This is a genomic window from Shewanella saliphila (assembly GCF_014648295.1).
In the GTDB taxonomy this organism is placed as follows: domain Bacteria; phylum Pseudomonadota; class Gammaproteobacteria; order Enterobacterales; family Shewanellaceae; genus Shewanella; species Shewanella saliphila.
In genome coordinates this window covers 57,672-115,342 of sequence record NZ_BMQV01000009.1, presented here as the reverse complement: position 1 = coordinate 115,342, position 57,671 = coordinate 57,672, and the positions used below count along the sequence as shown (strand labels likewise).

52 protein-coding genes and 1 riboswitch (1 of these 53 only partly in view) are annotated in these 57,671 nt (G+C 42.5%); of the genes, 22 read left to right on the top strand and 30 right to left on the bottom strand.

What is annotated here, in order from left to right; genetic code table 11:
- Both IEY48_RS06930 and IEY48_RS06925 read right to left on the bottom strand, forming a co-directional pair.
- On the bottom strand, positions 1–733 hold the 5' portion of the coding sequence (locus IEY48_RS06930) for an AAA family ATPase (RefSeq protein ID WP_188918619.1). 248 nt of this gene lie to the left of the window's left edge; only the first 733 of its 981 coding nucleotides appear in the window; it begins with the start codon at positions 731–733; the stop codon falls past the left edge of the window.
- A 147-nt stretch (positions 734–880) separates the two neighbouring features.
- Positions 881–1,201, bottom strand: a complete 321-nt coding sequence (locus IEY48_RS06925) for a helix-turn-helix domain-containing protein (RefSeq protein WP_188918617.1) — start codon at positions 1,199–1,201, stop codon at positions 881–883.
- Between the two features lie 219 nt (positions 1,202–1,420).
- On the opposite strand from IEY48_RS06925, the gene IEY48_RS06920 reads away from it, so the two are divergent.
- Together IEY48_RS06920 and IEY48_RS06915 are read left to right on the top strand one after the other, a co-directional pair.
- Positions 1,421–1,948: a VspR family transcription factor gene (locus IEY48_RS06920; protein WP_188918615.1), complete on the top strand. Its 528-nt coding sequence runs from the start codon at positions 1,421–1,423 to the stop codon at positions 1,946–1,948.
- A complete protein-coding gene (locus IEY48_RS06915) occupies positions 1,945–3,357 on the top strand; it encodes a DEAD/DEAH box helicase (RefSeq protein WP_188918613.1) in 1,413 nt (470 codons plus the stop codon). The genes IEY48_RS06920 and IEY48_RS06915 overlap by 4 nt, the downstream gene beginning before the upstream one ends.
- On the opposite strand, the gene IEY48_RS06910 is transcribed toward IEY48_RS06915, so the two are convergent.
- The 4 genes from IEY48_RS06910 to IEY48_RS06895 form a co-directional block, all read right to left on the bottom strand.
- Entirely contained in the window at positions 3,339–4,361 is a 1,023-nt protein-coding gene (locus IEY48_RS06910; RefSeq protein ID WP_188918611.1) for a TniB family NTP-binding protein, read from the bottom strand. The genes IEY48_RS06915 and IEY48_RS06910 overlap by 19 nt on opposite strands.
- Positions 4,358–6,208: a TnsB C-terminal domain-containing protein gene (locus IEY48_RS06905; RefSeq protein ID WP_229780198.1), complete on the bottom strand. Its 1,851-nt coding sequence runs from the start codon at positions 6,206–6,208 to the stop codon at positions 4,358–4,360. Before IEY48_RS06905 ends, IEY48_RS06910 begins: the two co-directional genes overlap by 4 nt.
- Positions 6,208–6,831 (bottom strand): TnsA endonuclease N-terminal domain-containing protein, encoded by a 624-nt coding sequence (locus IEY48_RS06900; RefSeq protein ID WP_223418977.1) that lies wholly within the window; start codon positions 6,829–6,831, stop codon positions 6,208–6,210. Before IEY48_RS06900 ends, IEY48_RS06905 begins: the two co-directional genes overlap by 1 nt.
- 243 nt (positions 6,832–7,074) lie before the next feature.
- Positions 7,075–7,851, bottom strand: a complete 777-nt coding sequence (locus IEY48_RS06895) for a class I SAM-dependent methyltransferase (RefSeq protein ID WP_188918607.1) — start codon at positions 7,849–7,851, stop codon at positions 7,075–7,077.
- Between the two features lie 129 nt (positions 7,852–7,980).
- Here IEY48_RS06895 and IEY48_RS06890 point away from each other — a divergent pair, with 129 nt between their 5' ends.
- A complete protein-coding gene (locus tag IEY48_RS06890; RefSeq protein ID WP_188918605.1) occupies positions 7,981–8,826 on the top strand; it encodes a 23S rRNA (adenine(2030)-N(6))-methyltransferase RlmJ in 846 nt (281 codons plus the stop codon).
- 58 nt (positions 8,827–8,884) lie between these two features.
- Here IEY48_RS06890 and IEY48_RS06885 read toward each other — a convergent pair whose 3' ends face one another.
- The 6 genes from IEY48_RS06885 to IEY48_RS06860 all read right to left on the bottom strand — a co-directional run bounded on the left by IEY48_RS06885 (position 8,885) and on the right by IEY48_RS06860 (position 17,979).
- The gene (locus IEY48_RS06885) at positions 8,885–10,243 is read right to left on the bottom strand and encodes a M28 family peptidase (protein ID WP_373293711.1); all 1,359 of its coding nucleotides are present in this window, start codon (positions 10,241–10,243) and stop codon (positions 8,885–8,887) included.
- Between the two features lie 85 nt (positions 10,244–10,328).
- Positions 10,329–11,237, bottom strand: coding sequence for a lytic transglycosylase domain-containing protein (locus tag IEY48_RS06880; RefSeq protein ID WP_373293710.1), 909 nt, complete (start codon positions 11,235–11,237; stop codon positions 10,329–10,331).
- Between the two features lie 46 nt (positions 11,238–11,283).
- Positions 11,284–11,823, bottom strand: coding sequence for a hypothetical protein (locus tag IEY48_RS06875; protein WP_188918599.1), 540 nt, complete (start codon positions 11,821–11,823; stop codon positions 11,284–11,286).
- A 416-nt stretch (positions 11,824–12,239) separates the two neighbouring features.
- Positions 12,240–15,395, bottom strand: coding sequence for an efflux RND transporter permease subunit (locus IEY48_RS06870; RefSeq protein WP_188918597.1), 3,156 nt, complete (start codon positions 15,393–15,395; stop codon positions 12,240–12,242).
- A gap of 9 nt (positions 15,396–15,404) precedes the next feature.
- A complete protein-coding gene (locus tag IEY48_RS06865) occupies positions 15,405–16,553 on the bottom strand; it encodes an efflux RND transporter periplasmic adaptor subunit (protein WP_188918595.1) in 1,149 nt (382 codons plus the stop codon).
- A 322-nt stretch (positions 16,554–16,875) separates the two neighbouring features.
- A complete protein-coding gene (locus IEY48_RS06860; RefSeq protein ID WP_188918593.1) occupies positions 16,876–17,979 on the bottom strand; it encodes an MBL fold metallo-hydrolase in 1,104 nt (367 codons plus the stop codon).
- 108 nt (positions 17,980–18,087) lie between these two features.
- Here IEY48_RS06860 and IEY48_RS06855 point away from each other — a divergent pair, with 108 nt between their 5' ends.
- Positions 18,088–18,696, top strand: coding sequence for a TetR/AcrR family transcriptional regulator (locus tag IEY48_RS06855; protein ID WP_188918591.1), 609 nt, complete (start codon positions 18,088–18,090; stop codon positions 18,694–18,696).
- 16 nt (positions 18,697–18,712) lie between these two features.
- Here the strand turns inward: IEY48_RS06855 and IEY48_RS06850 are convergent, their stop codons facing one another.
- Together IEY48_RS06850 and IEY48_RS06845 are read right to left on the bottom strand one after the other, a co-directional pair.
- Positions 18,713–19,402, bottom strand: coding sequence for a DNA-3-methyladenine glycosylase I (locus tag IEY48_RS06850; protein WP_188918589.1), 690 nt, complete (start codon positions 19,400–19,402; stop codon positions 18,713–18,715).
- Positions 19,403–19,441: 39 nt separating this feature from the next.
- On the bottom strand, positions 19,442–19,972 hold the full coding sequence (locus IEY48_RS06845) for a thioesterase family protein (protein WP_188918587.1): 531 nt from the start codon (positions 19,970–19,972) through the stop codon (positions 19,442–19,444).
- 240 nt (positions 19,973–20,212) lie between these two features.
- Positions 20,213–20,381, top strand: a riboswitch (FMN riboswitch).
- Between the two features lie 95 nt (positions 20,382–20,476).
- Between IEY48_RS06845 and ribB the strand changes: the two genes are divergently transcribed.
- Positions 20,477–21,133 (top strand): 3,4-dihydroxy-2-butanone-4-phosphate synthase, encoded by a 657-nt coding sequence (gene ribB, locus IEY48_RS06840; RefSeq protein ID WP_188918585.1) that lies wholly within the window; start codon positions 20,477–20,479, stop codon positions 21,131–21,133.
- A gap of 70 nt (positions 21,134–21,203) precedes the next feature.
- Here ribB and IEY48_RS06835 read toward each other — a convergent pair whose 3' ends face one another.
- The 4 genes from IEY48_RS06835 to prlC form a co-directional block, all read right to left on the bottom strand.
- Positions 21,204–22,067 carry an alpha/beta hydrolase gene (locus IEY48_RS06835; protein WP_188918583.1) on the bottom strand — a complete coding sequence of 288 codons (864 nt, stop codon included), beginning with the start codon at positions 22,065–22,067 and terminating at the stop codon, positions 21,204–21,206.
- Between the two features lie 14 nt (positions 22,068–22,081).
- Positions 22,082–22,291: a helix-turn-helix domain-containing protein gene (locus tag IEY48_RS06830; protein ID WP_160052104.1), complete on the bottom strand. Its 210-nt coding sequence runs from the start codon at positions 22,289–22,291 to the stop codon at positions 22,082–22,084.
- A complete protein-coding gene (locus IEY48_RS06825) occupies positions 22,291–22,866 on the bottom strand; it encodes a DUF2975 domain-containing protein (protein WP_188918581.1) in 576 nt (191 codons plus the stop codon). The genes IEY48_RS06830 and IEY48_RS06825 overlap by 1 nt, the downstream gene beginning before the upstream one ends.
- Before the next feature lie 181 nt (positions 22,867–23,047).
- Positions 23,048–25,087 (bottom strand): oligopeptidase A, encoded by a 2,040-nt coding sequence (prlC, locus tag IEY48_RS06820; protein WP_188918579.1) that lies wholly within the window; start codon positions 25,085–25,087, stop codon positions 23,048–23,050.
- A gap of 309 nt (positions 25,088–25,396) precedes the next feature.
- On the opposite strand from prlC, the gene IEY48_RS06815 reads away from it, so the two are divergent.
- The 3 genes from IEY48_RS06815 (at position 25,397) to gorA (ending at position 28,220) form a co-directional block, all read left to right on the top strand.
- Complete coding sequence (locus IEY48_RS06815; protein ID WP_229786346.1) at positions 25,397–26,161, top strand: hypothetical protein; 765 nt, start codon at positions 25,397–25,399, stop codon at positions 26,159–26,161.
- A 78-nt stretch (positions 26,162–26,239) separates the two neighbouring features.
- Positions 26,240–26,776 (top strand): hypothetical protein, encoded by a 537-nt coding sequence (locus tag IEY48_RS06810; protein WP_188918575.1) that lies wholly within the window; start codon positions 26,240–26,242, stop codon positions 26,774–26,776.
- Between the two features lie 88 nt (positions 26,777–26,864).
- Complete coding sequence (gene gorA, locus IEY48_RS06805) at positions 26,865–28,220, top strand: glutathione-disulfide reductase (protein WP_188918573.1); 1,356 nt, start codon at positions 26,865–26,867, stop codon at positions 28,218–28,220.
- A gap of 96 nt (positions 28,221–28,316) precedes the next feature.
- On the opposite strand, the gene IEY48_RS06800 is transcribed toward gorA, so the two are convergent.
- The gene (locus tag IEY48_RS06800) at positions 28,317–28,967 is read right to left on the bottom strand and encodes a TetR/AcrR family transcriptional regulator (RefSeq protein WP_188918571.1); all 651 of its coding nucleotides are present in this window, start codon (positions 28,965–28,967) and stop codon (positions 28,317–28,319) included.
- 109 nt (positions 28,968–29,076) lie between these two features.
- Here IEY48_RS06800 and IEY48_RS06795 point away from each other — a divergent pair, with 109 nt between their 5' ends.
- Both IEY48_RS06795 and IEY48_RS20405 read left to right on the top strand, forming a co-directional pair.
- Positions 29,077–29,973, top strand: a complete 897-nt coding sequence (locus IEY48_RS06795; protein ID WP_188918569.1) for a LysR family transcriptional regulator — start codon at positions 29,077–29,079, stop codon at positions 29,971–29,973.
- 240 nt (positions 29,974–30,213) lie between these two features.
- Positions 30,214–30,405, top strand: coding sequence for a hypothetical protein (locus tag IEY48_RS20405; protein ID WP_229786345.1), 192 nt, complete (start codon positions 30,214–30,216; stop codon positions 30,403–30,405).
- 8 nt (positions 30,406–30,413) lie between these two features.
- Here the strand turns inward: IEY48_RS20405 and IEY48_RS06785 are convergent, their stop codons facing one another.
- The 4 genes from IEY48_RS06785 to ardA all read right to left on the bottom strand — a co-directional run bounded on the left by IEY48_RS06785 (position 30,414) and on the right by ardA (position 35,124).
- A complete protein-coding gene (locus IEY48_RS06785) occupies positions 30,414–31,541 on the bottom strand; it encodes a hypothetical protein (RefSeq protein WP_188918565.1) in 1,128 nt (375 codons plus the stop codon).
- Between the two features lie 45 nt (positions 31,542–31,586).
- Positions 31,587–32,831 (bottom strand): dimethylsulfoniopropionate lyase DddY, encoded by a 1,245-nt coding sequence (gene dddY / locus IEY48_RS06780; RefSeq protein WP_188918563.1) that lies wholly within the window; start codon positions 32,829–32,831, stop codon positions 31,587–31,589.
- Between the two features lie 390 nt (positions 32,832–33,221).
- Positions 33,222–33,575, bottom strand: coding sequence for an acrylate reductase cytochrome subunit ArdB (ardB, locus tag IEY48_RS06775; RefSeq protein WP_188918561.1), 354 nt, complete (start codon positions 33,573–33,575; stop codon positions 33,222–33,224).
- A 28-nt stretch (positions 33,576–33,603) separates the two neighbouring features.
- Positions 33,604–35,124 (bottom strand): acrylate reductase flavoprotein subunit ArdA, encoded by a 1,521-nt coding sequence (gene ardA, locus IEY48_RS06770; protein ID WP_188918559.1) that lies wholly within the window; start codon positions 35,122–35,124, stop codon positions 33,604–33,606.
- Between the two features lie 305 nt (positions 35,125–35,429).
- Here ardA and IEY48_RS06765 point away from each other — a divergent pair, with 305 nt between their 5' ends.
- Positions 35,430–36,254: a hypothetical protein gene (locus IEY48_RS06765; protein WP_188918557.1), complete on the top strand. Its 825-nt coding sequence runs from the start codon at positions 35,430–35,432 to the stop codon at positions 36,252–36,254.
- Positions 36,251–36,883, top strand: a complete 633-nt coding sequence (locus tag IEY48_RS06760) for a type 1 glutamine amidotransferase (protein ID WP_188918555.1) — start codon at positions 36,251–36,253, stop codon at positions 36,881–36,883. Before IEY48_RS06765 ends, IEY48_RS06760 begins: the two co-directional genes overlap by 4 nt.
- A gap of 1 nt (position 36,884) precedes the next feature.
- On the opposite strand, the gene IEY48_RS06755 is transcribed toward IEY48_RS06760, so the two are convergent.
- Entirely contained in the window at positions 36,885–38,414 is a 1,530-nt protein-coding gene (locus IEY48_RS06755; RefSeq protein WP_188918553.1) for a DUF3612 domain-containing protein, read from the bottom strand.
- A 151-nt stretch (positions 38,415–38,565) separates the two neighbouring features.
- Between IEY48_RS06755 and IEY48_RS06750 the strand changes: the two genes are divergently transcribed.
- On the top strand, positions 38,566–39,078 hold the full coding sequence (locus IEY48_RS06750) for an aldolase/citrate lyase/malate synthase family protein (RefSeq protein ID WP_229780021.1): 513 nt from the start codon (positions 38,566–38,568) through the stop codon (positions 39,076–39,078).
- Between the two features lie 157 nt (positions 39,079–39,235).
- Here the strand turns inward: IEY48_RS06750 and ccoG are convergent, their stop codons facing one another.
- The 3 genes from ccoG to IEY48_RS06735 form a co-directional block, all read right to left on the bottom strand.
- On the bottom strand, positions 39,236–40,693 hold the full coding sequence (gene ccoG / locus IEY48_RS06745; RefSeq protein WP_188918549.1) for a cytochrome c oxidase accessory protein CcoG: 1,458 nt from the start codon (positions 40,691–40,693) through the stop codon (positions 39,236–39,238).
- A gap of 173 nt (positions 40,694–40,866) precedes the next feature.
- Entirely contained in the window at positions 40,867–42,309 is a 1,443-nt protein-coding gene (locus tag IEY48_RS06740; RefSeq protein WP_188918547.1) for a sigma-54 interaction domain-containing protein, read from the bottom strand.
- Positions 42,310–42,603: 294 nt separating this feature from the next.
- Entirely contained in the window at positions 42,604–43,797 is a 1,194-nt protein-coding gene (locus IEY48_RS06735) for a cyclic di-GMP phosphodiesterase (protein WP_188918545.1), read from the bottom strand.
- 422 nt (positions 43,798–44,219) lie between these two features.
- On the opposite strand from IEY48_RS06735, the gene IEY48_RS06730 reads away from it, so the two are divergent.
- Together IEY48_RS06730 and IEY48_RS06725 are read left to right on the top strand one after the other, a co-directional pair.
- Positions 44,220–45,575 carry an isochorismate synthase gene (locus IEY48_RS06730; protein WP_188918543.1) on the top strand — a complete coding sequence of 452 codons (1,356 nt, stop codon included), beginning with the start codon at positions 44,220–44,222 and terminating at the stop codon, positions 45,573–45,575.
- A gap of 260 nt (positions 45,576–45,835) precedes the next feature.
- Complete coding sequence (locus IEY48_RS06725) at positions 45,836–46,516, top strand: 7-cyano-7-deazaguanine/7-aminomethyl-7-deazaguanine transporter (RefSeq protein ID WP_188918540.1); 681 nt, start codon at positions 45,836–45,838, stop codon at positions 46,514–46,516.
- Positions 46,517–46,992: 476 nt separating this feature from the next.
- On the opposite strand, the gene IEY48_RS06720 is transcribed toward IEY48_RS06725, so the two are convergent.
- Positions 46,993–49,080 carry a sensor histidine kinase gene (locus tag IEY48_RS06720; protein ID WP_188918634.1) on the bottom strand — a complete coding sequence of 696 codons (2,088 nt, stop codon included), beginning with the start codon at positions 49,078–49,080 and terminating at the stop codon, positions 46,993–46,995.
- A gap of 53 nt (positions 49,081–49,133) precedes the next feature.
- The gene (locus tag IEY48_RS06715) at positions 49,134–50,525 is read right to left on the bottom strand and encodes a sigma-54-dependent transcriptional regulator (RefSeq protein WP_188918539.1); all 1,392 of its coding nucleotides are present in this window, start codon (positions 50,523–50,525) and stop codon (positions 49,134–49,136) included.
- Positions 50,526–50,845: 320 nt separating this feature from the next.
- On the opposite strand from IEY48_RS06715, the gene IEY48_RS06710 reads away from it, so the two are divergent.
- The 7 genes from IEY48_RS06710 (at position 50,846) to mutM (ending at position 57,028) form a co-directional block, all read left to right on the top strand.
- Positions 50,846–51,643 (top strand): ABC transporter substrate-binding protein, encoded by a 798-nt coding sequence (locus tag IEY48_RS06710; RefSeq protein WP_373293709.1) that lies wholly within the window; start codon positions 50,846–50,848, stop codon positions 51,641–51,643.
- Positions 51,640–52,347 (top strand): ABC transporter permease, encoded by a 708-nt coding sequence (locus tag IEY48_RS06705; protein ID WP_188918536.1) that lies wholly within the window; start codon positions 51,640–51,642, stop codon positions 52,345–52,347. Before IEY48_RS06710 ends, IEY48_RS06705 begins: the two co-directional genes overlap by 4 nt.
- 4 nt (positions 52,348–52,351) lie before the next feature.
- The gene (locus IEY48_RS06700) at positions 52,352–53,101 is read left to right on the top strand and encodes an energy-coupling factor ABC transporter ATP-binding protein (RefSeq protein ID WP_373293708.1); all 750 of its coding nucleotides are present in this window, start codon (positions 52,352–52,354) and stop codon (positions 53,099–53,101) included.
- Positions 53,085–53,675 carry a molybdenum cofactor guanylyltransferase MobA gene (gene mobA, locus IEY48_RS06695; RefSeq protein ID WP_188918533.1) on the top strand — a complete coding sequence of 197 codons (591 nt, stop codon included), beginning with the start codon at positions 53,085–53,087 and terminating at the stop codon, positions 53,673–53,675. The genes IEY48_RS06700 and mobA overlap by 17 nt, the downstream gene beginning before the upstream one ends.
- A gap of 18 nt (positions 53,676–53,693) precedes the next feature.
- Positions 53,694–55,508: a bifunctional molybdopterin-guanine dinucleotide biosynthesis adaptor protein MobB/molybdopterin molybdotransferase MoeA gene (locus IEY48_RS06690; RefSeq protein ID WP_188918632.1), complete on the top strand. Its 1,815-nt coding sequence runs from the start codon at positions 53,694–53,696 to the stop codon at positions 55,506–55,508.
- Between the two features lie 236 nt (positions 55,509–55,744).
- Complete coding sequence (locus IEY48_RS06685) at positions 55,745–56,203, top strand: hypothetical protein (RefSeq protein ID WP_188918531.1); 459 nt, start codon at positions 55,745–55,747, stop codon at positions 56,201–56,203.
- Positions 56,204–56,212: 9 nt separating this feature from the next.
- Positions 56,213–57,028 carry a bifunctional DNA-formamidopyrimidine glycosylase/DNA-(apurinic or apyrimidinic site) lyase gene (gene mutM, locus IEY48_RS06680; protein ID WP_188918529.1) on the top strand — a complete coding sequence of 272 codons (816 nt, stop codon included), beginning with the start codon at positions 56,213–56,215 and terminating at the stop codon, positions 57,026–57,028.
- 51 nt (positions 57,029–57,079) lie between these two features.
- On the opposite strand, the gene coaD is transcribed toward mutM, so the two are convergent.
- The gene (coaD, locus tag IEY48_RS06675; RefSeq protein ID WP_188918527.1) at positions 57,080–57,583 is read right to left on the bottom strand and encodes a pantetheine-phosphate adenylyltransferase; all 504 of its coding nucleotides are present in this window, start codon (positions 57,581–57,583) and stop codon (positions 57,080–57,082) included.
- Positions 57,584–57,671: the final 88 nt, after the last annotated feature.

The window sequence follows — 57,671 nt, the reverse complement described above, 5'->3', positions numbered from 1 at the left end:
AACGTATCACATCATCAAATCGTCTAAAAAGGGCATGGTCAAGAGCTTCAATATGATTAGTGGCACAAACAATGACGCTATTTGAATCGTCTTGTTCAATCATTTGCAAGAAGCTGTTTAGAATGCGTCTTGCTTCACCTACATCATTACTTGATCCACGATGAGAACCAAGTGCATCAAATTCATCAAAGAAGTACACACCTCTCACATCTCTAATAGCATCAAATATTTGGCGTAACTTAACGGCGGATTCACCCAAATACTTCGTGATAACAGCATCAAGACGGACTTCAAAGAGAGGAAAATTTAATTCTCCAGCGAGTATGGATGCTGTAAATGTTTTACCTGTTCCAGGTTTCCCTGCGAGAAGTAATTTTTTCCTTGGTGATAAACCATGATTCTTTAATGTAGATAAATGTCTCTGTTCTTTTACTAAACGCTCTAATCTGTCCTTCACATTTGAGGAAACAATAAGGTCATTAAAACGTAATTTAGGATAGCTTGTTGTCAATAAACCTGTAGAGTCTTTAATGCTGCGTGCAATAGATACTGGTAAATTATCAGCACTAGTTTTTTTAGCTTTATCGACAAGTAGCTTGAGTTCTTGGGCAAGTTTACCATGCCCATTTCTTGCTTCATGAGCAGCAACTTGAAGCGCGATAGATAAAAATCTATCGTTATCTTTGTCGATGTGCGACTGCATGAGTGCTTTAATTTGGGTTGAACTAGCCATGAAAGAGTGCTCAATAGTGAATTTATTTAACAGTTACAAGTATACCCTAAAGAGATTTTATCTACTATTTGCTTGGTGCGAATGGATGATAATAACTTTAACATTCTCCACGGTAGTTAAAGTTCCAACCTTGTACAATGCTTTCTATCACCTGGGTTTTGGCTTAGATAGCACTTTAATCATAACGTCTTTTTCTTCTTCACTCATCTTTTCAAGTAAACACAGCAACTCCGCCGTACTTTCTGACTCGCAAAAAAAGTAAGCCACTGGTACACCTAGCTCATCAGCCATGGCTTTTAAGGTCTTGTAGTCGGGTGTATGCTTGCCCTTTTCATATTGATTCATACGCGCACTCGCGGTGCCAATTTCCATGCCTAACTGGATGCCCAACTGCTTTTGGCTAATGCCTTTAGCGGTTCGAGCCTGTTTAAGCCTGAAAGGAAGTGGATTGGTGTTTTTATCTGCCACAAGTTCAACATAGTCAGTCCTTAGATAACTCAGATTGTCTTAGTTTTTTTAGTTCAGGTATACTAAGGAATACTTAGCTTTTTAATGTTTGTTGTCAAGATTTAATCTGAGCTAAGTCATATCAAGCTATCTATCAATGAAGATACCGTTGATTTATAAGTAACAAATGTCATGGAGTGGCTCGTTAAACATTGAAATTAAACACTATTGGTAAAAATCGTGACCATAAAATTAATCCGTATAAATGAAACTTTGCTTAGTATTCTCATTGCCGAAGAGCTTCAACAGTTCACTGTTACTCAGATAAAAAATTTGATAATGAAGACAAATCCCTCTGTTTCGCCAAAAGAAATAGATCAGTTGGTTCGTCGTGCTTGCGCAAAACTGGTAAGTGTTGGATTTTTAGAGAAAAAATATCAGGGGAAAAAGCATGTTTATTATAAAACAGCACTGTTTGATAAGTCACAGCTAGTGCCCAGTAAAGCGCGCATGAAAGCGACAATAACGATATCTGCCAGCTCTCAAGAATTAATGCGACTCAAAGCGACACTCAATCAATACCAAGTAGATTTACTTGGATACATTGGGGAGGCGGAAGAGTTTAAACGCCTAATTGAGGAAATCCCAAATTCAAAACCCAGGCTTTATCCCAGATACATGAATGCTCGTAATCAAAGTTCAACCCTGATGGGGAAGATTAAGGCTGTAGAGTCTTGTCTTAACGACCTTAAAGGCTTATCACAGTGAAGTTAAGACAATGGCAAAGCCAATGCGTTGATGCTGCGTTAGCACGATATCAAACTCAAAGTCATTTTATGTGTTTAGCCACACCAGGTGCGGGTAAAACCATTATGGCGGCAGAACTAGCCGCAAGACTTATTGCTATGGGTAAAATTGACTTTGTGCTGTGTTTTTCTCCATCGTCAGAAGTCAACGATAGCATTAGAAGTACCTTTTCTAAACGCTTAAATAAGCGCTTTGATGGACTTATGGGAGCAATTGGTAGTGTCTATACCTATCAGTTTTTGCCCTCATTAACAGAAGCATTCTGGCAGCTTTTACGTACTCATAAAGTGTTTGTGATTATGGATGAAGTACATCACTTAAAGGGCAGTCTACTAACTAACGCCAATGCTTGGGGTGAGGAGGTGCTGTTAAACATTCAATATAATGCAGCTTATACTTTGGCACTTTCTGGTACACCTTGGCGCTCAGATAAGGCCCCTATAGTACTTTCGCGATTCACTGAACCAGATAATACAATCCACTGTGATTTTAGCTATGGATTAAAGCAGGCAATTGAGGATAACGTATGTCGTCAGCCGAATATTGTTTTAATTGATAACAACAAAATCAAACTAGAAACGGATCAAGAGACTGAGACATTTGCATCTATAGCTGAGCTTTTGTTAGATCTAAGATACAGCTATCAGGCGTTAATTAATCATCATCAAATAATGCATTATATGTTGAATCAGAGCGTTAAGAAATTGGCCGAAATACGCCAGAGCAACCAGAATGCCGGCGGTTTAGTTGTAGCAGCTTCAATTAAGCATGCTAAACAATTACTCCAAATACTTGTCTCTGATCTTAAGCAAAGTGCTTGTATCGTGACGTCTAACTTAAAGCATCCTTCCCGTATTATTGATGATTTTCGACAAAGTAACACTCAGTGGATTGTTAGTGTGGGGATGATTTCTGAAGGTACTGATATCCCTAGGCTGCAAGTATGTTGTCATTTGAGCCGAATAAAAACTGAAATGCATTACCGACAAGTGCTAGGTCGCATATTAAGAGTTAATTCAGATGAGGCTCAACAAGCTTGGTTATTCACTTTAGCAGAAACAAGCCTGACAGAATTTGCTTATCGAATTGATCAAGATTTACCAGAGCAATCAGTGTTTATAGATCACACTGGCTCACAGGATTTAGATCTAGAGTTGCCGCAATCAAAATCGAGTAAAACAATTCAGGCAGATGACGGTAATGAGTTACATGTGGATCTGTCAGGTTTTTCGTTACCTCATACTAAAGGCCATGCTAGCGCTTCATATAAGTCAGCTATAGACGAAGAGAACACTTACAATTTGGCTTTGTTAGGTTCATATAAAGAGCAAATCGTCAGGATGTTTGACAATTATTTACTCAGTAGCTGAGCCAAGGTTTGTGGTTTAGAAAATACTCTAGCAATCAGCATGTCTTCTGCTGACATTGCATTTGAGTTATAGCGAGAATGCTCAAAAACTTCAGAAATCAGAATATTCTCTGTTGGTTGAGTAAATGGATTATTTAAAACTGGCCCCGATGTTCTATTGAAAAGTGTTGTATAAGCATCAGCAAAATGTTGATTTTCTAGCGTGTTAGCACGGGTGAGCAACGCATTCTTCAATGCTTCTAAAAGGAGGTGTTTTAGAATCCTATTTTCACCTCTACAAGCTGCAAATAAGGGAATTGCCACATGCTTGTCTTCCAGCTTGGGAGGCTCTTCAAAGGGCATGTACTTAGCTAAGCCCATCAGATATTGGCGGTAATACTTGCTGTCTTTTTGAAGACTAAAATATTCAAGCTTTCTTCGGCGTATTAACCGAGATGACCATTGCGGCTCTTCTGCAATTTGCACAGCCCATGGCATACCCACTAACACAATAGGCACCTTGGCTTCTTCGCTAATATACTTCAATGCATTGGCAATTAATTGCCGTTCTTGAACAGTTTTAAACTCTATTAATTCTTGAAACTCATTGATGATAAGCAGCTCAACCTCTGCCCTAACCAAACTACCGACAAGTTTTTTGGTCAAGTCAGTCTCATAACCACGCTTTTTTCTTTGGTGACTACCAAACAACTCAAGATCCATTAATATTTGAGTTAAGGTTGCATCTAACCCTTTTCCACTGGATATACGGCTCACTAATACAGGAATGGATTGACGACTGTAATTCTGGCTAGCGAAGACACGTTTTTTATAGTGATTTATCAGATGGCTTTTGCCTACACCGGTATCACCCGTTAATAGCATGCATTGTTGGTCAGATTGAAAATGACGATTTAATCTTAACTCATCAAAATCGTTAAAAATGGTTTTAATTTGTGGATGAAGCACAATGCAGTCACTAAATATTTGTAATTGCTCAATTTGAGCAGAACTCAAGGTCTTCATTCAAAAGCCTCTAAATCATCATCCCAATTATCGAAAACATTGATTTGTTTAGTTTCTGATTTATTAGGTAAAAATAAGTTTAGTTCCTCTGTATTTAAATTAATCGTCCTTTGACCTGTATTGCTGATATCGGCTAATTGAGCCTGTTTTTTTACTGCTGAAATTTTAGCTTTTGTTTTGGATGCAATAAATGCTTCTTGCTCTTGTTTAACTCGCGCATGAATTGCCATACGCGCTTTAGCTAAACCTAGGTTGTCCTTACTCTCACGTATTGTTTCACGATTAATTTTCTTAATTATTTTATGTTCGTGAAGACTCAAACCATTAGCATACCCAGAGTTATCGGTACAAGACACTTTGAGGTATCCATCTAACTCCTCAAGGTACACATGGATATTAGACAGGTCATCAGGGTCTATCTTTATCAGTTTTTTTATTGTGTTTTTCGTTTGTGGGTAGTGCTTACGATAGTCTGCTAAAGCAGTAGAGTCATACATCAACTCTTCATATTTAAAACCATTTCGAGTTAATGTTCTTTCATCAGTGATTCCCATCAGCACAGTAAATCGTTGTTCGTCCTCTTTACTCATCTTTTGTGGCGGGTAAATATCAAAGCCATATTGCCATTGTTTTATGGGAATACGCGTTTCACGTGAGTCGGAATCTTGATGATAAACATCAACAATCCAACGATGAAACTCTTCAACAAAGGTCGAGAAGCGCATAATAGCGTCTTTTTCGGGTTTATATTCTTCTTTTGCCAAGATATTCGAGAAGGTTTTTCCTGGTAATTCTGTTAAAAAATACTCGTTTATCATCCCAAAGAAACGTTCTACAAATGGCTTTAACCAAGGTTGTTTAACTGGGTTATATTGAATATTTATTCCAGTTTCTTTACACGCATGCTCTAAACTTTTAGACCAAAACTCAGCTCCATTATCTACAACTAGATTTTCAAATTTGCCAAAGCAAGGCCACTCATTTTGAAGCTCTATATCAAGACCTTCAAATGATTTTGGTTTTATTGCATGCACGATTGCTTTGGCTGCTGAAACATATGAGGGCGAGCGATAACTTAAGTGGAACCCCAAAACACAACCACTAAAAACATCGACGATTAAGGTTAAATAAGGCCTGCCTAGTGGGATAGATAACTCATCATCAAGTAGGATTATATCAAGCGGTGTGTGGTCAATTTCTACACGTTCTAATATTCGAGTTGGAGGTATGTGTGATGAACAATAAGCAAACCATTGGTCAGCTTTAAATTTACCATGCCTTGCAACTGCCACTGGATAAGGAGGTAGTGATTTTATTCTTTGGTTAAAACTTTTGTAAGAAATAATAGGAATTTGCCCATCAATAATGTTTTCATTCTCAATAGTGATGGCGTCTTTGTAGTATTGATATGCTGTAGATACTCGAGGTCTTTTAGCATCTAAAAAACGAATTAGTGCTTGCTCAAAAAAAGCTTCATCACCTTGAGTACGACTTGTTCTATTACCCATTTTGTGTCGCTTGGCGACTAATGATGCAAGATCGCCGTTACTGTCAATGTAGCTTTTACGCCAACGGACTAACGTTCGCCAGTTAGGTCGCTTGTCCATGTTTGCAGTAAAAAGTGTATCAAGAATTGGGTCTAAATTTTTTTGAGTCCATCCACCTGTAATTTTCTTTTCGATGAAAGCAATAAGTTGATATTTATCGAGAGCTTTATCTTTTAAAAAATCGGGGAAGGTATCTAAATCTCGCTTGACTAATTCGGCATCAGCTAACTTAACATATTGGGCTGGAGTATCAGGTTTACTAACTAATTCAGAGTCATTGAATTCATCCTCGAAGTCCATCACTCAATGCACCATACAGAAGGATTACAAGTAAGATCATCATGGTTTAAGTTGGTCTTGATTAATCCTTTATGTATCAGAGAATAAAGATATGATCTAGCCTCAGCTAACGGTAATGACAGCTTAATTGCAACATCACTTACGTTAATTTTTCCTGTTCTTTTTATAAGCTTAAGCAATTCAATTTGAATAGTATTTAAGTCATAGATACCTGAATACCGGTGCAATATTTTAAGATTATTTAGAATAGGATTTACGCGGATTTGACGTTCTGTAACCAAGATAAGATCTGCTCCCAAGGACTGAGCGACCACTTTCTTGGCTGCGAATTGAGATCTAAAAATAGGGTCAAAAATTTTACTGTAGGGCTTATATTCATGATATTTCATAGTCCCATCATTGTAGTAAATTAGCGCATCAGGCGTATAAAATGCTCTTACGCCGTCAAAATCGTAATAAAACTTTTCAGGTTGACTAATAAATATTTTGATCGATTCATTGTACTCAAGATGAAAGTACGCATCAAACTCCAATGAACTCTCACACATTATTGTTTCGCCAACTTTTGCACTAGCAAATTTAAATATATTTTTATTAGGTGAAGGTTTACGTAAATTTCTCATATTTTCGATAAAAATTGAACAATTTAAGTACACTTAGTGTACTAACATGCAAAAATTTGTCAATGTATGGGTTATTAATCGCTCAAGATGCTGATATTAAAGAAAATGGCTTTTGGAACATAATTACAAAAACCATTTTTATGTCATTGAATGGGTTAAATTTGTCAAACTATGGGTACATTATGTCAATGTATGGGTTCAGCGACAGCGATACTTATCCCAAAGCAGACGCTATATTCACCACTATTTCATTGCGGCTTTCACATACACATCAAAGCGATTTTTTTTCGTTGCGATAACCATGCTGGGTTTTACACCATCGAGATCTTCAGCATAATCGGGACGTTTTACCACGACGCGTTTGGTGGCGAGTGCCATTGCCGGGGCTAATAAGCCGTCGGCGTCTAGGTCGGCACCGACTAAGGTTTGAAATACGCGCATTTCTTTTTTAACTAAAGCTGACTTTTCACGATGTGGGTACATGGGGTCTAAATAGACGACGTCTATTTCTGTACCTGAGGACTGTGCAGCATCAGCTAATGCATCCAGGCTCGAGCCGTGAAATAGGCTCATCAAATCCTGCATCCACTCGCCGATTTCGGCATCTTCATAAGCGCGGCGTAGGCCGTCTTCTAATAATGCAGCAACCACAGGGTGGCGCTCAACCATAATCACTTTGCAACCTAGGCTTGCCAATACAAACGCATCGCGGCCTAGGCCTGCTGTGCCATCGACAACCGTTGGCGTTACGCCTTGTTTTAACCCGACCGCTTTGGCGATAGACTGACCGCGCCCGCCACCAAATTTGCGTCGATGTGCGACAGCGCCTGATACAAAATCAACGTTAATGCCATCTAATTTGGGTTCATCTCGTTTATACAAACTCAAACAGTTTTGCTCAAAGCGCAATTCAAATGCGGCGTCTTTGTCCCACACTAATTGCCAGCGGCTGGCGATATCAACCAATGTTGGGTACTGCTGATTAAAGAAGATCGGTGTCTGCAACAAGATAAATACCATGCCAATATAAGAAACTACCTCATTATGCCAAAAGCCATCAGCAGTGAATACCTATACCTCACGCCTGAGAAAACTTATAATGATGGTATTACACAGTTTTTACTGTTCATTTAGTTAATGGAAATACCCATGCTTAGTTATCGCCACGGTTACCATGCTGGCAATTATGCCGATGTGCTTAAACATTCAATGCTTATACAAGCATTAAAAGCCATGCAGAAAAAAGCAAAGCCATATGTGTATATCGACACTCATGCAGGCGCTGGCGCGTATTCATTAACCGATGAGTACTCGCAAAAAACCGGTGAGTATTTAGATGGCGTGGCCAAACTGTGGCAACATGAAAACCTCCCTGTCGCCTTAGCCGATTATGTTGAAGCCGTACACCACTTTAATGCCGAATATGACGGTGAGCTTAGAGTGTATCCTGGCTCACCAGCGTTTGTTGATGTAGAGCTGCGCCCACAAGATCGCATGGTATTACACGAGTTGCATTCAACTGACCATGAGTTGCTTGAAAGTTACTTTATTCAAGACAAGCAAGTAAAAGTACTCAACAGCGATGGTTTACAAGGGTTAATTGCTGCCGTACCGCCATTAGAGCGCCGTGGAGTGATTTTAATTGACCCAAGTTATGAAATTAAAACCGACTATATTGATGTGGCTGAGACCCTGATTAAAGCCCATAAACGCTTTGCAACGGGTATTTTTATGTTGTGGTATCCGGTAGTAAAGCGTGAGCAAACAGAAGCCATGCTGACACTGCTTAAAAATAGCGGCATTAAAAAACAGCTGCGTATTGAGCAAGCCATTAATGCCGATAGCGATGAGTTTGGCATGACAGCCGCTGGTTTATGGGTGATTAATCCGCCGTGGCAAATGGATGTTATGGCCAAAGAAGCATTAGATTACTTAGCGCCTTTATTAGGCCATGCCGACGGTTACACAACAGTAAAATGGGAAGTCGGCGAGTAGCCTCAATTAGATAATAAAAAGCCCGGTGCATGTTGATGCTCAGGGCTTTTTTATAGCATTATTTAAAAAACGCGCCTGTAGCCCCAGGGAATACCACTGGGCTGACATTGCCATTGGCAGCAACACTTGCCACGCCAAATAAATAATTATCAATCACTAGATTATCCAGAGTAAAGGTATCAACCTTGCCCACATAGCGGCTGTGGGTCCACTCTGGTGCGGTAGTTGAGCGCCAATACACCCGATAACCCACCACAGTTTCATCACCGCTTTTTTGCCAACTTAGCGTAGTACTGGGTGACACCTGGCCTTCAATGCTCACCTTAGATGGCGGTGCTGGTGCCCATGCCTGGGCGGCTAAGCTAATTGCGTTTAATGCGGTGAGTTTGGCGTTAAACTCAAAATCGACGCCTTCAATGACATCACCATAGGCAATGCCGTTTTCAACCCGAATATCCTGATGCTGGCGGTCGTAATGCTCATTGGTTTCCATAATGCGCACCGCTGGTAAACCAGCTTGATTAAACGGTAAATGATGTCCACCACGGCCAAATCGGTCAAGACGATACACTAACATGACGTCGAGGTTTGTCATGTACTGGTCGGCCAATGATTTGATTTTACGGGCTAAATTACGCGAGGCAGAATCGTTTTCGCCGCCACTAAAATAACGCGCTTTGGCTTCTTCGGCAGTTTCGGCAAAGCGTACGCCTTCAGAAAAAACTCGCACACTGCTGTTATTTATTACGCCATTAATACCAGCAATATTGCCTATCATGTCGTTATTAAGCACCGCTTGTACTTGCCAACCTTGTGCTTTGGCATAGTCGGCTAAAATATTGCCGCCGTACAGGCCTTGCTCTTCACCCGACAGGGCTGCGTACACTATGGTGCCGTTAAACTGATATTTAGATAACACCCGCGCGGCTTCAATTGCACCGGCTACACCGGAGGCATTATCGTTAGCACCTGGTGAAATAGAGGTAGCATCAAGCACGTCGGTGACCCGCGAATCAATATCACCGCTCATCATCACCACACGTTTAGGGTCTGTGTTACCGCGCTGAATGGCAATAACGTTAACCACTTCGGTAGGCTTAGCAATGCGCTTACCTTCTACAGTATTGGCTACTGTTACCACTTCGAGGCAACCACCACACTCTTTTGAAATACGCTTAAACTCGGCTTCTATCCAGCGTCTTGCTGCGCCAATGCCTTGGGTGTCTGATTGAGTGTCAGATAAAGTATGGCGAGTGCCAAAATCAACTAGAGTGCGAATATCTTGTTCGATACGCTGCGCTTGTGGCGCATTAGCAATGTCGTATAAGCGCATGTCTTCTTGTGATGGTGCAACTGCTGCTGGGGTTGCAGCCATAGCAGGAACCGTCGCAGCGCCTAGGATTAATAACCCTGCCATGCCCGCTAAACAATAACCACTTTTAGGACTGAGTTTAACGCGCTTTGGCTGTGCTTTATGGATTAGATATTTCATATAACCTCGATTAACTGGCTAATGCTTTTTGATAGCGTTTGAATAATATTTTTACGCGCTTCACATAGGCCTGAGTTTCAGGGTATGGCGGAATGCCACTGTATTGGGTGACGGTACTTGGGCCGGCATTGTACGCAGCGCAAGCTAAGTCTAAATCACCATTAAATTGGGCTAACAGTTGCGCTAAATAGCGGCTACCACCGCGAATATTTTGTTGGGCATTTAATGGGTTATCAACCCCCATATCGCTGGCAGTACCGGGCATTAATTGCATTAACCCTTTGGCGCCTGCTTTTGAAACCGCACGGGGCTTAAACGCCGATTCGGCATGAATCACCGCTCTAATTAATGCCGGATCTAACTGATATTTGTGTGCGGCTAGCGCCACATCGGTGGCAAAATGCGAGGTAAATAACGGGATTTTATACCAGTCGACAGTGGAGTCTGGGCGACAGGCAAAGCATTCATATAAGAGTACCTGGTAATCTTCACCCTGCGGTTGATGATCGCTAAATACCATAATCCCATTAGCTTGCTTGTATTGGTACACTTTGCGTTTTTCAACGCCGAGATCACTCACTATACCGTTTTCAGAATATTGCGCTTTAACTCTGGGTTTATTAGGCGTTACAGCGGATTTTTTAAGCGGGTAATCATTGGTTAATGTACGAGGCTTAGATTTATCGCTAACGTAGCTATTATCTAACACCAGTTGATCATTTAGCGACTTCACAGGGTTTAGATTAATAACATTAACAGGCTCAAGCGTTGGCTTGCTCACCGTAGTCTGTAGCAGTGACCGTTGTGGTTTTAGCTCTGGCTGTTCTTCAATGTATTTGGCTTTAATTTGTGGTTTAACGACGTCTTCAACCTCTGGGTAAACCACTTGTTTGGCCTGTGCGGTTACCCCTGCCAACACGGTGCTGATCAGTAATAGCGCCAAACCATTACGCCATATCATCGGCTTATTCCTGCACTTGGTCAAAAATGGGCATTGGGGCTATGTGGGCAAATTTTGCCACTGCCGACCCAGGAAAAATCTTTACTCCACTGTTTAACTCGTCCACGGCTTTACGATAAAAATCTTCGGCGTGAACAAAATCAAGTTCAAGTTGCAAATACTCAGCGAGTTGTTCGGTGCACAGTTTGTCTTTATTCACTGTCGCTAAAAGTGATTCTAAGCCTTGATCAATTTGTTGCCATGCGGCAATCGACACTGACAATGAGCCACCAGCAACATTTGATTCTTCAATCGGTTGGTTCCAATCATGCTCTGGCTGTAACTGCTTTAGTTGCTCTAACTGAGCTTGTTGGTCATCGGTTAACGGGCGTGGGTAAGAGGGCTTTTCCTGACATAGTTCGGTAAATAGGGTTAATCTTCTATCAATTTTTGAGTCGATCACTTTTAGCGCTTCAATGGCTGAAGTGCGTTTTTTAAGTAAACTGGCATACCAAAGATAAGCCAGAATAGTGGCTAAAGTGAGGCTAAGTAACAGCGCCTGCATGGTGACATCCTTTATTATTGTTATTCACTATCATAATCATTATTTAATCAAAAGTTCATCTTTATCAGCAATCTCTTCGTTAAAAAATAACCACAAAGGTGTTTAGTTGGCATAAATAGATGTTAAAAATCTGTTTTGATTACGATCTTAATCATAACACAAATATAATCGAGTATCTGGGTGATATTTACACAGTTAATTTTTTAATCATTAATTTTTTCAATAACCTAAACGTAAAATTACCAGGGTATTTTTTAGACACAATTTAAGTTTACTCTTTTAAAAAGAGTCAATTAACTGCCTTTAAAGATCATTTATGCACAGTTAAATCGCTTTTAATCCGATAAGCAGATTATATTGTTACAGGTATAAAAAAGCCCAGCTAGGCTGGGCTTTAAACAATGATCACTTACTGATTAAATCGACTTTCTGTCGTTATCCACTTGTTCATCATCTACTTCGGTGGCTTTTTCACGTTTACTGAATATACGCTCAACCACCACAAAGAATAACGGCACGAAGAAGATACCTAGGAATGTTGATGACATCATTCCGCCCAGTACCGCTGTACCAATGGCGTTTTGACTGCCTGAACCTACACCCGAGCTAATCGCTAATGGCACAACACCTAAACCAAAGGCCAGTGACGTCATTAAGATTGGACGCAAACGCACTCTTACAGCGTGCAATGTTGCCTCAATTAAACCTGAGCCTTTTTCGTAGTATTCTTTGGCAAACTCAACAATCAAGATGGCATTTTTAGTTGCCAACCCAACCGTGGTTAACAAGCCCACTTGGAAGAATACGTCGTTAGGCAAGTCACGACCGTTCATGGCAAGTAATGCACCGATAATACCCAGTGGCACCACAAGAATCACCGACAGTGGCACCGACCAACTCTCGTACAATGCCGCCAGTACCAAGAATACAATCATGATAGACAGTGCATATAAGGCTGGCGCCTGGTTGCCCGACAAACGTTCTTCGTATGACAAGCCATTCCATTCAATGCCGTAACCCGGAGGCAACTGTTTAGCCATTTCCTCAATTGCATCCATGGCCGCACCCGTACTGTAACCCGGTACAGTCGCGCCTTGAATATTAACCGCTGGCACACCATTAAAACGTTGTAGCTGAGGCGAGCCAAAATCCCAAGAGCCGGTTGAAAATGCTGAGAATGGCACCATTTCACCATGGCTATTGCGCACATACCAGGAATCTAAATCGCTTGGTTGCATACGGTATTTAGCTTCACCTTGTACATACACTTTTTTCACACGGCCACGGTCAATAAAGTCGTTAACGTAACTACCACCTAAAGCGGTTGCCATTACGCTGTTAACGCTATTGATATCAATATCTAGCGCGCGTAGCTTGCCGTGATCAACATTAACTTGATACATAGGTGCATCTTCTTGACCGTTTGGTCTTACACCTACTAAGTTAGGGTTTTGTGCAGCCATACCCAACAATTGGTTACGTGCCTCAATCAAGCTGTTATGGCCCTGGCCATTCAAGTCTTTGAGATACAAATCAAAGCCGGTAGCGTTACCTAACTCAATCACTGAGGGTGGTACAAAAGCGAACACAAAGGCTTCTTTCAATTGCATAAAGCGCCCCATTGCACGACCAGCCAATGACTGAACATCTTCACCAGGTGCTTCACGAGTTGACCAATCTTTTAAGTTCACAAACGCAAGCCCCATATTTTGACCAGAACCGGCAAAACTAAAGCCCGCAACGGTAAACACAGAATTAACGATGTCTTTTTCCTCTGTGAGGTAATAGTCATTAATCTCTTTAAGTACTTTAACAGTACTTTCCTGGGTTGAGTTTGTTGGCAAGATGGTTTGAGTAAACAAAATACCTTGGTCTTCATCGGGCAAGAATGCCGTTGGCATACGTAAGAAGATCCACCCCACCGCAATAACCAAACCAATGTAAATCAGCATTACTCTGAACGAGCGCTTTAAAATACTGCCAACACTGGATTCGTAACGCGATGTCATTGCATCAAATTTACGGTTAAACCAGCCAAAGAAACCGGTTTCAACATGGGTATGGCCTTTTTTGATTGGCTTTAACATGGTGGCGCATAGTGCCGGTGTTAATACAATTGCCACAAACACAGATAACGCCATAGCCGACACAATCGTAATCGAGAACTGGCGATAAATAACCCCCGTTGAGCCGGACATAAAGGCCATAGGCACAAACACAGCAGATAGCGTTAAACCAATACCTACTAGGGCGCTGGTGATTTGGTCCATTGACTTGCGGGTGGCTTCAAGTGGACTTAAGCCATCTTCAGACATCACTCGTTCAACGTTTTCCACCACAACAATCGCATCGTCCACCAACAAACCAATGGCCAGTACCATGGCAAACATGGTTAAGGTGTTAATGGTAAAGCCCGATGCCGACAATACTGCAAACGTACCAAGCAATACCACAGGTACCGCAATCGTTGGGATAAGTGTGGCCCTAAAATTTTGCAGGAACAAATACATAATCAAGAATACCAATACAACGGCTTCTATTAATGTGTGCACTACACCTTCAATGGATTGCTCAACAAACGGCGTGGTGTCATAGGGATAAACTACTTTTAGTCCCTGCGGGAAAAAGTCTTTCATCTCGTTTATTTTGGCTTTAATCGCTTCAGCAGTATCGAGCGCATTAGCACCTGTTGCTAAACTAAATGCCAAACCTGAAGCAGGCTTGCCGTTGTAATACGAATCAACCGTGTAGCTTTCTGCGCCCAATTCGACTTTTGCCACATCTTCAAGGTACACATTGGCACCTGATGAATCAGATTTAATAATAATGCGTCTAAATTGTTCTGGTGTTTGTAATCGACTTTGTGCGGTAATGGTTGCGTTGAGCTCTTGCCCAACGACTGAGGGCGCACCACCGAGTTGACCAGCTGATATTTGCGCGTTTTGCTCACTAATGGCTGCAGTCACATCAATGCTGGTTAAGTTGTATTGGTTTAATTTCAGTGGGTCGAGCCAAATACGCATCGCATACTGGGCGCCAAACAGTGTGATTTCCCCCACTCCTGGTACCCGGCTCATTGGATCTTGAATATTAGCAGCAACATAGTCTGAAATATCACTTTTACCCATTGAGCCATCTTCAGACACAAAGCCAAGCACCATCAAAAAGCCTGTCGTAGACTTGTTAACAGTTACACCTTGTTGCTGCACTTCCGTCGGTAACAATGGGGTCGCGGCTTGTAATTTGTTTTGTACCTGTACTTGGGCAATATCAGGATCGGCTTCAGCATTGAAGGTTAAGGTAATCGATGCATTACCAAAACTGTCACTGGTAGATGAGATATAACGCAAATGGTCAAGCCCAGTCATACGCTGTTCAATCACCTGAGTCACCGTGTCTTCCATGGTTTTGGCAGACGCACCAGGATAATAAGCACTGATCACCACTGTAGGCGGCGCAATACTAGGGTACTGAGCAATCGGCAGACCTTTAATGGCCAACACACCTGCAAGCATAATTAATATTGCGATCACCCAGGCAAAAATTGGGCGATCAATAAAAAAGCGAGCCATAATTTATCCCTACTGTTGTGGTTGGTCAGCCGTTAACTCTGTTGGTGACACAGGTGCACCAGCGCGGATTTTTTGCAGTCCTTCGATAATCAATTTATCGCCAGCGGCCAGACCGTCAACAATACGCCATTGGTTATCGATAACTTCAGCTGTTTTGACTACGCGCATTTCAGCTTTGCTGTCTTTATTAACCACCATGGCAACAGCTTGACCTTTTGTATTACGGGTAATAGCACGTTGAGGCACTAAAATAGCGTGTGGGTCTTGGCCAGCATTTAACTGGGCACGCACATACATGCCAGGTAATAAGGTGCCATCGGGATTGGGAAACTCTGCACGTAACGTCACTGAGCCCGTGGTTTCGTCTACATTGACTTCGGCAAACTGTAATGTGCCTTCATAGTCATAAGTGCTGCCATCTTCAAGCATCAACGATACTTTGGCATTATCACTTTTAAGCAATTGCCCAGAACGTAAATTGGCTTTTAAACGCAGTAGTTGCGCACTTGACTGGACGATGTCGACATTAATAGGATCAAGTTGCTGAATCGTTGCAAGCGTATTGCTTTGATTTGCGGTAACCAAGGCGCCAGCAGTAACAGATGACTTACCAATGCGACCTGAAATCGGCGCTTTAACCTCAGTGTATTCAAGATTAATATTGGCGGTATTAATCGCCGCTTTAGCCACAGTAACTGCTGCTTGTGCTTCTTTATAAGCAGCTTCGGTTTCGTCAAAATCTTGCTTACTCACCGCATTGGTTTTAACTAATTTGGCATAACGGTCCGCTTTTGCTTTAGCTGATGCTAATGCTGCATTGGCGCTGGCTAAGTCAGCTTCTGCACTGATTAACGCAGCTTTGTATGTGGCTGAGTCGATTTGATAAAGCGACTGGCCTTGAGTCACTTCACTGCCTTCGGTAAACGCCCGCTTGGTGATAATACCTGATACTTGTGGGCGCACTTCTGCTTCTAAAAACGCGCGGCTACGACCTGGTAATTCGACCGTAATTGCTTGTGATATCTCCTCAACGGTAATGACGCCTACCGGAGAAGGTGGTTGCTGCTGTTGTGCCTGAGCGGCTTCCTCCCCTTTGCCACAAGCGGTAATCCATAATGCGGCAGAGATAACTGCAGCGACTTTCAATGCTTTGTGCATGGGTGCTCCTACTTTGGTGTATTTTCATAATGGTGTCTCAACCTTGAGTAACTCATTTGAAAATAGCTAAAAATTAAACTGTTAAATATTCTGCGCTCTTTATCGCACAAGTACAAAATTCAAACAACAAAGTCTAATGTACTAAATTGTAAAGAAATAATAAGCTTAGGTAATATATGTGCAATTTATTCACTAAGTGTTTAGTTAATAGTATTAATTAAACAAAACGAGTTCAATTTACGATCACATATATTACTGGTCAGGATGTTGATAAAGTCAACTATGCTAGTATAGTGTTAAACGATTTCATTACCAACATAATTTAATTGTTATTCGTGACAACCTTATTTAATTCATCCATGTTTTGGCTCTCTGCCATCATGGGTCGCCACCAACGCTCACTGGCTTGCGGATTAGCCAGCGTCACAGCCTGGCCAAATTGAGGGGTCAACAAAGTCACATTATGCTGTTTTGCTAACTGATTAATACGCTCAAAAGGTTCAAACCAGTCATGCAGCGCCAAATCAAACGTGCCGTTATGTACCGGCATCATCGCTTTGGCATTAATATCAATATGCGCTTGTATGCTTTGCTCTGGCAACATATGGATGTCACTCCACAATTCATTATAGGCGCCTGTTTCAATCATGCTTAAATCAAATGGTCCGTATAAATCACCAATTTGTTTAAAACCATTAAAGTAGCCACTGTCACCACTAAAAAAGACTTTATGATGCAAACCTTGAATAACCCAACTGGCCCACAATGTGTGGTCGCGATCTAATAAACCTCGACCAGAAAAATGCTGCGCCGGTGTGGCGGTAATATTGAGGCCATTTAACTCAACCGACTGCCACCATTCAAGCTCAGTGACTTGAATAGGGTCGACGCCCCAATCCGTTAAGTAGTCACCCACTTTTAAAGGGGTAATAAAATGCTCTACTTTAGAGATGAGCTGTTCAATGGCGGCTCTATCAAGGTGATCGTAATGATCATGGCTAATCACGACAGCTTTTATGTTCGGCAACTCAGCAATACTGATCGGCGATTGATGAAAACGTTTTGGCCCAGCCCATTGTGCAGGCGATGCACGCTCACTAAATACCGGATCGATTAACACATACTCACCGTCAATACGCATTAGTATGGTTGAATGGCCCAATCGATAAACGGCATCTTCAGTAGTTTGTGCCAATATGTCAGCAGTTAATGTGGTTAAAGGGACGTCATTTTTAGGGGCAGGCGCTTTGCGCTGGGTGTGCCAATAAGCTTTAGCGATTGGCCATAAACTGCTTAACCCTGCTTGATATACTTTTTCGCTATTGGTAAATGGCTTACTTTTATTGGCACTAGACCAGGTTTTGCTTAGCCAAACAATGGCAATTAACAACAACACACCAAGCATAATACCGGTTAATAATTTCATCTATGCCACCCATCGAGTAAACTACACGGTGTAGTTTAATAATCTACCATTGAAAAGTAAACTGCTCAGTGTAAAATATCTTAAATCAACCTTATTATTGTGGCCGTTATGAAACCTGAAAAACAAACTCGTAGCCAAATTAAACGTGCGGCCATTCTTGAAGCCGCCAGAACAACCTTTAAAGCATTAGGGGTTACTGCAACGAGTATGGACAAATTAGCCGAAGTGGCAGGGGTATCAAAACGCACGGTTTACAATCACTTTGCCACTAAAGAAGCGCTAGTGATGACCTTGATGACCGATTTATGGCAACAGGCATTATCACAACCTTCTGAACCTTATGATCCAAACACACCGCTGGCACCGCAGTTACAACAATTAATACGCTGTGATATAGATTATATTCAGTCAGAAGAGCACATTGAAGTGTCGCGGATGGTGATTGGTCACTTGTTTTATACATCTGAAATGCAGCAAGAAATCCAAAGAATCATTAAAGAAGAAACAGCGATTTTACGTTGGATAAAAGCGGCCGACAAAGATGGTCGAATTAAGGTAGATGATATTGAACAGGCACAAACCCATGTGCAAAGCTTAATTAAAGGCCAATGTTTTTGGCCATTAATTTTCCAAATTATCGAGCCGTTAACTGACGAAGAAAAAGACCAGCACGCGGCAGAAGTCGTTAAAGTGTTTTTAAGCCGTTATCAAGTGTAATAGACCCTGATATCGACTACACCCTATTGTCGCCCACACCCAAAGAAATCACCCGGCTGATTTCAGCCAAGCTCTTGCCAGATTCTTGTTGCCAATGATTAAACGCTGCTTGCGTTTGGCGTAATGCCGTTTTCGAGGTAAAGCCAGCATCAACCACCTTACGAGCGGTTAAATACGCCTGCACATCTTGGCTAAGTAAAAAGGTGTCTTTACCAATCGCGCGCAAAAAGTATGGCCCAGTATTGCCTCCTAAACGAGCACCGCGTTTTTTAAGCACTTGCCATAAACCGGTAATGTCGTCGGTTGGCCAATTGGCAATAAATTCAGCAAAACTGCCGTGTTCCGCGTTGATTTTCTGGATCATATAGGCATTATCAACAATGGCCTGGGTTTTCTTTTGATGGCGGATCAGCGTGGGATCGCTAGCGCGTTGTTGAATTTGATCTGGAGATAGCATCAGGACTTTCATGGGCTCAAAGTCAAAAAACGCTTTTTCATAAGCAGGCCATTTATTGTCGACCACGCGCCACACAAAACCACTTTGAAACACCCGCTTGCTGATGACAGACAACAATTGTGCATCGGAATACTCACTGATGTCTTCGGCGCTTAACGTGTCGGGTAATAACGAGTTCACGATTGCAGGTCCGCCTTTACGCTCGCAAGCTCGCGCCCAAATATCACTGAATTTTTCTAATGTTGCCACAGGATGTCCTTAACAATAACTACGTTGTATACGAAAGCCTTAAATATTACGCTCTTTTTTAAGCTGTAAAAACTGTTTCCATTTAACGACTTCGGCCGGCAGTTCAGGCATGTCACCGGTGTAACCCGCTGCCGTAATTAAGGTTTCGAGAGGCACTTGCTTACCACGACACATAAACACCCCGCGCACATGGGCGATACAATGTAAGCCGCGTGCGGTCACCATGCGGTGCTCAATATAGAAGTATTTTTCATCCCAACCGACAATTTTGGTTTCGATAGTAAACTTTTCAAACGGTTTAATATCGCGGATATAAGTAAACTCAGCGGCATTGACGATAGGTAGCCATTTGTTCTTTAAAAACTGCTTCATTAAACCAATTTCGGCGATCATGTACGTACGGGCTAAATCCATAAAGGCCGGATAGCGCGAATTGGTTAAATGTAAGTTGATGTCGCAATCTAACGGCAAAACCCGATAGTTAATTTTACTGGTGCCTAAAAAATCAATACGTTTGCAATGGCCTATTCGCCATAAAAACAACAACGCAAAACGAAAATACAGATTCATTTACCACTACTCCTATTGTTAGCGCGACAGGCTAACAAAGGTCATACCAGTGAGCAAGGGTACCAGCGCCATTTAACATGAGTTTTATGCTGTACGTTTAGGCCTATTGTTTGTTTTGTTACTCTTTTTGCGACTTATCCCCCTTTTCATCTGTGACTGAACTGATTACCATAGCAACGCGGTTTTATCTTGTTGGTGTTTTAAGACACTCACAAGATGAGCAACGCAAACAACATTATTTATAATTCTCAGGGCGGGGCGCAATTCCCCACCGGCGGTAAACTTGAAAAAGTAAGCCCGCGAGCGCTCGATTCGTCGAGGTCAGCAGATCTGGTGACTTAGTATTGCTTAAAGGTAATGTCTAACAGTCCAGAGCCGACGGTTATAGTCCGGATGAGAGAGAATGGAGATACATCAATCAGCCCACGGCTTTTTGATGCAATTTGTTTTGGATTTATATCCCTCTTTACAAGCCCTGATTCTGGTCATTTTAGGAGTACAACCATGAATCAGCTTTCACTACTTGCCGAATTTGGCGAACCTATCACCCGTGTCGAAAATGCCCTTGCAGCGCTTAGAGAAGGCCGCGGCGTATTATTACTAGACGATGAAGATCGCGAAAACGAAGGCGATATTATTTACTCAGTTGAGCATTTAACCACAGCCCAAATGGCATTAATGATCCGCGAATGCAGCGGTATTGTGTGTTTATGCTTAACCGACGATCACGCCAACAAACTTGAATTGCCACCGATGGTTGCCGACAACAACAGTGCAAACCAAACCGCATTTACTGTGTCGATTGAAGCTAAAGTAGGCGTTACCACGGGCGTTTCAGCTCAAGACCGTGTTACCACCATTAAAACGGCCGCTAATCGTGATGCTAAAGCCTCAGACTTAGCGCGCCCAGGACACGTATTTCCGCTACGCGCTCGCGCTGGCGGGGTAATGTCTCGTCGTGGTCACACTGAAGGTACAGTAGATTTAATGCAAATGGCCGGCTTAATGCCTGCTGGCGTGTTATGTGAACTCACCAACGAAGACGGCAGCATGGCCAAAGCGCCTGAAATTGTCGCATTTGGTGTAAAGCACAATATGCCAGTACTCACCATCGAAGACATGGTGATGTACCGCAACCGGTATGATTTGAAATTAGCGTAAATAAAACCTAATTCATTTCAAACCTAGAGGCGTATTTGCGCCTCTTTTTTATGCCAATTTTCCGCTCAAATCAAAGCTCATCAATAAAAGCTTGATACTGCTGCATTGTGGTTGCCTCTTCTAGCATGCCTTGATGGCCGACATTAGGTACCATAATGAACTGCTTATTAGCAGACTTGCTTGCAGCAAACAGTTTTTCTGACAGTTCTGGCGGCACTTCTTCATCATCCTCTGCGGCAATCACCAATAATGGCCCTTGATAATATTGCGCGACCACTTGCTTATTATCTGTTTTACGAAAATCTTCTGGCATTTCCAACGTCATAAACGGTGCCATATACCAAGGTGTTTTTTCATCGACCCAATCGTCGGCATTGGTGGCCGAGCCGTGTAAAACCAATGCATCTATTTTATTATTTCTGGCTAAGTCTGCGGCAATAAAACTGCCTAACGAGTAACCATGTAATATGATTTTTTCGGGTTGATATTGTTTCTGTATATAGTCTAACTGTTGCTGGGCATCCAAGATAATATTGTGAATCCGTGGTTTGCCTTCACTGGCGCCAATACCACGGCGATCCATGACTAAGATATCTGTATTAAGCGCCGATAATGCCGTTAGATCGGCCAAACAATGTGGCTGAATTTTCATGCCATTACCCGGATAAAACACCAGGGTTGTGTTGCTGTTTCGGTTATCAATAAAAAAGCCATTCAGCTTAACGTGATCGCTCGCCTCAAGACTTAGCTGGGTAATTACATGATCCGGCATGGCTTGCTGTAGTGTTTGAGTGAACTCAACGCTAAAGGCTACGGGCTCGTTATCATTGGCAATAAAACTCTCTTCACTTAAGCGCACGGTGCAGCCAGAGATGATGAGCATAGTCGTGCTAATCATTGCCACCGTGATCATTTTTTTGACTGTATTTTGCATATTATTGTCCTTAATTATTGATCTTCCTTGTGGATTAAAATGTCACCTGGCGAGCACTGTAAGTGCTGGCAAATGGCGTCGAGTGTTGAAAACCGAATCGCTTTAGCACGGCCGCTGCGTAATACCGATAAATTTTGCGGTGTAATACCGACCAATTCTGCTAGCTCAGTTGACTTCATCTTGCGCTTTGCCAGCATCACGTCTAACTCAATAATAATGGCCATTAAATGGTTAACTCCGCCTCTTGTTGCAGTTCAGTCGCGTGCTGCATCACCCAGGCCACACAATAAAAAATCATCCCAAATAGCGCATACTTGAGCTCCTGGCTGCCAAGACTAAAATACACAGGAACTGCACTGGATGTTCCGCTAAAGTGCAGTGAAAAGGCGATGATCATCGGGTAGAAAAGACTGAGTAAAATCCACGCTAAAAAGACCAAAGCAATGTTGCTTAAACAACGAAAATTACCTGGGGTGAACACCTGCCCCTGTTGATACAAAGTGAATAACTGATATAAAAAATAATAAATAAACAGATAAGGCAGAATTTCAACACTGCCCAAAATTAACCCTGGATGAAAGCCAGCATCATAAAGGCTTTGCGCAATAGCTTGCCAGGGGCTACCAAAATCAACGGCTAGGTAACTGCTAAACCAGCCCCACCAGTCAATTGTGAGTACATATTCGCCCGCTTGAAACTCGCCGAACATCATGGTGCCGCAATAGCTACTGGCTTGTAGTAAGGCTAAAAAAACGATGAGTAATTTAATCCATTTACTGAGTGAAACAATTCTATCCATGATATTTCTAAGGTTGGCTAATGTTAATTTAACGTTAACATAGTTATTTTTATTCGACAATAAATTATCGATAAACGATAACTCACTTTATTTACCAACCCAAATGACGCCAGTAAATCAAATTGCAGGCATAAAAAAACCGACAATCAATGCCGGTTTTTAACAGGTTAACATTAATGATTTATGCGGCAATACCACTGTGACGCAGTAATGCATCTGTGTTGGGTTCGCGGCCCATAAAGCGTTTAAATAGCTCCATTGGCTCTTCACTTCCGCCCATTTCAAGAATGTTATTTAAGAAGCTCTTACCGGTTTCCGGGTTAAAGATGCCTTCGTCTTCAAAACGTGAGAACGCATCAGCCGATAACACTTCAGCCCATTTATAGCTGTAATACCCTGCAGCATATCCACCGGCAAAAATGTGGGCAAAACCGTGCTGGAAACGGTTAAAGCTTGGCGGGGTTAATACCGCGATTTGGCTGCGTACTTCATCTAAAATACCTTGAATATCGACACCTTTTGCTGGGTCAAACTCATAATGCATTCTAAAATCGAACAACGAGAATTCAAGCTGGCGTACCATCATCATGCCTGACTGGAAGTTTTTTGCCGCTAACATTTTGTCGAGCAATGCTTTAGGTAATGGCTCGCCAGTTTCGTAGTGGCCAGAGATCTCCGCTAGGGCTTCTTCTTGCCAGCACCAGTTTTCCATAAACTGACTTGGTAACTCTACGGCATCCCAAGGCACACCGTTAATGCCCGATACGCCGCCAACATCGACTTTGGTTAGCATGTGGTGGATACCATGGCCAAACTCGTGGAATAACGTAGTGACTTCGTCGTGGGTAAATAACGCCGGCTTGCCGTCTACTGGGCCATTAAAGTTACAGGTTAAGTAAGCCACTGGTTTTTGCAGACCGGTAGAGGTAATACGACGGCCACGACAATCGTCCATCCATGCGCCGCCACGTTTACCGCTGCGAGCATATAAATCTAAATAAAAGCTGCCACGGTGTACGTTATCGGCATCGAAAATATCAAAGAAGCGCACGTCTTTGTGCCAGGTATCAACGCCTTTTTGCTCTTTAATGCTTAAGCCAAATAGCTTGTTAACGGTAAAGAATAAGCCTGATAAGACTTTGTTTTCTGGGAAGTACGGACGTAAAATTTCCTGCGACACTTCATACTTGTGTTGCTGCAGTTTTTCGGCATAAAAACTTAAATCCCATGAAGCCATTTCGCTGACATCATAGTGCTCTTTAGCAAAGGCGCGTAGTTCAGCCAATTCTGTTGCCGCCTGACCTTTTGAACGTTGGCCTAATTCATTTAAAAAGCCCAATACCTGCTCTGGTGACTCTGCCATTTTGGTGGCAAGTGATTTATCAGCATAGCTGGCAAAACCCAGTAAATTGGCTAACTCATGACGTAATGCCACGATTTCGTTCATGTTGTCGGTGTTATCAAACTCGCCAGCATTTGGGCCTTGATCAGAGGCGCGGGTGACAAATGCACGGTAGCATTCTTCACGTAGCTCACGGTTTTCGCTGTAGGTCATCACCGGTAAATAAGAGGGAAAATCAAGGGTAAACAACCAACCTTTTAGCTCTTTGGCTTCAGCCATTGCTTTAGCTGCGGCCACTGCCGACTCAGGTAAACCCGCTAAGTCAGCCTCGTCGGTAATCAACTTGGTCCAGGCTTCAGTGGCGTCTAATAGCTGGTTAGAAAAATTGCTCGTTAGCTCAGATAAACGCTTAACAATTTCACCGTAACGTACTTTTTCGCCATCATCTAAGCCAATACCCGACAATTCAAAATCACGTAAGCTCTGCTCTATCACCATTTTTTGTGCTTGGGTTAACCCGGCAAACTCAGCAGATTGATGAATTGATTTATAAGCTTGATACAAGCCTTGATGCTGGCCAACATAGGTGCCGTAATCAGATAAAAGCGGTAAACAGGCATCGTGTGCATCACGCAATGCATCGCTGCTGACAACTGAGTTCATGTGCGACACTGGCGACCAAACTTTACTTAATTCGTCGTCGACTTCTTCAAGAGGGGCGATAAGGTTATCCCAAGTATATTGGCTGTTGTCAGCTAATAAAGCTTCAATGGTATCGCGACACTTGGCAATGGCTTGCTCAACCGCAGGCTGGATGTGTTCTGGTTTAATTTTAGAAAACTCGGGTAATGCTGCGCTGTTTAGCAGTGGATTGCTCATAAAGATCCCTCAAAATATTTCGTGTCGATTGCAATGATATGGGGCCAATTTACTTGGCTTTCAAGCTTTACGCCATTGTGAATCAATAATATCCCAGCATTAATCATGACCCACACGCCAACGCCTAACGTATTTACACGATAAAAGAAGTGACCACAGTCGCATTTGCTATTTACTGTTAGTTTACAAAGCTAATATTGACAGGCAGATCTCAGATGAAAGTGGTTATCATTTAATTTTATTGTTAATAAGCTAATATACACGTCCAGATCGTTTCTCAGTCCATATTTTACCATGAGCCAAACAAACATGACTTTTGATTTTTGTACTGTACATCGTAAACATTTTGCCACTTGTGTGTTTTTACCGACTCTTGCGGTGATAAGTTTAACGGCCGCCATGCCGGCACTAGCTGAAACGGACACTCAGCCAAATGTTGCCTTAGATTTGGTTTGGGAGAACCATTACATTACTGAAGGTCGCAATAACTTAGATAAAGGTGGCATTGCCTGGGCTGTGGCAAGTGTTGAGCACAATGACATGGTGGCTTATGCCGTTGTAGGACGAGCAGACCAAGTCAACTACACTGAGTGGAATGCCGGTTTAGAATACACATTGCATTTGGACTACGATATCGAAGCGACTTTGGGCTATCAACGCCTGGAGTTTTATGGTGATGAGCGCGCATCAGACAATGAATTTTTTAGTTCAATTACTTATAACGGCTTAGACTGGCTAGTGCCTGTAGTAAACTACACTTATGCCACTGAAGCCTCTGGTTACTTTGTCACCCTGAGCGTTTACAGCCCATGGGAGATCAATTCACAACTCACGCTAACACCTTATGTCTCGCAAGGCTTTGATTTTGGTTACAGCAGTGAAGCACACGATGGTACTAACCATGTGCAATTTGGTCTAGAAGCTGAATATCAATTTAGTGAAAACCTGATGTTTGCGACCCATATTAGCCACAGCATTGCACTAGAAGATATTAAACAGCAAGCCGCGGCCGACGGCCAGCAAGGCAGTCTTGACGAAACCTATGCCGGTATAGCGGTGAGTTGGGGCTTTTAATCCTGTAGTGATTGGCTCGCGTTTTAGCACTGTGCGACTACACTAAGTGGTCAATATATCACCACGCAAGGACCGCACATGCTGACCCGCCCTGTGCAACATGCCGCATTTTGTGGCGTGTTGCTAACGACGCTATTACCCAGTTCGATAATTTTTGCTGCCGAATTCAGTCAGTTAAACCGCAGTAAATTAACCACAAAACCCGCCAATAACAGCACTCAGCTTAATAATGACAACGCCAAAGATTTACCGCAGCAATCTGTCATTGATAGCCAGGGGAATGTGATTGAACTGCCTGACGACACTCGTTCAGCCTTAGAGTACAGAGCCGACGACATCTACCTTAAACCTAGCTTACAACAGCATATCGATGCAACTCCAAAAGCCACATCTTCATCGCGCCAAGACAGTATCACAATGGCAGATGACCCAAATTGCCGCTGGCTTAACAACCGCATAAAACACCTCAAAAACCAGCAGCGCCAAACCCAACACAGTCAATTTAGTCATTACCAAGATGAAATCGATATTAGAGAGCAAGAATGGGACTGTCTTAAGTGTGCAAGCAGTGGCCCTAATAGCGTTGACCGAGGTGCATGCCAGTATAAGCGCTAAGCAGATCGACCGCGTGTGTATATTTAACGACTAGATTGCAAACTCAATCCCCCCTACAATGGGCGCATTAATCGTATTGGAGAACATCATGGCTCAACATTTTGACTATATCGCGCTTGGCGCAGGTAGTGGCGGTATCGCCTCAGCAAACCGTGCAGCAATGCGTGGCGCAAAAGTACTTGTTATTGAAGCAAAGCACGTTGGCGGCACTTGCGTTAACGTAGGCTGTGTACCTAAAAAAGTCATGTGGTATGGCGCTCACGTCGCTGAAGCCATGAATTTATATGCCAAAGATTATGGTTTTGATGTCACCGTTAATAAATTCGACTGGAACACTTTAGTTGATAACCGCGAAGCCTATATTAGTCGTATTCATGCGGCTTATGGCCGTGGTTTTGAAAACAATAAAGTGACACTAGTTAATGGTTACGGCCGCTTTGTTAATAACAACACCATTGAAGTGAATGGTGAACATTACACAGCGGATCATATTGTTGTGGCCACTGGTGGCGCACCGACTATTCCAGATATCCCTGGTGCCGAATACGGTATCGACTCAGACGGTTTCTTCGCCCTGCGTGAGCAACCAAAACGCGTGGCTGTGGTTGGCGCTGGTTATATTGCTGTAGAAGTTGCCGGTGTATTACACGCACTTGGCAGCGAAACCCATTTGTTGGTTCGCAAACATGCACCACTACGTAATTTTGACCCTATTTTAATTGACGGGTTAGTGGAAGCCATGGCTGCCGATGGCCCGACATTACACACTCATAGCGTGCCAAAATCGGTCAGCAAAAATGCTGATGGCAGCTTAACCTTAGCCCTTGAAAACGGTGAAAGCTTAACGATTGATTGCCTGATTTGGGCGATTGGCCGCTCACCATCAACGGGTAACATTGGTTTAGAACATACCGATGTACAGCTTGATGCTAATGGTTATGTGATAACTGACGAACAGCAAAATACCACTGCAAAAGGTATTTATTGTGTGGGCGATATTATGGCGGGCGGTGTTGAACTGACCCCTGTTGCCATTAAAGCGGGTCGTTTATTGTCAGAGCGTTTATTTGGCAATATGCCAAACGCAAAAATGGATTACAGCCTAATTCCTACGGTTGTCTTTAGCCACCCAGTGATTGGCACTATGGGGTTAACCGAACCTGAAGCTGCTGAGAAATACGGCCAGGACAACATCAAGGTTTATAGCTCTACCTTTACCTCGATGTACACCGCGGTCACCAGCCATCGCCAAGCGTGTAAGATGAAGCTAGTGTGTGCCGGCGAAAACGAAGTGGTTGTCGGCGTTCATGGTATCGGTTTTGGCATGGACGAAATACTCCAGGGCTTTGGTGTGGCGATGAAAATGGGCGCAACCAAAGCAGACTTCGACTCAGTGGTGGCAATCCACCCTACTGGCGCTGAAGAGTTCGTCACCATGAGATAAAGTAAGCTAACCTGAGCTCAGGTTAAGCTATTAAAAAGCCGTGTTAGGATTAACACGGCTTTTTTATTGCAGAAAATCTGCTAATGCATTGCGCGTTTATGAAGATAGTACTTTGCTGGCTTCTTTATCTTGTAACCATTGTAAAAACACTTTTACTCCGGGAGAGCGTTTGTGTGAGTGGCCCATTAACTGGGTCATACCAAAGCTAAACTGATAGTACATTTCGGCATCGTTATAATGCTTTTGCGCATCATCGCTATTAATCATCGCGCCGCGTAAATAATCGCAAAGTAACTCTCCACGATCAAATCCTCTAATTTCACCTATTTCACTGAGCGTCTGTGCATTCCATTGCTTATATTGTGTACTTAAGCGCTCAAAACGTTCACGGTAGTAATCACTGGCTTGCAAGAGTAACGCTTCATTAGGGATCACTCTAGCAATCACAAATGATTGCTCAGATAAAATACGATACAAACGCTCACAATGATGAAATATATAACGTAAATAAGGGTCGCTGTATTGTTGTGTATCTTGTTCAGCTTGCGCTAACCAATAGCGATAATCTGCACACCCTACCGCGACGATAAGATCAGCTTCAGAGGTAAAATGATTATAAATGGTACCTTTGGATATCTGACTAGCTTGCACTAAATGTGAGCGGCACAAATCAAAGGTTTTGTGGCCTTTTAAGCAACGTTGCGATACTTCAATCAGATAGTCACCGCGTTTTTCCCAGCTAGTCATAACAGACTCCAATAAAAATCTCTGTAACTTCACATTTACATAATAACAAGCTTTGTAGCTACCTCATATTGAGTAATACTGATACCACTATGAACTTATTCAATAGCCTATGTTAAAGATTGAATTGTTAGAGAGTTTTATCGCTGTTGCTGAATCAGGTAACTTATCAAAAGCAGCCGATAAAATTTGCCGAACCCAATCAACACTTAGTCTGCAAGTTAAAAAACTTGAAGAAAGTGTCGGCCAATCTTTGCTCATTCGAGACAACAAAGGTGCCACCTTAACTGAGTCAGGTGAAACCTTACTTAGCTATGCCTACAAAATGATCCAACTTAACTCACAGGCACTCGACGAATTAAAAGAGTGTCACAACCGTGAAGTTATTCGCCTTGGTGTGCCAACAGACTTTATAAAATGCTACCTAAACAGCTGCTTATTAGAGTTTATTCGTGAGTTTACCTGTATTGAATTAGTCATAGACACTGATGTAAGCGGTAACTTATACAAGCGGTTACATCAGGGTGAGTTTGACGTAATTGTCGCTACGCATTGGCAATTACCGGTTAATGGTGAGTTGTTATTTACCCGACGCTTTAAATGGGTTGCAGCAGCAGGCGGTAACGCCCATCTACGTAAAACCATTCCGATGGGCTTATACCCTGAAAACTGCCCAATACGGGCACAGGTATTTGCTAATCATCGGTTATCGATGCGCCCTATCAACGTATTACTGTCAACGCCATCGCCACAAGCGCTGTCTATGGCGGTCGAAAATGACTTGGTTGTTGCCCCTATCGCTGAATTTAGAATTAACGACAAAATGCAGGTATTAGACCCACTTGAGCATGGCTTGCCACCATTACCCGTTTTTAATGAGTCGTTATACCTTAATCCTGACACCCAAACCGATGCCACTAAACAGCTAATAGACCTAATTAAAACCAATGTTGAACACAAAGGCTATCAACTGGACAAGCCCATATTGAACATGGTTAAGGCCAGTTAAACGCTTAGGATTGTTTTGCTGCACATTGTTGGTTATTACTCAAATATCACTTCTCTAGCAAAAGTCTTACTGTGTCATTATGCTGCTGACACAGTAACAATAACCAACAATTGCATATCAACCTCTAATTAAAAACTCATCAACCGCTTACAACATTACACTGCCAAACAAAAACGCCATCGATAACAACCATGGCCGATTTTAAAGCAGGCTACCCCAAGCACACAAATACACGCCAACATGACCGACTTAAACGTCGATGCCCATGAAATGTTGCAGGCATCTAAACGACAAAGCCAGCTGAGAATATCAGTTGGCTTTTTAAGCAGTATATCTGCCAAGCAATCGTCAATGAGCCACAATAAAAATGCCAATCAAACGATTGGCATTTACTTGCGTAAGGTTTACTTAGATAACTTTTACTTAAGCTAAATTAACACTTAAAAATAGTATCCAAAGTTTACATTGATGCGATAATCCCAGCCGTCTCCAATTTCTGGTAGGCCGATATGGCCGTTTTCTAACGTTGAAGCGTACATGTTTTTACCCGTGATAAAATCAATCATGGTATAGGTAGGGCCAGACGATAATGCCACACCGGTAACATTTTGATAGCTGTTATCGTAATCGTCATTGTCTACGTCTGGCGTCACAAGACCAAAGTCGTTGTACACTTTGACACTGCCCCAGCTAGTAGTGAAGGTTTTAGCCACATTGACACTGTAGGCTTGCGCTTTTGAAGCAATCTCGTATTGCCAAGCATAAGCCGCTACTGCAATTTTGTTATCATCAAGAGAGTCTGCAGCGTCATATTCATATTGCATCGCCTGAAGCTGAAGATTCCAACCGTTATAGCTACTGTCTAAATGCAGCGCGATTGCATAGCGATCGCCGTTGTTACCTGTGTTGCTATTGTAAATCTGGCCAATCTCAAATGAGCCACCAACAACGGTTTTGCCGCCTTCGTATGCCATTTCATAGGTTTGACGAATATTTAATTGATTGGTTTCTTCGTTATAATATTCAGTGCCGTTAACGGTTCCGCTATACAAATCGGTTGAATAACGCTCATTACGGCTGGCACCGTATTCAGCATTTTTATAAAATGCTAACTCAGTACCCCAACCATTGCTCGAGTAGATGGTTTTCACACCCGTATCATAGTCATCTTCAAAGCCTAAATAATACGGTACGCCAAACCAAAAACTATTTGAAATAAATCCTGGGTTACCAAAAGGCACCTGGTTTATACCAAACTGAATTTGCCATTCTGGTGAGTAGTCATAAAAAGCATAACCATACCGTAATGCCTCCCAACCATCATAAAAACGATATTCAGATGCTAACCCCCAATCACCTAATTTACCGTTAAACTTAACTGATGCCATTTCAAATGTTAAGTCACCTGATTTATCTTTTGAGTTTTCACTGTATTCTTTATATGAATAATTAGCTCTTAATGTTCCAGAAACATCGATTCCATCTTCAGCATCTTGTGCAGCAGAATAAGTAGAAACCAAACACAGTGACACTAAGGTTGATAATAAAGAAAGCTTTAGTAATTTCATTATAATTTCCAATTTAATTTTAAGTAATAATTTATAAAACAGTCGTTACCATTTCTTTTTGGTTAAATCACATTGAATAACTTCATCTTTATGCGCTGGAGTGCCTGGATTTTTAGCTGACTCACACAATAATGTTGTACCGTAGTCATTACGTTTGTCGTCGGCGTTACTTCTTGCCCACACAGAAACGATTGCACGTTCTTCTGGTTTGGCTTCACAGCTGCCATCAACCTCAAACGCATGAATAGTGTTTTGATGGAAATACATCAACGGATCAATATCCGCGCTGCCAGACAACCACATGGTGTGACCATTGTGTTGACCCGCATCAAACTGCACTTGTCTCATTTTATCGTCTTGCTTAACGGTAGTGAGTAATGGCGAATCTTCACGCACTGCAAAGCTCTTAAATTCATTGGCGCATGCTGGTACACGCATGTTGTAATAAATTTCAGATATTGCATGGTTATGATATGGATAAAGGGTATCGACCGACTGTACGGTCATGCCAATTTCAGCGCCCACTTTTTGGTTGTTAATTTCGTCGATGCGCAGTAACCCCCAGTGACCAAAGATTTCGGCATAAGCGTAACCACCGCGTATGTTGTTGTAGTTTTTGTCATTACGTTTACTTTCTTCGGCATACATTGGGAACCAACCCGCCGCGGCCCATAAGTTAGGCAAGGTGTTAGCACTGATGTCGGTAGGAAATGCAGAAGGCATTTTAATTTCGTCACCTGTCACCATTTTGGTAAAGTTTTTAGTAAATTCTTTACCCAATTTACGCACATCTTTATTGGTGACTTTGGTGTCAAAGAAGGTATCGAATGTAGTGCGATTAAGCCATTTTGCAACGGGGGATTTTTGCGCTAGCTCTCCACCTGGACTATAAATCCAATTTACATCTTCACGAGCACCAAAACATTTTTTAGCTTCGGTTGAGTTATTAATCACTTGGTAAATATTTTTAACTAATAGCTTCATGTCTCGACGATCCATGATGCACATATTCTTACCGCCTTCGGTAGAGTCATACATGGCTTCGTCTGAGTTTAAGCATGGACCGTTTTCGCTATTGGTTAATGCAACGGCATAAGATTGTAAATATTGCAGAGTTTCATCCCAAAGAATATCTACATACTTTTGATCTTTTTCAGAATACTGAGGTGCGTCCCCTAAACACGTAAACTCAGCATTATTAATATCATTTGCATCTAAAAAGCTAGGTAACTCAGCAGACACAGCTGAACCCGATAACATCATCATCATGAAAAGTGCATTATATTTCATATCATTTCTCTTTATTTATATTTTTAAACAAGACAAATGGTACAGATGGAATTAATTCCAAAAATTTAAACAAACCATGTTTAAACAATAATTAAACATAACAAAACAAATTTGTGAGCCAAACCCACTTCAATAAATAAAAGTGGTAATCACATCCAAATAAGGAAAATGAAATTTATCAACCATTAATAAACCACAACATTAAATAGTTAAAAGTAAAATAATAAACAAAACGCCATGAAGTAATAAAAATATAAAAACACAAACATACACAGTGTTATTTTATAAAGCATTAAAAGTTAATAGGTAATAAGTTTGAGAGTAAAACAAAAAAGCCACACGTTGATTAATAACATGTGGCTTTATTAGTAATTAAATAATTACTATTAATTATCCTTTATGCTTGTCATATTTAAACGTATGACAGTTGCTGCATAATGGCTGCTTAGTTTTATGCTCTGAGTGACACTCTTGGCAAGGTAAATCTTTACCATAGTGAAGGTTGTTATGTGGGTTTTGCCACTTATCTTCTTCACTTCTAGCCGTTTGTTTTGCTAGGTCATCAACATCATGACACTGTAAGCAAGACTCATCAGATGGGAACTGCTTGATGCCATTGTCATGACATGCTTTGCAGTCTTTACCGATAACGTCTTTGTGGTAGTCGCGGATTTCAACCGCTTGTACTGATAAACTGGTTAATCCAAGTAGTACCAGCGCAAGTATAATATTAAAATTTTTCATTAATGATTCCTCTTGTTTACTGGTCTATTTACGCTTTCATGATGCTGCGTGCGGCTGTCATACCCATCACCATACACTCAGGAATTGAACAACTACCTAAGCGGCTGACGCCATGAATACCACCACAAACTTCGCCTGCTGCATAAAGGCCTGGAATTGACTTACCAGTAAAGCTGTCTTTTACTTCCGCTTTAACATTAACCTGAACACCACCTTGGCAATAGTGCACTTTTGGCCATAAACGAACCACGGTAAATGGTGCTTCGATATACTTATCTTTAGCCTTGGTCATGTTTTTGCCAAACTGCTTATCTTCACCAGATTTCACATAGCTGTTGTACTCTTCGATTTGTGCTTTTAATGGTTTTAGCGGCACGTCGAAATGCTTAGCAAGTTCTTCAATGGTGTCGAATTTCCAGCCGACATTGTACTTAATCACTTTTTTAGTGTTTGGATGCTTTTTAGAATCCTTGTAGCTAGTGATTAAGATTGGAGGTAATGCTTCGCCTTTTTCATTGCGGCACGAAAGCTCTGCATCGGCACGAGTCTTACGGTCAGCAATTTCGTTCATAAAGCGCTTACCGGTTAGACGGTTAACAGCCATTGAATGAGGGAAGTTATAGATAGAGTAGTTAGACACATAACCAAAACCACCTTCATCAGGTGATGCCCAAGGGCCAGACTGGATGTGTGCTAAATGCACAGGAATCGCACCTAGACGGAACATTTCAAACATGCCTTCGCCTGTTGCACCTGGAGCATTTGTACAACCAACTTCAGCTGTTAATGTTGGATCTTGCGCCATACGTAAATCAACGTTTTGACCAAAACCACCAGTCGCCATAATCACACCTTTTTTGGCGCGAATATTTAATACTTCACCAGGCTGATCTTCATTGAAGTGGTAGTTAGTACGCATTTTAACACCAACAACTTTGCCATCTTTGCCGACTAGGAAGCCTTCAAATTTTGAACGGTTGTGAGTATTAACACCAATACGCTTACACTCTTTATATAGCGGTTGAGTAATACCAGCACCACAGCTAACTGTAGTTTGGTAAGTACGTGCTACTGAGTGACCACCTAGTTGCTGTAAGTACGGATGGTATTCAGAACCTGCATCTAGTGTCATTTGTAATGCTTCTAGTGCATGTGATGCCACATGGCGTAATAAGCCTTCGTCTGCAATACCACGGCCTGAAGCTAATTGGTCATTAACCATTCTTTCTACAGAATCGTCAACGTTTTCTTTCTTTTGCATTGGTGTACCTGGCGCAGCAAATAAGCCACCGTTAATTGCCGAGTTACCACCAAAATATGACATTTTTTCAAAAATATGGACATCTTTAGCACCAAGCTTAGTTGCTTCAATTGCAGCAGCTAAACCGGCAAAGCCAGAACCAATAATTACGACTTCGACTTCTTTGTCCCATTTAACACCGTCAGCCTTTTCAGACACTGCCATTGCAGGAGCTACCATTGCTGCACCAGCAGCAACACCAAGTCCAGCAATAAACTTACGGCGCCCCAACAGATCTACATTGCTCATAGGTCATCACCCTTTTTTGTATAATTGACCGAATCATCATAACGATGGAATCAATTCCAAAATGGGAACCACTGTTAATGTTTGTTTAAAAGATAGCTCAATGTTAACTAATCAATTGTAGGTATAACTTTACAGAAAATTGTTAACTAATTGATATTTTGGAATGCAGTCCAATATGTGCGACTGGTTTTTTGTACTGCAAATCGTTAACATATTTGCCTGAGGACGACCTCAACCTAAAATATGGCTTAGGACTTCACCCGGGGACGGCCCCATCTGTTCAGTTTCAGACAGGAGCCACCACCATGCTGTTTTATCCAAAATACACTGCGATGTTATCTTTACCTTTAAAGAAACTTGGCAAAATTTACCAGCCTATCTCTTTGATTAAAAAAGCTTATAAGGTCATACCTTACTTAATGTTGGCGTTGAGCTTATCAAGCATAAATAGCCATGCAACAGAGCAGCAAGATCACAGCCAACATGCAGAGCATCCAGTAAAGATGGGCTTACATGGTATGTTGTTATTTGGCAGTCAATATGGCCTTTTTGCCTCACATTTGCCTATGTTTCATCAGCCGCACAACGCGCAAGTTGTGTATCAATTGTCGTTTGCGGACCCAAAAATCCAGGCCGAAGTCATTAAGGGTATTCGGGCGTCAGCTAATAGTCATGACCCCGTTTGGACCATAGTACCTACCACTTTTGATTTATCACTATTAGACCCACAGCACCCACAAAGCATCACTCAACTGACGGTAGATGTGGTTAAAGGACACTTTGAACGCGGTGGTGAAATGCAATGGCAGGCGCAAACAATCAATGTTGATAAAATGGAACTCTTTACTCTATTACCCCTTGAAAGTGGTTTAGCTAAAGAGGCGAACAACCATTACTTTAATCTCAATTATCAACCAAATGACAAGGTGCAGTTTTTAGTTAACACACTGACGTCTCGCCCTGATGCTGACCATATTGTGCGTCTTGATGAGGTAAATGCCTCTTTGCCTAAAACGGTAACACTCGCCGCAAAGCAGCACTTATTTAATACTGAAGCGCAATTATCATCCGCGTTACCCGATGTCACCAATGTGCAACGTATTTACCTTGAACTCGGTGAGTTAAAATGAGCCAATGCACTCTCGCCGTATTTCAGCATCACCCCGCTGAAGGAGTCGGGCGCATTGCAGTATGGGCACAACATCACAACATTAAACTGGATTGCTTTTATGCACCGGAGGATTTTCCAGAGTCACTGGCTAATTATCATGGTTTGATTGTGTTGGGCGGGCCAATGAATGTGGCTGATAACCCGCTATGGATGCAAGCTGAAGCTGAATTGATTACACAAGCGTTAATATTACAACGCCCGATTTTAGCCATATGCTTAGGGGCGCAATTACTGGCGGCTCAACTTGGCGGCCAGGTCATTGAAATGCCAGCACCGGAACTGGGCTGGCAAGATATTACCTTTAATGACGGCAGCGTATTAACGGTTCCGCAATGGCATGAACAAGCCATAACCTTGCCGCAGCATATTGCAGTATTGGCCTCAAGTGAACAATGTCCGGTACAAATGTACCGCCACCAGCATGCCATTGGTTTGCAATTTCATCCTGAATGGGATGCAAAACAAATCGAGCAGCTGGCTGAGTTTTTTGCTGATGAGTGCCCAATAACCACGGGGCCACACACTCAACAACATCAAACCCAACTCGGCCAATTTTTATTTGAGTTACTTGATGCGCAATTTGTGTGAATTAATTATCTTCACACAGGTTTCGCCCAGCTGCATAACAACTTGGCTGGCGCGGACATACAGCGCCACGCGAACAAATTAACCTTGCTTCGTTTTTAATCCCGCGCTCAATCCAATTAATATTGAGGATTTTCGCCACGCTGGTGAGGTCTTTTTTAATGTGTTTAGGGATGTCAATTGAGCCGCCATTGCCAGCACAGGCTTGTTTTAAATCGTTGGCAATCGACTGCGCATCTTTGCCTTGCGCCTCAATTGCCGGATTGAGATCAATACCGGCACACAACACATGTGGGTTACCCGCCGAGTCATCGACTTTGATCGACTCACAACAATAAATCCGCGGTTCATTACCGACATTTAAAATTGATATCTGCGCCGAGGTACCTTCTGTTGGCTCACTGATCATTCTAAATACAGCCCAATGCTGACACGGATCTTCTACAAGGCGCATATTACCCCATGGCAGTGGAATACCATTACCGCGATATACGGCTTTAAGCTTGCCAGGTGCATAAGCATCAAAGTAATGCCAATGAGTATAAGGTGACACGACCGTCATGCGGCGCATGGCCACCGAGGCCGAAACTTGCAATTGTTTATGCACGCTAATTTCGTAGCCGTGACGGTCAAGCAACTGCCGGTAAGGTACTTTAGGGCACAATAATGCACCGGCAAAAAAGCTTGATTCAAAGTCTCGCCAGGCATGCAAAATGTCTTGGGCATTAATGTTATTTGATTGCGGTGCATAGGCGTCTTCAGAGTCTTCTCTGCGCCCCGACATCATGACACTCTTTAGTCCGTCTTTGTTGTGTAATACACAATGGCCAATATGCACGGCTAGGTCATATTTAAGACGGTTAGGTCTCGTTTTTAAAATATTGCTAACGTAAATAGTGCCAGGCGGTTCAAAAAAGGAGGTGACTAATTGTTTGGAGCTCATGCCCCTTTCGTCCATCACTTCTTTTGGCGCACGATCAATCCACTTAATTTTTAGCCCCATGCCTTTGGCAATATCCATGATGTCTTCAATGGCTAGCGGCATACGCTTTAAGCCCACCTCTTCAGCGGCGCGCTCAAGATCAGGAAAGTGGTTTTGGTGATGTTCCTGGTGTGCACGAATAAGCAAGTGGGCAAACTGACGACCACTGGTACCGGTTTGCGATAACATTTCAGGAATGGCGATTTGCAAAATATCATTAGAAAACAAAAAGCTTGGTTCGAGCGGCATACCGCTAACCCCGCCTTTGTTGCCTTTTTCTGGCGTAATCGCTTCATCCTCTGGCACATCATCAAGGAACCAATCAACTTCTTTTTGAAAAACTGCGGCAATAACAGCCAACATATGGGCACTTGGAACCCGTTTTCCGCGCTCTATCATCGATAAGTATGACACCGAAGGCGCGTTACTCGAGTCCACACGTACACAACGTGCTGACAAGTCTTCCATTGTTAAGTTATTGCGTTTACGCAAGTTTCTTATCTTTGTGCCCAAAAAATGGGTCTTTCGCATTAAGCTTTTTTCATTTCTCATTTTGTATAATTCACAGTGTAAAATTTTTATTGTGAAATTCTTTGTAAAAATAGCATAGACTAAAAATCAAGCTGGTAACAAGGCTTAATAGTAAACAAATAACAAAATTAATTTCTGACCTACAACACAAGAAGAGGATAAGGCGATGAATATGTCTACTCAAGCAAGCAATACAGCCACCCAAAACCTTAACCGCTTCATCGGTGAGCAATTTGTGGCGACAACGAACCAACAAGATCGCAGCACAAATGCAAAAGACTTTTTGGATGCACAATTCCCATTAGCCAATGGTTCACATCAAGATGTGTGCAGTTACGTGGTTTACTACAACCACTTACTGGCCTTCTTAAAAGATGGCACCCAGTGTGGCTTACAAAATCCATGTCAATTTGTGGCGCTAACGGGCCACAAAAATGAGCCGACCTCTGTGGTATTGAAAAACAACGATACCCATGTAGAAATTTGTTTTGATCGCCTTGGTACCTTAGGGGCAACAGACAGTGCGCATATTGAAGATATTCAAGTCTCTATGCCGATTAAAAACTTACCGACACCTTACAAACAGTGGATCAGCTTATTACACACTAGCTGCCAACCTACTGAAGGTAACTGCAAGGTATTTACTGCTAAAGATGGCACAGACTACGCTTTACATCAGCGTTAATGCATACTTAAGGTGATGCATGCCCAAAGCGATAAATAGTCGACACAGTAATTTGTGGTAATACATTGCGAGTATCAAGCAGAAAAGGCTTCTCCCATTTAATCAATGTGAGAAGCCTTTTTGTTATTGTGTTAGTTGTAAATTGATGACTTGATGATTACGGCCAAAAAAAGCGTGATTGCTGCGTCACCTGATTTTCTGGCTCCACAGGGGTTAAGTTAGCCACACTGTTAATTTGAGTCACACTAAATTGCAGTGTTTGCTGGCTTGTGTCATCAACGCGATCACTACGACGACCGCTAACCGTAATGGGATAATCTAATTGTTCGCCAGGTTTTATCTGCACCACAGTGTCGGTCACTATGGTCAACGAGGGCGTTTTATTACTGCGCACTGCAATTTGATATACAGCTGCTTGTTGAGTTTTATTACGAATTTTAAGCTGATAGCTGTTTTCAACCCTATCGACACCCACTTCACGGTACAAGGTTTGACGATCGCGGATGACATTAAGCTGAATATCACTCATTTGACTTAAATCGATAATAATTAATCCAATCATTATTAGCAGTGCGCTGGCATATCCTAGGGCTTTGAGTGAAAACACACTGGCTTTAGGCTGACCTTTTAAGGCGTTTTCGCTGGTAAAACTGATTAAATTGGGTGCATAGCCAAACTTTTCCATGGTTTGATTACAGGCATCAACACAGGCACCACAGTTAATGCACTCGTATTGCAAGCCGTTACGAATATCAATACCTGTAGGGCAAACATCGACACATAAGTTGCAGTCAACGCAGTCACCTAACGCTGTTTTTTGGGCACGTTTACGCGGCCCACGAGACTCGCCGCGCGCCGCATCATAACTCACTGTTTTGGTATTAGCGTCAAACATCACCGCTTGAAAGCGCGAGTAGGGGCAACAATGCAGGCACATCATTTCACGCATCCAGCCGGCATTTAAATAAGTACAAATGGCAAAAAACCACACCCAGGCACCGGTCCAAAAACCACTGCTTGCAGTAAAAATATCAATATACAGTTCACGCGCAGGCATAAAATAGCTGATAAACCCGCAGCCCGTAAGCAACGCAAACACTATCCACAGCGCATGCTTAGTGAAACATTTACGCAATTTACTTAACGTCCATGGCGCTTTGTCTAGTGCAGCTCGATGATGATGGTTACCTTCAATGTTGGCTTCAATCCACATATAGATAAATGTCCAGGCGGTTTGTGGACACAAAAAACCACACCACACACGGCCCCAATATACGGTAACAAAAAACAACGCAAACGCAGCCGCCATAAAAAACCACGCTAATACAGTAAAGTCCTGTGGCCATAAGGTGAGATTAAAGAAAAAGAATTGCTGCTCGGTGACATCAAACAAAATCGCCTGGCGGCCCTGATAGTTAATAAAAGGCAGTAAAAAGAATAACGCGATGAGTAAGGTATTGCTGTGCTGACGCAAACGTTGAAAAACACCCTTTTGTTCACGCACATGTATTTTTGCTGATGGCGTGGCAATTTGAACCACCGGAATGCGCTGCGAAGCATTGATTTTAGCGCTAGATTGAGACGCTGATGCAGTTTGAACTGATGAGTTGGGCATAACTGGTTTCCTATAACACGGTATTGCCCTGCTATAGCAAAGACTAAGCCAACTAAAAACAGAACCTAACGAGCTGATTTTAATCGGTTTATGCTTTTAAACGCTCACAGGAAGTCACGATATATCGTGTAAATGGCGATATATCGCGATGACAATTCGCGTCATAGATTTGTTTATCGGGTTATGGCGAGTTTTTTCATACGCGAGCGCAACGTACTAGCCGGCATATTCAGCATGGCAGCAGCACCTTGCGGGCCTGAAATTCGCCAATGCGTTGCGTTAAGCGCAGTCACTATGTGCGCAGCTTCGGCTTCTGCCATGGTTAATATTGTCGTGGTTGACGGCGCTGATACCAATGCCGGCAAGGTATTAAATGACAACTGGCCATTTGGCGACAAAATGATTTCTCGCTCAATCAAGTTTTGAAGCTCTCGCACGTTACCAGGCCAGGTGTACTGTTGAAGTTTTTTAAGACCTTTACTACTGACCTTGGTGATTTTTTTACCTAGCTTTTTACCCAGCGATGCCGCTAAGTCGCTCACCAACTGTGGGATATCTTCGCGGCGTTCGCGTAATGGTGGCACGGTAATCGGAAATACATTTAAGCGATAATATAAATCCATTCGAAATAAGCCTTGTTCTACTCGCGCGGCTAAATCATGGTGAGTTGCCGCAATTAAACGAATATTCACGCTGATCGTTTCGCTACTGCCGACCCGCTCAAAGCTTTGCTCTTGAATAACCCGTAACAGCTTTGATTGGGCAGATAAACTCAGCTCGGCAATTTCATCTAAAAATAAACTGCCATTGTGGGCCAGCTCAAAGCGACCTTTACGCCGCGCGGTTGCACCAGTAAATGCACCTTTTTCATGGCCAAATAGCTCACTTTCTAATAACGCACTGGAAAAAGCCGCGCAGTTAACACTGACCATGGGCTGATCTTTACGGTGACTCAAGCGATGTAAACTGCGAGCCACTAACTCTTTGCCTGTGCCATTTTCGCCGCAAATCAGTACCGTGCTGTCGGTATTGGCCACCAAATTAATTTGTTGGATTAACTGCTTAATCGGTTGGCTATTACCTGAAAGGCCTAACGCGCCTTGCTGACCTTGTAGCTCTGTGAGTAAGTATTGGTTTTCTGACGCGAGGCGTTCAGACAATGCCTGCACCTGTGCCAATGCTTGCCTCAGTGATTGTTCGGTATGCTTTTGCATGCTCACATCACGAAATATCGCGATTACACCAACCAGCTTTTGCTGATGGTAAACCGGGGTTGAGCTGTAATACACCGGAAAACTGCTACCGTCTTTACGCCAAAAGACATCATCAGATACCTGGCGCGGAATGGCGTCATGCAAAGTACGATAAATCGGGCAATCATGTTGCGGGTAATGACTGCCGTCGGCATGGCTGTGATGATGACAATCGTGAATGTTTTTACCAATCAACTCTTCACTCTTCCAGCCGGTCATTTGCTCTGCCGCGGGGTTGATAAACACCGCATTGCCGTCTAAATCAAAACCATAAACGCCCTCGCTCATGGCGTTAAGCAGCAAGGTGTTTTCAGGTAAAAAATGCCTTGAAGTTGGCAATTGGTTGAGGGGTAAATCAGTCATATAAACCACAGCATTAAACAAGTATGGGTTTAGTATAACTAAGTCACGAAATATCGCGACCTGTATTCAATGATATTTTAATCCCCCTTATTCTCACGAGAAGGTAGGCTAAAATGAGACAAACACAAAAGATGCATTAGGTGCGCCACTGCATTCACAGATATTGATGAGAATTGTTCTTTAGAGGGGAGTCATTTGAATGGGTTAGTACAACATACTGAGCATACCGGTTATCGAACGCTTAATTAACGCGATATCAATATCGCAGCAAGCCATCTTGCTGCGATAAATGCATTAATAAAAAGGAGTTGGATCGACTTCAAGTGTCCCCGGAGAAACGCCACGCTCAATATTGATATCCACTTTGTGTATATCAACTAGCGCGACCTCGGTATAGCGTTTATGTTTTAGTGAATAAAAACATTTTACGATGGGATGTAATGCATCACGACCTTTGGAATCCCACACTATGCCGACACGTTCGTCAGATAATTGCACCAACGAGCCAACGGGGTAAATCCCCACACAACGTATAAATTCATACACCAGTTTTTGATCTAAATGAAATGGCGTTAAACTCAATAAAATTTTAAATGCTGCCGCTGGACTCATGGCTTCTTTGTAACAACGAGTCGCAGTTAACGCATCAAAAATATCCACAATGCAACTCATACGGCCATGTTGAGGGATTTGAGATTCAGTTAAGCCATTAGGGTAACCTTTGCCATCAAGCTTTTCATGATGCATTAAACACACATCTTTACTCACTTGCGACAAGCCTTGAGTTTCGTTCATGATTTCCATTGCATACACTTGATGCAACTTCATGTGTTCAAACTCTTCTGGCGTCAGTCGCCCTGGTTTATGTAGCACTTCATTGTCGACTTTAATTTTGCCAATATCATGCAAAATACCGCCTACGGCCATTTGTTTGATCAATTCGCGATCAAGGCCTAAGTGTTTACCAAAAGTCACTAATAAAAATGCGACATTAATTGAGTGTTCAAGCAGATAGGCATCTTTGGTGCGTAGTGCAGAAATACACTTAAATGCATCGGCATCGGCTATCACCGATTCAATCATTTTGTCTGCAACATCTTCAATTTGGCCGACTTCAATGGCTTTGCCCTCGAAGGTTTCAGACATCACTTTTTTGATTAAGCCTTTCGCCTCAGCAAGTAGTTTTTTGGCTTGAGATTGCTGACCATCACGGCTAACAGTGGCTTTGCGTGCCAATGGATTAGTGGGGCTATTCGATTTGTTGGCTTTTTTTAAGCCGCAATTATCTGACGAGCGCTCAACATCGACCCATACCGTGGTAATGTTGTTTTTTTTCAGCTTAACAATGGCATCACGGTGCTTAATTTGACCGGGATTGCGAATATCAATTTTACTTTGTTGGCGATCAATCGCGGTAACAAACATGCCCAGGGCAAGCTTATCGACAGGGATCTTTATGACATTGTTTGATTCAACAGAATCACTCATGTACACGCACTCCGGGAAGAAAAACTTAAATAGTGTGATCTACATCACGCAAACTCTCACGTCATTTTGACTTAATTTCTCTTATTAGACTACTGATTTAATGTACTTATCAGCGCATATTCTCAAGAAATGTGAGCAACTCTTTATAAATCACTATTTTACAAAATAGGCTTTATTGACTCTCTATAGCTAGCAAATCTCGGCCAGCAGGTTTACTTGGGCCGCTTGAGCTATAAACCATTAAAAAAGTATATACTCATTCGTACTCAAATCACGGGAGTGTCTTTTTCTGCATGTCACCATGAAGTTGACCATACGGTTATATTAGTAATTCAGATCACACGATTTAACCTTGCTAATTGACAGTATTTCATCACTTTATTACCGTAAAGCTGATAACTCTACTCGTGAGGAAATTCTACTTGGGTCACTTCTTCGAAACACATTTCAGCGAACTGATTACTAAGCTTAACCAGCTGAGTAAAGTTCCTGCACGAGAAGCGATTATTCAACTGTCGGTAGAAGCACCTGCGCTACCGTTATTGTCGTGGCTGGCTGCACAGCAGCAGTTTCCCAAAATATACTGGCACGGTAGAGACAGAGACGAAGATGTTGCCGCCATTGGCGCCTGTAAAAGCTTCTTTTTTGAAGACCAAGTAGACGACAATGCTTTAGCGAAAATTTATCAACAGCAGCGCAATAAAACCAGTCAACAAGACATCCGTTATTACGGCGGTTTGGCTTTTGACCGCACAGTAGAATGCTGGCCTGAATTTGGCCGTGCCCATTTTGTGTTACCAAGAATAGAGTTACGCCGCCACGGTAATAAGCTTAGGATTTTGGTTAATCTTAATTTTGAGGACACAGATCCTCAACAAGAAATTCAAGCTGCACTAAGCGCAATAGCACAAGTGCAAAAGCCTAAACCTTTGTCACCACCTCATAAAATGACATTAATGGGCCGCAGTGATTTACCCCATTATGAGCGCTGGGAAGAATTAGTTAATCAAGTCACCCAAGAAAAGTTTAACCGTACTACGCCAAAAGTGGTGTTGTCACGCCACACTCAAATTGATGTGAGTGACGATATTGACCCCTGGACAGTATTAGCATGCTGGCAAGGCAGAAACCCCAACAGTTTTCAGTTTGGCTTTCAATTTAGTCCAGAACGGGCATTTATTTCATGCTCTCCCGAGCGGTTATATCTTCGTCGACAACAAGAGTTATTTACCGAGGCGCTTGCTGGCACAACGGTGCGCGGACTCAATCCAGAAGAAGATACCTTACTCGCACAAGCGCTATTGGACGACATTAAAAACAGCCATGAAAACCAATTGGTGAGAAAGCACATTGTCGATGTGTTAACGCCACTAAGCCAATATATTGGGGCTGACGAACAACCTAAAATCTTTAAACTTAATCATATTCAGCATTTGCATCGCTCCATTCGCGCACAACTACAGCCTGGGGTCAGTGATTTCGAATTATTACGCGCACTGCATCCCACTCCTGCCGTTGGCGGGCTGCCTCGCGAAGCAGCACTAAACTTTATTCGTCAACGCGAGGGTTACGCTCGGGGTTGGTATGCGGGTGCTTGTGGTTATTTTAATCGAAATGAATCTGAGTTTTCGGTCGCTATTCGTAGTGCCTTAATAGAGCCAAGAAGAATCAATTTATTTGCCGGCGCAGGGATTGTAGCAGGCTCAGATCCGCTCGCTGAATGGCAAGAATTAGAAAATAAATTGGCCACTGTGTTGGCCATTTTAATCGACTTTTAGCCACTGTTTAATCTTTCGCTTGGGTATAACCCATGCTATTATCCCGCCCCCATGTTTGCAGCAACCTTTGTATTGGCATAACGCCAGGTAAAAATCGCGAAAATAGGCAAACATAACCATAATGATAATATTCTCTGTATCAGTCATTTATTGGCGCTGTTGTTGGTAATCCAATGACCAAGAAGGTGCTTTAAAGACTGTTAATCAAATTAATAGCGGGTTCCCTCACCCCGCGCTAACCCAATTAAAAAGGCCACAATATGTTGCAGTTATCCCAGGCGAAATATCGCCGAGCACTGATGCTATTAGTCAGCTTTCATATCTTAATTATTTGCGCAAGTAATTACCTTGTTCAACTACCTTTCCAGTTATTTAGCTACCACACCACTTGGGGTGCATTTAGCTTTCCGTTTGTGTATTTAGCCACCGATTTAACCGTGAGAATTTTTGGTCAGCAAGCGGCTCGAAGTATTATTCTCAAGGCGATGATCCCAGCGTTATTGGTGTCGTATTTGGTGGGGGTATTGTTTCATCAAGGCCAACTACAAGACTTTGCAGCTTTAGCTCAGTGGAATAGCTTTGTATTTCGCATTGCCTTTGCCAGCTTTGTGGCCTATTTGATTGGTCAGCTTATGGATATTACGGTGTTTGCGAAGTTACGCCGTGCAAAAGCATGGTGGGTTGCTCCTGCTGCCTCAACTTTAATTGGTAATTTGGTTGATACGCTGGTGTTTTTCAGTGTGGCTTTTTATGCCTCAAGCGATACCTTTATGGCAACTCATTGGCCAGAGATCGCCACTGTCGATTACTGCTTTAAGTTGATTGTGAGTTTAGGGCTATTTTTACCCGCTTATGGCGTATTGCTAAAAGTACTTCAGGACACCATTTTATTTGATAGCCCAAAGGGGCAAGACGATATTGTTGTTGAAGTCGGTAAATAATTAACTGAACTCGATTCGCATTGTTTTTACGCATTGCAATCAAAGCGACACAATTAAGCCAGTTGTATCATGCTACTGGCTTAATAATATTTGTTATTTTAGCGCTTATTTAAATTTCGATAAATTCAAACCAATAGTCACCAGTTTAAGTCTCTAGCTGCCGTAATCGTAAACATAGCAGATGGCACAAACCATCAAAAATAAAATAACCTGTTTATTTTCAATTACTTAGATAATACCAGCTGCGATATTCAATCATCATAATGTAAAGATAACTAATTTATCAATGAACACCTTGCAAATACTAATGAGAATGATTATTATTAACTTGCGTTCCAAAACTCGGTTTACTTAATAGAGACTTCATCACCTTTATTGGTCTACAGAGTTCGCAAGCACGACATTGCTCACACACTCTTTGTGGCCGGGTTATTAACCCGGCTTTTTTTTGCCTGTTTTTTACCTAAGTTTTTATATTAAGTTTTATCACCAAACTGCAAACCATCGTATGGTCCAAGTTGCTGATCATCTTTGGCTTTATGATATAAGCCAATAGTAAATACTGTACCTACATCAACCGTTGACTTGACTTCAATGGTGCCACCAAGGCGCTTAATAATACCGTAGCTTAGAGATAAACCTAACCCTGTACCGTCTTTGCGGGTGGTGTAAAAGGGATCGAAAATACGGCCTAAATCTTCCTTGCTAATACCGATGCCTTCATCCTCAATCTCAATTTTTACCCCAATACTTTGGCCATCCTCAATCCAATCGTAAGTTCTTACCCAAATACGACCATTGTCTGTAATCGCATGGGCAGCATTAACCATTAAATTAATTAACACCTGTAATAATTGCGGTCGATTAACTTCAACAATGCCGGTAGCTGTTAGCTCTTTTACTAACTCAACTTTTTGCTGCTCAATTGAGTGGCGCGCCAATAGCAGTACTTCCTCGACAATGGGAGTAATGGCTTGTGGCTCAATAGGTGCATTAAACTCACCTGGGCGGCTGTACTGCAATAAACTGCGGATAATCGTGGTGATCCGGCCCACCTGTTGAATAACTAAATCGATTTCTTCTTCAACCGCTTTAGCATCATCACCGAGCTCGTATTTGAGTAATTCCATATTACCCAAAATCACTGCGGTAGGATTATTGATTTCATGCGCGATACCGGCAATTAACTCACCTAGCGCGGTGAGTTTTTCATTAGTCACCAGCTGTTGGCGAGTGGCATGCAATAGCGCGACGTTACGCTCAAGCTCTTCAGTTTTGTCTTGTAAACTACGAGTGCGTTGTTCAACTTTGATTTCTAGCTGTTCTGCTGCGGCTTGAATTTGCGCATTACGTCGTTGTAACTGGTCTAGCATTCGGTCAAATTGTTCGGCTAAATTGGCCAGTTCGTTCTCTTTATTTAGTCCTAGGTTACCAATTCTGACATTGCGTCCCGCTTGTACAGCCGTGACAACCTGGTGAATATACTCTATTGGTTGCAATAAACTGTTGGCACCGCGATACACTAAAAAGCCAGATAAAAACAATACAATCACTAGGATGGTGCCGAGCTCAATAATATTTAATAAGTAATTATGTAAAAAGGGCGCCTCAGAAAACCCAGCGTACACCATGCCGACACGCTTACCGCGAATATCGTACAGGGGCGAATAACCCGATATATACCAATCGTTAAAGACAAACGCACGGTTAATCCAGGTTTCGCCTTCAATTAACACTTGTTGGCCGACTTCATCAGAGACTAATGTACCGATTGCACGGTTATTTTTGTCTTGCTTACTCGGAAACTGCTCCAAAGGCACATTAGTGCTAATGCGAATATTGTCTAAGAATAGGGTGACGGTACCGATAGAGCGCTCAGGCAAGGTCCCTTTGTCGTACACAAGATCACGAATATGGTCGACAATGGCCGTATTACCATTAAAGATAATCCCACCATCTAGATACCAAAATACATTGCCAGACAAATCGGTAACGGGCATTAATGTACGACTCAACAAGCCGCGAGTTTCTGATTTTTGTTCAGGCGTTGTCGCATGTCGAGTTGGCACGAGTTCAACATAGGCCTTGTCAGCAAGCGATGAGCTTATCCGGGCTAATTGCGTTTTAGATAATACCATTAACCCTGAAATAGCCTGCTGCTGAGTTTGGTGCAACATAAGGCGTAAATCAGGATCGGCTGCGGCATCTGCCACACTGATTAAACGTAAAAAATCCAACTCTAGCGTTTTTTGCTTTTGCGCCAATAACAAATTAAGTGCATTAATCGCGGCGCTATTTGGTTTAGGGTCATTCTGATTTAACAATTGAAAAGCATGTTGAAAGTCCCATGAGCCGCTGATGGTACTCAATTGGTGCTGTTGTCGCTGTTGTACTTGAGACAAGGTATTATCGGCTACAACCAAGTCAGCCTTTACCTTCATAAACAACTGCTTGCCTGTATATATCACATTCCAATATATCGTGATAAAAACCAGGCTAACCAGCGTTAATATAATGGGTAATAAGGTCAGAAATAAAATGCGATAACGGATCTTTGACTGCATCTGTTGCCAGCTAATACCAAAGACCCGGGTGATAACGCCTGAGGACTGCGCCACTATTGCGCTTCTCCATCTGTGTCATCATCAAGATTCGCCCACTCTTTGTATTTACGATCTAGGGTTTTTCGCGACACACCTAAGTCACGGGCAGCTGCAGACTTATTACCATTATGGGCATCAACAACTTGGGTAACATGCTGCTTTTCGACTTCTTTTAATGGCCAATCTAAAGGGTAACCCATGGCTTCTGGGATCACGGTGACGACAGGTTTTTTCCAGTATTCAGCTGGGGGTTTACCCAATAAAATACAACGTTCAATCATATTGCGTAGTTCACGAATATTACCTGGCCAGTCGTATTGCTGAAGTACTTGTAAATCTTCATGACTCCAAATGATGTCTTTGATCCCCAGCTCTTGTGACAACTGTAATGTAAAGTAATGGGTCAGTTCGACCACATCTTCAGGGCGAGAGCGTAACGAAGGGATAACAATATTGAGCACGTTTAAACGATAAAATAAATCTCGACGAAAACGCCCTGCCTCAACTTCATCGATCAATAACCGATTGGTTGCTGCAACAACACGCACATCAATTTCGATTTCTTTTTCGCTGCCGACAGGCCTAATGGTGCGTTCTTCAAGCACTCGTAAGAGTGCGGTTTGCATGTTCATTGGCATTTCGCCAATTTCATCTAAAAAGATAGTGCCACCAGAGGCATAACTAAATAGACCTTCACGCATCCCTTTGGCACCGGTAAATGCGCCGGCGGTATGACCAAATAACTCACTGGCCAATAACTCTGGTGCTATGGCGCCACAGTTTACGGGTACAAATGCGCCGTTACGGCCACTGAGTTGATGTAATTGTCTGGCCACCAGCTCTTTACCTGTGCCTGACTCACCTTCAATTAACACCACTGCATTGGTTGGCGCAATGCGTTCGATAACCTGTTTAACATCGCGAATGGCTTCGCTATTGCCAATAATGTTGGACGACTGCCCATGAGCAAGCTCACGGCGTAACATAAAGTTTTCACGCTTTAATGAACGCTTCTCGATGCAACGATCAACTGCTGTCATCATTTGCTCAAGGTGGAATGGCTTCATAATAAAATCTGATGCGCCAGCCCGCAGTGCTTTAATCGCGACATCCATGTCGGCATAGCCCGTCATAAAAATAATGTCTGACTGTCTGTCTGGATCATTTAACGCTTCATGCCATTCAATACCTGAGCGATCGGGTAATCGAATATCAACAACTAATAAATCAAAATGACCCTGACTACGAATCGCTTCAGCTTCTGCTATGGTGGATGCGGTTTCAACTAAAGCAAACTTTTTGGTTAACGCTTTTTTTAAAAAGCTGCGCATGCCTGGTTCATCATCAACGATTAAAACCGACATACTAGTGTGTGCTATAGGATTAATATGTACATCTGAACTCATAAGTAGACTCTACATTAGGACATTTTGACTCGCTTAAGCTCACTTTAACATTGAATTCATCCGACAGGGTCACTATGAACCACAGAAAAGTGATCATGGGACAATTTGTCTAACATAATTTATTTCAGCTTGAGATCGAGTTCACAGTTTCGATTTTAGCCGTGAACTGTATTTGCTTAAAAACCATTTGGCATTTAATTTGCTTATAGCTTTGGTAATTAAGCAAAAAAGCCGCTTAAGGACAGTTTGATTAAATAGATGAATTCTGGTCATTGAAATAACAAGGAATGGAAATGTTAAAACTAAAAGCAAGTGTCAGTATGTTGTTAGCCGCTACAGTATTAAGTGGTGCGATGTTCAGCCCAGTTGTGTTAGCGGGTGAAGTAATTAAACTCGCAACGACAACGAGTACCGAAAACTCAGGCTTATTAGGTGCAATTTTACCAAAATTTGAAGCTGAGTCAGGTTACACTGTTCAAGTGATTGCCACTGGTACAGGTAAAGCATTAAAGCTGGCAAGTCAGGGAGATGTTGATGTAGTCATGACTCATGCTCCTGCTGCCGAAGCAAAATTTGTTGCTGACGGTTTTGGTATTGAACCTCGTGGCATTATGGAAAACGATTTTATTGTATTAGGGCCTAAAAATGACCCTGCAGCTGCAAAATCAAGCAAAGATGTCGCTGAAGCTTTTGGCAAAATAGCTCATAAGCCAAGTAAGTTTGTTTCTCGTGGTGATAATTCTGGCACCAACATGAAAGAACTTGCGATTTGGAAAAATGCGGGCGTAACAACTGACTTTAACGGTTATACTTCTGTCGGCCAAGGCATGGGTAAAACCTTATTGATGGCAGATGAGTTACAAGCGTATACATTAACAGACCGTGGAACATATATTGCCTATAAAGCTAAACTAAATCTTAACATTAGCTTTGAAGGTGGCGCAGCGTTAGCCAACCCTTACCAGATTATGTTGATTAACCCAGCAAAATACCCAGATTTAAACCATAAAGGCGCAAAAGCATTAAGCGACTGGTTTATCAGCCCTGCAACACAAACTATGATTAACGAGTTCACCGTGCAAGGAGAGCAATTGTTTAAGGCAACTTATAAGAAATGAGTGAAGGCTGGTTAGCCCTATTGCAGCAAGCATTTAGCTTGCTGCTATCTTTCGACCCTGATGTATGGGCCATTATTAACATTTCATTTTCGGTGTCTTTTGCGGCGCTGCTGATCACTATTATCCCGTCGATTATCTTTGGTTTCATCCTTGCCTTTAGCCATTTTCGTGGCCGATGGATCGTTATAAATTTAGTGCAAACGCTACAATCTATTCCAACGGTTGTGATTGGTTTATTGGTGTATTTGTTGTTAACTCGTAATGGTGCTTTGGGTGATTTAAAATGGTTATTTACCCAAAAAGGCATGATTTTAGGGCAAATGCTCATTTGCGCTCCCGTATTAATAGCCTTATCTCAAGCGGCTTTTTCCAGTGTCGATCGCCGAGCTTGGGAAACCTCCCGAACGTTAGGCGCCTCCTGGTTACGTGCGGTTTGGACATTATGTCGTGAATTACGAGTACCGCTCTTGTTAGCCATTGTTGCTGGTTTTAGCCGAATTTTGACTGAAGTGGGCTGCTCTATGATGGTCGGTGGTAATATTATGGATGTTACTCGTAATATACCCACAGCTATAGCGCTCGAAACCAGCAAGGGCGATTTTGCTCAAGCCATTGCCTTGGGATTAGTGTTACTCATACTCGCCTTAGTGCTAAACTTCATTTTGGGTTCATTGCGAGGCAAAGCCCTCCCAAGGAGTCATTAGGATGATGATTTCAGATACATTACAAGAACAGCAAACCGTGCAAATTAGCGCGCACAATTTGCTGATGAAATTTAACCAAAATACGTTATTCAACGTACCCGAATTGACGTTTAAACAAGGCGATGTCATATACCTGCAAGGTGATAATGGGTCGGGTAAGTCTACCTTAATGAAAATTTTGGCAGGATTAATAACCCCAACCCAGGGGCAAGTTATTAGCCAAGGTTTTGCCCCAAAACCATGGTGGCAACCTGACAACTTATTTGGCAAAGCGGTATATTTGCATCAGCACCCTTATTTATTTGAAGGCACAGTAAAATACAATTTAACGTACGCATTAAGCCAATTGAAAATACCCGTCAGTGAGCGCAATGATCGTATTACTCAAGCTGTCAATATGGCGCAGCTTGGAGATTTACTTAACCACAATGCAAGCGACTTATCCGGTGGTGAACGACAACGATTGGCGATTGCTAGAGCGTGGATTATTCAGCCAAAGTTGCTCATGTTAGACGAGCCCATTTCAAATATGGATAAACAGTCACAACGTTTAGTGCTTGCGATGATAAATCAATTAAAACAAGACGGCACAGGACTATTACTCAGTAGCCATCAAACCTGTGGCCTTACGGCATTATGCCAACAGCATTGGCATATTAAACAACGTACCATTCATACCAGCATGCATGTTCCTGCAGCAGAAACCGTGCATCAGACTAATACAACGGAATTACACTATGGCACCACAGATTGACGCAGTAATTTTAGCGGGCGGCATGGCTCGGCGCATGGGCGGCAATGACAAAGGCTTAGTGGATCTTAATGGCCAAGCCATGATTTGCCACACTATCGACAAATTAACGAATCAAGTCGATGGCATTATGATTAATGCCAACCGTAATCAAAAGCAGTATGAGCAATGGGGTTATACTGTTTTCAATGATCAAGATAGTGGCTATTTAGGGCCTTTAGCCGGAATGGTAACTGCTTTAAAAAAGACGCAAGCAGAGTACCTGCTTGTTGTACCCTGTGATTGCCCTAGGTTACCAGATGACTTAGCATCAAGGTTATTAGCGGCTTTAGAGCGTGAGCAAGCCGACATTGCTATCGCCAGTGATGGTAAGTATGAGCAACCAGTCGTATTATTACTGAAACCCCATCTTGCACAATCGATGCAAACATTCTTGGATGGCGGCGATCGCAAGGTGTTTTTGTGGTATAGCCAACATAAAGTGGCTATTGAGAGTTTTGCAGACCAACCTAATGCCTTTGTTAACGTCAATACGCCAGAACAAAAACAGCTACTCGCCCAGCAAATTGCCAAGTAATTTATTAAGAGGTTCATGATGACTGTAGTTTTTAGTAATCCATTACCTATTCCCGTTCTAGGGTTTTGTGCATACAGTGGTACGGGTAAAACCACGCTATTAAAACAACTTATTCCAGCACTTAACCAACGCGGTATTCGCTTAGCGGTTATTAAACATGCGCATCATAATTTTGATGTTGATATCCCAGGTAAAGACAGTTTCGAAATGCGTAAAGCAGGCGCAAAACAAGTGCTTGTTGCGTCTCATGTACGCTGGGCGTTAATGACGGAAGATCCCGTTGAGGATGACCCAAAACTACAACACCTACTTCGCCAAATTGAAGCTGATAAAGTCGATATAGTGCTAGTTGAAGGCTTTAAAAAACTGGCATTACCCAAAATTGAACTACACCGCGCAGCGCACAACAAGCCGTTGATCCATGTTCATGATGACAATATCGTCGCGATTGCCTGCTGCGAAGACACGCAAGTGCCAGACTCATTAACACGATTAGATTTAAATAACGTGGCACAAATCGCTGATTTTGTAGAGCATTACAAAAACAGCTGGCAAGCACCAAAGGCGCAATTACCGATTTGTTTTAACGATGCTGACATTCCAAAACCTACAGGTTCAGAGCAAGGCATTAGCGTCTCGCAGGGCATTAGCACAGTGCTTAGCCAAGTATTGCCAACACGCGAAACCGAACTCGTCGACTTAATTGATATTGATAATCGCGTGCTGGCACACGATATCATTTCAGAAATTAACGTACCGCAACAAACCAACTCAGCAATGGATGGGTATGCTTTTGCGTTTGATAACCTATCAAAAGCACCACTTAAAGTAGTTGCCGAAGTATTGGCTGGTCATCATTACCCTAATGTTTTACAGTCAGGTGAAGCGGTACGCATTATGACTGGCGCTACCGTGCCTCAAGGTGCTGACACCATCCAACCGCGTGAGCTGACTCAAGAGCAAGATAACCAATTAACCTTGCTTGAAGCAGAGCATATCACCAAAGGCCAACATGTACGCCTTGCAGGTGAAGACATTGCCCAAGGTGAAGTAGCATTAGCGGCAGGTAGCCGACTAGGTGCTGCAGAGCTTGGTTTAATGGCATCGCTTGGTTTTAATCGACTGCCTATTTTTAAGCGTCCTGTGGTCGCAGTATTTTCAACAGGTGATGAAGTTAGCCAACCAGGAGATGAGTTAAAACCTAACTGCATTTACGATGCTAACCGCTACACTATTTTGTCGATGGCGAAAAAACTAGGGTGTCAGGTAATTGATCTCGGTATTATCGACGATAATGAACAAACACTGACGAGCACATTAAGCGATGCCGCAACAAAAGCGGATATTGTTATCAGCTCAGGCGGTGTCTCTGTAGGTAATGCAGATTACATCAAAATGGCACTGGCCAACGTGGGTAGTACCCATTTCTGGCGTATCAATATGCGTCCAGGCCGCCCTTTAGCCGTGGGTAAAATTGACCAGAGTCTGTTTTTTGGTTTACCCGGCAATCCTGTTGCTGTGATGGTGTCATTTATGCAATTTGTGCAACCGGCTATTCGTAAATTGGCAGGCGAAACCCAATGGCAACCACAATTTATACCTGCGATTGCGGCTCAACCGCTACGAAGCAAAACCGGCAGAACTGAATTTTTGCGCGGCGTATATAGCATTGCTGATAACGGCCAAATTCAGGTTAAAACCACCGGAGCACAAGGCTCGGGGATGCTGAATTCAATGGTCAATGCCAATTGTCTTATTGTTATTGCTGACGATACCGCATCGATTCCTGCTGGCGAAAGTGTGTTTATTCAACCTTTTGCTGATTTGCTTTAAGCCTTCAAGCCTTCAAGCCTCGACAACCATTGCAATGCGCAGTGATTGTCGAGTAACGTTATACTTTACCGCTTTCAACCACTCTTATTTACCGCTAATCTAAATCCCCACTACAACCGTATAATCGTACTCATTCCCCGGCAACCCGATGCAGTCTTACTGGGCTAGATTCGTTTTTTATTACCTGAGTGATACACTAAAAGCATGCTGCTTCATCAAATAAAAAGGACTCTGTTATGGCGCTTTCTCGAAAAAATTGGAACTACATTATTATCGGTGCCAGTGTTTTTATGATTAGTGTGTTGTCGTTTATTGATGACAAAACCGCAAATGTCCCCGATGATGTCGTCGCTTTATTTGACCCTCAACTTCCCTTGGTGCAATTACATCTCGATGACATCTGGCTGAGTAAAAAAGAAGATAAGTGGTGGTGTCACGAGCAAGTTCTTAACTGCCAACAATGGGCTCAGGCTTGGCAAAATATTAGTGTGTCGCCATTAAACGTTGAGCCTGAACACGGGTCAAACGAACAAATTGTCACTATCGCAATTAGTAATATACACACAGCACAGCAATGGCGTTATTTCCCCGACGATGGCCTATTGCAATCATCAAATCAAAATTGGTATCAAGTGCCACCAAGCTTACGCGCTGATTTACAGCCTGTTCTCAGTGTGTCATCTCAATCAAAATAACGAGTATTTATGCCTGAATTACCAGAAGTTGAAGTCACCCGACAAGGGATCAGCCCTTACCTTATTGAACAAACGGTATGTGAGCTCATTGTGCGTAACGGATCGCTACGCTGGCCTGTTCCTGATGTAGCACAAAACATTGCTGGCCAACGCATTAACAATGTACGCCGCCGAGCCAAATATTTACTCATCGACACCGATGCGGGTATGGCTATTGTTCACTTAGGGATGTCAGGAAGTTTACGCATTTTACCGCGCAATACGCCGGTAGAAAAACATGACCATATAGACTTAGTCCTAGAAAACGGCCGGATGCTACGCTTTAATGACCCAAGGCGTTTTGGCGCCTGGCTATGGTATGAGTTACCCGAAGACGCCCACCCATTATTGTCAAAGTTGGGCCCAGAACCATTAAGCCCAGCGTTTACCCCGCAACAGCTACAGGCCGCTCTCGCGGGGAAGAAAAAAGCCATCAAATTATGCCTAATGGATAACCACATAGTGGTCGGTGTCGGTAATATTTACGCCAACGAAGCCTTATTCGCCGCAGGTATTCACCCACAAGCAGAGGCAGGAAAAATTGATATCGAACGATTAACCGTGTTAGTCAGTGAGGTAAAACAGATTTTAGCCCACGCCATCAAACAAGGTGGTACCACCCTAAAAGACTTTACCAATGCCGACGGAAAACCAGGTTATTTTGCCCAAAAGCTACATGTTTACGGCCGAGGCAACGATACCTGCACCCAATGCGGCAATATATTAAGTGAAATAAAACTAGGACAACGCACCACGGTATTTTGTGGTTTATGCCAGCAAAGATAGGAATGAAAGCCATATTGCAATTTACTTTTGAGCAATATGGCTTATTGAAGATCAATCTTTATGAGATGCTTTACCCTCTTCAACTTTGAATTTAAGAGCGGCGGCAATTTCGGGGTGAACAAATTGACTGACATCGCCCCCATGAAGCGCGACCTCTTTTACCAAGGTTGAGGATATAAATGAGTTTTCTTCTGACGGGGTTAAAAATACACTCTCGAGATCTGGGCTTAAACGGCGATTCATATTGGCTAACTGAAATTCGTATTCAAAATCAGATACCGCCCGCAACCCACGCACTAGCACACTAGCATGTTGCTCTTTAGCAAAATCGACCAGCAAACCGGTAAAACCAACCACTTCAACATTATCTAAATGTGCAGTCACTAGATTAACTTGGGCAACGCGCTCTTCAAGACTAAACCTTGGCTGCTTTGACGGATTAGAAGCAATACCAATAATGACATGCTTGAATAACCGCGCCGCGCGTTCGATTAAATCAGTATGCCCATTAGTCACAGGGTCAAAAGTGCCGGGGTAAATTGCTCTTCTATGCATAATACAAAGCCATAAACGTGAGATTAAATTAAAGAGATTTTAACAGCTCATTGCCGTACAGCCCAATTGTAATTGATATTTAATTAAA

Excerpts from the sequence above, each read along its gene's own strand:
- gorA (WP_188918573.1), top strand. The coding sequence starts at position 26,865 with ATGGCTCAACATTTTGACTATATCGCGCTTGGCGCAGGTAGTGGCGGT.
- IEY48_RS06885 (WP_373293711.1), bottom strand. The coding sequence starts at position 10,243 with ATGGCAGGGTTATTAATCCTAGGCGCTGCGACGGTTCCTGCTATGGCT.
- prlC (WP_188918579.1), bottom strand. The coding sequence starts at position 25,087 with ATGAGCAATCCACTGCTAAACAGCGCAGCATTACCCGAGTTTTCTAAA.
- IEY48_RS06800 (WP_188918571.1), bottom strand. The coding sequence starts at position 28,967 with ATGACTAGCTGGGAAAAACGCGGTGACTATCTGATTGAAGTATCGCAA.
- IEY48_RS06865 (WP_188918595.1), bottom strand. The coding sequence starts at position 16,553 with ATGCACAAAGCATTGAAAGTCGCTGCAGTTATCTCTGCCGCATTATGG.
- IEY48_RS06860 (WP_188918593.1), bottom strand. The coding sequence starts at position 17,979 with ATGAAATTATTAACCGGTATTATGCTTGGTGTGTTGTTGTTAATTGCC.
- IEY48_RS06905 (WP_229780198.1), bottom strand. The coding sequence starts at position 6,208 with ATGGACTTCGAGGATGAATTCAATGACTCTGAATTAGTTAGTAAACCT.
- IEY48_RS06810 (WP_188918575.1), top strand. The coding sequence starts at position 26,240 with ATGCTGACCCGCCCTGTGCAACATGCCGCATTTTGTGGCGTGTTGCTA.
- IEY48_RS06830 (WP_160052104.1), bottom strand. The coding sequence starts at position 22,291 with ATGGCCATTATTATTGAGTTAGACGTGATGCTGGCAAAGCGCAAGATG.
- IEY48_RS06690 (WP_188918632.1), top strand. The coding sequence starts at position 53,694 with ATGACTGTAGTTTTTAGTAATCCATTACCTATTCCCGTTCTAGGGTTT.
- IEY48_RS06875 (WP_188918599.1), bottom strand. The coding sequence starts at position 11,823 with ATGCAGGCGCTGTTACTTAGCCTCACTTTAGCCACTATTCTGGCTTAT.
- ardB (WP_188918561.1), bottom strand. The coding sequence starts at position 33,575 with ATGAAAAATTTTAATATTATACTTGCGCTGGTACTACTTGGATTAACC.
- IEY48_RS06735 (WP_188918545.1), bottom strand. The coding sequence starts at position 43,797 with ATGAGTGATTCTGTTGAATCAAACAATGTCATAAAGATCCCTGTCGAT.
- coaD (WP_188918527.1), bottom strand. The coding sequence starts at position 57,583 with ATGCATAGAAGAGCAATTTACCCCGGCACTTTTGACCCTGTGACTAAT.
- IEY48_RS06785 (WP_188918565.1), bottom strand. The coding sequence starts at position 31,541 with ATGAAATTACTAAAGCTTTCTTTATTATCAACCTTAGTGTCACTGTGT.
- ccoG (WP_188918549.1), bottom strand. The coding sequence starts at position 40,693 with ATGCCCAACTCATCAGTTCAAACTGCATCAGCGTCTCAATCTAGCGCT.
- IEY48_RS06795 (WP_188918569.1), top strand. The coding sequence starts at position 29,077 with ATGTTAAAGATTGAATTGTTAGAGAGTTTTATCGCTGTTGCTGAATCA.
- IEY48_RS06900 (WP_223418977.1), bottom strand. The coding sequence starts at position 6,831 with ATGAGAAATTTACGTAAACCTTCACCTAATAAAAATATATTTAAATTT.
- dddY (WP_188918563.1), bottom strand. The coding sequence starts at position 32,831 with ATGAAATATAATGCACTTTTCATGATGATGATGTTATCGGGTTCAGCT.
- IEY48_RS06825 (WP_188918581.1), bottom strand. The coding sequence starts at position 22,866 with ATGGATAGAATTGTTTCACTCAGTAAATGGATTAAATTACTCATCGTT.
- IEY48_RS06855 (WP_188918591.1), top strand. The coding sequence starts at position 18,088 with ATGAAACCTGAAAAACAAACTCGTAGCCAAATTAAACGTGCGGCCATT.
- mutM (WP_188918529.1), top strand. The coding sequence starts at position 56,213 with ATGCCTGAATTACCAGAAGTTGAAGTCACCCGACAAGGGATCAGCCCT.
- ardA (WP_188918559.1), bottom strand. The coding sequence starts at position 35,124 with ATGAGCAATGTAGATCTGTTGGGGCGCCGTAAGTTTATTGCTGGACTT.
- IEY48_RS06870 (WP_188918597.1), bottom strand. The coding sequence starts at position 15,395 with ATGGCTCGCTTTTTTATTGATCGCCCAATTTTTGCCTGGGTGATCGCA.
- IEY48_RS06740 (WP_188918547.1), bottom strand. The coding sequence starts at position 42,309 with ATGACTGATTTACCCCTCAACCAATTGCCAACTTCAAGGCATTTTTTA.
- mobA (WP_188918533.1), top strand. The coding sequence starts at position 53,085 with ATGGCACCACAGATTGACGCAGTAATTTTAGCGGGCGGCATGGCTCGG.
- IEY48_RS20405 (WP_229786345.1), top strand. The coding sequence starts at position 30,214 with ATGACCGACTTAAACGTCGATGCCCATGAAATGTTGCAGGCATCTAAA.
- IEY48_RS06705 (WP_188918536.1), top strand. The coding sequence starts at position 51,640 with ATGAGTGAAGGCTGGTTAGCCCTATTGCAGCAAGCATTTAGCTTGCTG.
- IEY48_RS06715 (WP_188918539.1), bottom strand. The coding sequence starts at position 50,525 with ATGAGTTCAGATGTACATATTAATCCTATAGCACACACTAGTATGTCG.
- IEY48_RS06835 (WP_188918583.1), bottom strand. The coding sequence starts at position 22,067 with ATGCAAAATACAGTCAAAAAAATGATCACGGTGGCAATGATTAGCACG.
- IEY48_RS06755 (WP_188918553.1), bottom strand. The coding sequence starts at position 38,414 with ATGAGAAATGAAAAAAGCTTAATGCGAAAGACCCATTTTTTGGGCACA.
- IEY48_RS06910 (WP_188918611.1), bottom strand. The coding sequence starts at position 4,361 with ATGAAGACCTTGAGTTCTGCTCAAATTGAGCAATTACAAATATTTAGT.
- IEY48_RS06700 (WP_373293708.1), top strand. The coding sequence starts at position 52,352 with ATGATTTCAGATACATTACAAGAACAGCAAACCGTGCAAATTAGCGCG.
- IEY48_RS06760 (WP_188918555.1), top strand. The coding sequence starts at position 36,251 with ATGAGCCAATGCACTCTCGCCGTATTTCAGCATCACCCCGCTGAAGGA.
- IEY48_RS06890 (WP_188918605.1), top strand. The coding sequence starts at position 7,981 with ATGCTTAGTTATCGCCACGGTTACCATGCTGGCAATTATGCCGATGTG.
- IEY48_RS06720 (WP_188918634.1), bottom strand. The coding sequence starts at position 49,080 with ATGCAGTCAAAGATCCGTTATCGCATTTTATTTCTGACCTTATTACCC.
- IEY48_RS06765 (WP_188918557.1), top strand. The coding sequence starts at position 35,430 with ATGCTGTTTTATCCAAAATACACTGCGATGTTATCTTTACCTTTAAAG.
- IEY48_RS06845 (WP_188918587.1), bottom strand. The coding sequence starts at position 19,972 with ATGAATCTGTATTTTCGTTTTGCGTTGTTGTTTTTATGGCGAATAGGC.
- IEY48_RS06815 (WP_229786346.1), top strand. The coding sequence starts at position 25,397 with ATGACTTTTGATTTTTGTACTGTACATCGTAAACATTTTGCCACTTGT.
- IEY48_RS06750 (WP_229780021.1), top strand. The coding sequence starts at position 38,566 with ATGTCTACTCAAGCAAGCAATACAGCCACCCAAAACCTTAACCGCTTC.
- IEY48_RS06685 (WP_188918531.1), top strand. The coding sequence starts at position 55,745 with ATGGCGCTTTCTCGAAAAAATTGGAACTACATTATTATCGGTGCCAGT.
- IEY48_RS06895 (WP_188918607.1), bottom strand. The coding sequence starts at position 7,851 with ATGGTATTTATCTTGTTGCAGACACCGATCTTCTTTAATCAGCAGTAC.
- IEY48_RS06725 (WP_188918540.1), top strand. The coding sequence starts at position 45,836 with ATGTTGCAGTTATCCCAGGCGAAATATCGCCGAGCACTGATGCTATTA.
- ribB (WP_188918585.1), top strand. The coding sequence starts at position 20,477 with ATGAATCAGCTTTCACTACTTGCCGAATTTGGCGAACCTATCACCCGT.
- IEY48_RS06710 (WP_373293709.1), top strand. The coding sequence starts at position 50,846 with ATGTTGTTAGCCGCTACAGTATTAAGTGGTGCGATGTTCAGCCCAGTT.